Annotated in this window: 62 protein-coding genes and 1 pseudogene (1 of these 63 running past the window's edge); 43 read left to right on the top strand and 20 right to left on the bottom strand. The window is 23.5% G+C overall.

Annotated elements, in window-relative coordinates; translation table 4 throughout:
* Positions 1 to 345: the 3' portion of a hypothetical protein gene (locus tag AAHM95_RS02020; RefSeq protein ID WP_342273981.1), read on the top strand. 555 nt of this gene lie to the left of the window's left edge; 345 of the gene's 900 nt are visible here — the last part of the coding sequence; its start codon lies off the left edge, out of view; its stop codon occupies positions 343 to 345.
* On the top strand, positions 296 to 1,816 hold the full coding sequence (locus AAHM95_RS02015) for a hypothetical protein (RefSeq protein WP_342273980.1): 1,521 nt from the start codon (positions 296 to 298) through the stop codon (positions 1,814 to 1,816). The genes AAHM95_RS02020 and AAHM95_RS02015 overlap by 50 nt, the downstream gene beginning before the upstream one ends.
* Positions 1,817 to 2,362: 546 nt before the next feature.
* Here AAHM95_RS02015 and AAHM95_RS02010 read toward each other — a convergent pair.
* Both AAHM95_RS02010 and AAHM95_RS02005 read right to left on the bottom strand, forming a co-directional pair.
* Positions 2,363 to 2,575 carry a hypothetical protein gene (locus tag AAHM95_RS02010; RefSeq protein ID WP_342273979.1) on the bottom strand — a complete coding sequence of 71 codons (213 nt, stop codon included), beginning with the start codon at positions 2,573 to 2,575 and terminating at the stop codon, positions 2,363 to 2,365.
* 150 nt (positions 2,576 to 2,725) lie between these two features.
* Entirely contained in the window at positions 2,726 to 4,432 is a 1,707-nt protein-coding gene (locus AAHM95_RS02005; RefSeq protein WP_342273978.1) for a hypothetical protein, read from the bottom strand.
* Between the two features lie 63 nt (positions 4,433 to 4,495).
* Between AAHM95_RS02005 and AAHM95_RS02000 the strand changes: the two genes are divergently transcribed.
* Complete coding sequence (locus AAHM95_RS02000; protein ID WP_342273757.1) at positions 4,496 to 5,656, top strand: Mbov_0401 family ICE element transposase-like protein; 1,161 nt, start codon at positions 4,496 to 4,498, stop codon at positions 5,654 to 5,656.
* Between the two features lie 429 nt (positions 5,657 to 6,085).
* Complete coding sequence (locus AAHM95_RS01995; protein WP_342273977.1) at positions 6,086 to 6,493, top strand: hypothetical protein; 408 nt, start codon at positions 6,086 to 6,088, stop codon at positions 6,491 to 6,493.
* Between the two features lie 156 nt (positions 6,494 to 6,649).
* Here AAHM95_RS01995 and AAHM95_RS01990 read toward each other — a convergent pair whose 3' ends face one another.
* The gene (locus tag AAHM95_RS01990; protein ID WP_342273976.1) at positions 6,650 to 7,897 is read right to left on the bottom strand and encodes an ISNCY family transposase; all 1,248 of its coding nucleotides are present in this window, start codon (positions 7,895 to 7,897) and stop codon (positions 6,650 to 6,652) included.
* A 201-nt stretch (positions 7,898 to 8,098) separates the two neighbouring features.
* Here AAHM95_RS01990 and AAHM95_RS01985 point away from each other — a divergent pair, with 201 nt between their 5' ends.
* The 7 genes from AAHM95_RS01985 (at position 8,099) to AAHM95_RS01955 (ending at position 15,013) form a co-directional block, all read left to right on the top strand.
* On the top strand, positions 8,099 to 9,010 hold the full coding sequence (locus AAHM95_RS01985) for a hypothetical protein (RefSeq protein WP_342273975.1): 912 nt from the start codon (positions 8,099 to 8,101) through the stop codon (positions 9,008 to 9,010).
* Between the two features lie 13 nt (positions 9,011 to 9,023).
* On the top strand, positions 9,024 to 10,178 hold the full coding sequence (locus AAHM95_RS01980) for a YitT family protein (protein ID WP_342273974.1): 1,155 nt from the start codon (positions 9,024 to 9,026) through the stop codon (positions 10,176 to 10,178).
* A 151-nt stretch (positions 10,179 to 10,329) separates the two neighbouring features.
* Positions 10,330 to 11,367 (top strand): DUF3137 domain-containing protein, encoded by a 1,038-nt coding sequence (locus AAHM95_RS01975; RefSeq protein ID WP_342273973.1) that lies wholly within the window; start codon positions 10,330 to 10,332, stop codon positions 11,365 to 11,367.
* Positions 11,368 to 11,703: 336 nt separating this feature from the next.
* A complete protein-coding gene (locus AAHM95_RS01970) occupies positions 11,704 to 12,498 on the top strand; it encodes a hypothetical protein (RefSeq protein ID WP_342273972.1) in 795 nt (264 codons plus the stop codon).
* A gap of 22 nt (positions 12,499 to 12,520) precedes the next feature.
* Positions 12,521 to 13,408, top strand: a complete 888-nt coding sequence (locus tag AAHM95_RS01965) for a hypothetical protein (protein WP_342273971.1) — start codon at positions 12,521 to 12,523, stop codon at positions 13,406 to 13,408.
* Positions 13,409 to 13,655: 247 nt separating this feature from the next.
* Positions 13,656 to 13,856 (top strand): hypothetical protein, encoded by a 201-nt coding sequence (locus AAHM95_RS01960; protein WP_342273970.1) that lies wholly within the window; start codon positions 13,656 to 13,658, stop codon positions 13,854 to 13,856.
* A 39-nt stretch (positions 13,857 to 13,895) separates the two neighbouring features.
* Positions 13,896 to 15,013, top strand: a protein-coding gene (locus AAHM95_RS01955; RefSeq protein WP_338975281.1) for an IS3 family transposase whose coding sequence is annotated in 2 segments (ribosomal slippage) — positions 13,896 to 14,166 and positions 14,166 to 15,013 — 1,119 coding nt in all. Because the reading frame shifts where the segments join, the coding sequence is not laid out codon by codon here.
* Positions 15,014 to 15,184: 171 nt separating this feature from the next.
* Here the strand turns inward: AAHM95_RS01955 and glpK are convergent.
* From glpK to glpO, 3 genes are read right to left on the bottom strand one after another with little or no spacing between them, the layout of a single operon-like run.
* Positions 15,185 to 16,753 carry a glycerol kinase GlpK gene (gene glpK, locus AAHM95_RS01950; RefSeq protein ID WP_342273969.1) on the bottom strand — a complete coding sequence of 523 codons (1,569 nt, stop codon included), beginning with the start codon at positions 16,751 to 16,753 and terminating at the stop codon, positions 15,185 to 15,187.
* 25 nt (positions 16,754 to 16,778) lie between these two features.
* The gene (locus tag AAHM95_RS01945; protein ID WP_338975066.1) at positions 16,779 to 17,552 is read right to left on the bottom strand and encodes an MIP/aquaporin family protein; all 774 of its coding nucleotides are present in this window, start codon (positions 17,550 to 17,552) and stop codon (positions 16,779 to 16,781) included.
* A gap of 18 nt (positions 17,553 to 17,570) precedes the next feature.
* Positions 17,571 to 18,683: a type 2 glycerol-3-phosphate oxidase gene (glpO, locus tag AAHM95_RS01940; protein ID WP_342273968.1), complete on the bottom strand. Its 1,113-nt coding sequence runs from the start codon at positions 18,681 to 18,683 to the stop codon at positions 17,571 to 17,573.
* 268 nt (positions 18,684 to 18,951) lie between these two features.
* Here glpO and AAHM95_RS01935 point away from each other — a divergent pair, with 268 nt between their 5' ends.
* On the top strand, positions 18,952 to 20,247 hold the full coding sequence (locus AAHM95_RS01935) for a hypothetical protein (protein WP_342273967.1): 1,296 nt from the start codon (positions 18,952 to 18,954) through the stop codon (positions 20,245 to 20,247).
* A gap of 162 nt (positions 20,248 to 20,409) precedes the next feature.
* Here AAHM95_RS01935 and AAHM95_RS01930 read toward each other — a convergent pair whose 3' ends face one another.
* The gene (locus AAHM95_RS01930) at positions 20,410 to 21,234 is read right to left on the bottom strand and encodes an HAD family hydrolase (RefSeq protein ID WP_338975427.1); all 825 of its coding nucleotides are present in this window, start codon (positions 21,232 to 21,234) and stop codon (positions 20,410 to 20,412) included.
* A gap of 10 nt (positions 21,235 to 21,244) precedes the next feature.
* A complete protein-coding gene (gene trxA / locus AAHM95_RS01925; RefSeq protein ID WP_338962978.1) occupies positions 21,245 to 21,586 on the bottom strand; it encodes a thioredoxin in 342 nt (113 codons plus the stop codon).
* Between the two features lie 522 nt (positions 21,587 to 22,108).
* On the opposite strand from trxA, the gene AAHM95_RS01920 reads away from it, so the two are divergent.
* From AAHM95_RS01920 to AAHM95_RS01885, 8 genes and pseudogenes are all read left to right on the top strand, one after another.
* The gene (locus AAHM95_RS01920) at positions 22,109 to 23,491 is read left to right on the top strand and encodes an MFS transporter (protein WP_342273966.1); all 1,383 of its coding nucleotides are present in this window, start codon (positions 22,109 to 22,111) and stop codon (positions 23,489 to 23,491) included.
* A gap of 697 nt (positions 23,492 to 24,188) precedes the next feature.
* The gene (locus tag AAHM95_RS01915) at positions 24,189 to 24,788 is read left to right on the top strand and encodes a hypothetical protein (protein WP_342273965.1); all 600 of its coding nucleotides are present in this window, start codon (positions 24,189 to 24,191) and stop codon (positions 24,786 to 24,788) included.
* A gap of 101 nt (positions 24,789 to 24,889) precedes the next feature.
* Entirely contained in the window at positions 24,890 to 25,906 is a 1,017-nt protein-coding gene (locus AAHM95_RS01910; protein ID WP_342273964.1) for a hypothetical protein, read from the top strand.
* Between the two features lie 66 nt (positions 25,907 to 25,972).
* Positions 25,973 to 26,197: pseudogene (locus AAHM95_RS01905) on the top strand (IS3 family transposase); the annotation flags it as partial.
* A 305-nt stretch (positions 26,198 to 26,502) separates the two neighbouring features.
* Complete coding sequence (gene ptsP, locus AAHM95_RS01900; RefSeq protein WP_425289622.1) at positions 26,503 to 28,227, top strand: phosphoenolpyruvate--protein phosphotransferase; 1,725 nt, start codon at positions 26,503 to 26,505, stop codon at positions 28,225 to 28,227.
* Between the two features lie 84 nt (positions 28,228 to 28,311).
* The gene (locus tag AAHM95_RS01895) at positions 28,312 to 28,821 is read left to right on the top strand and encodes a PTS sugar transporter subunit IIA (protein WP_342273962.1); all 510 of its coding nucleotides are present in this window, start codon (positions 28,312 to 28,314) and stop codon (positions 28,819 to 28,821) included.
* A 108-nt stretch (positions 28,822 to 28,929) separates the two neighbouring features.
* The gene (locus AAHM95_RS01890; protein WP_338975418.1) at positions 28,930 to 29,892 is read left to right on the top strand and encodes an alpha/beta hydrolase; all 963 of its coding nucleotides are present in this window, start codon (positions 28,930 to 28,932) and stop codon (positions 29,890 to 29,892) included.
* 192 nt (positions 29,893 to 30,084) lie between these two features.
* On the top strand, positions 30,085 to 30,567 hold the full coding sequence (locus tag AAHM95_RS01885; protein ID WP_342273961.1) for a hypothetical protein: 483 nt from the start codon (positions 30,085 to 30,087) through the stop codon (positions 30,565 to 30,567).
* A gap of 73 nt (positions 30,568 to 30,640) precedes the next feature.
* Here AAHM95_RS01885 and AAHM95_RS01880 read toward each other — a convergent pair whose 3' ends face one another.
* The 9 genes from AAHM95_RS01880 to AAHM95_RS01840 form a co-directional block, all read right to left on the bottom strand.
* Positions 30,641 to 31,879 (bottom strand): IS256 family transposase, encoded by a 1,239-nt coding sequence (locus AAHM95_RS01880; RefSeq protein ID WP_281749630.1) that lies wholly within the window; start codon positions 31,877 to 31,879, stop codon positions 30,641 to 30,643.
* A gap of 117 nt (positions 31,880 to 31,996) precedes the next feature.
* The gene (locus AAHM95_RS01875; RefSeq protein WP_339042881.1) at positions 31,997 to 33,304 is read right to left on the bottom strand and encodes a hypothetical protein; all 1,308 of its coding nucleotides are present in this window, start codon (positions 33,302 to 33,304) and stop codon (positions 31,997 to 31,999) included.
* 139 nt (positions 33,305 to 33,443) lie between these two features.
* Positions 33,444 to 33,887, bottom strand: a complete 444-nt coding sequence (locus AAHM95_RS01870; RefSeq protein WP_338975413.1) for a hypothetical protein — start codon at positions 33,885 to 33,887, stop codon at positions 33,444 to 33,446.
* A gap of 81 nt (positions 33,888 to 33,968) precedes the next feature.
* Complete coding sequence (locus AAHM95_RS01865) at positions 33,969 to 34,409, bottom strand: hypothetical protein (protein ID WP_342273960.1); 441 nt, start codon at positions 34,407 to 34,409, stop codon at positions 33,969 to 33,971.
* An 84-nt stretch (positions 34,410 to 34,493) separates the two neighbouring features.
* Positions 34,494 to 36,329, bottom strand: coding sequence for an ABC transporter ATP-binding protein (locus tag AAHM95_RS01860; protein WP_342273959.1), 1,836 nt, complete (start codon positions 36,327 to 36,329; stop codon positions 34,494 to 34,496).
* Between the two features lie 38 nt (positions 36,330 to 36,367).
* Positions 36,368 to 36,523: a hypothetical protein gene (locus tag AAHM95_RS01855; RefSeq protein ID WP_342273958.1), complete on the bottom strand. Its 156-nt coding sequence runs from the start codon at positions 36,521 to 36,523 to the stop codon at positions 36,368 to 36,370.
* A 92-nt stretch (positions 36,524 to 36,615) separates the two neighbouring features.
* The gene (locus AAHM95_RS01850) at positions 36,616 to 37,713 is read right to left on the bottom strand and encodes a nicotinate-nucleotide adenylyltransferase (RefSeq protein ID WP_342273957.1); all 1,098 of its coding nucleotides are present in this window, start codon (positions 37,711 to 37,713) and stop codon (positions 36,616 to 36,618) included.
* A complete protein-coding gene (locus tag AAHM95_RS01845; RefSeq protein WP_342273956.1) occupies positions 37,713 to 38,612 on the bottom strand; it encodes a deoxyribonuclease IV in 900 nt (299 codons plus the stop codon). Before AAHM95_RS01845 ends, AAHM95_RS01850 begins: the two co-directional genes overlap by 1 nt.
* A 19-nt stretch (positions 38,613 to 38,631) precedes the next feature.
* On the bottom strand, positions 38,632 to 39,990 hold the full coding sequence (locus tag AAHM95_RS01840) for a DEAD/DEAH box helicase (RefSeq protein ID WP_338975404.1): 1,359 nt from the start codon (positions 39,988 to 39,990) through the stop codon (positions 38,632 to 38,634).
* A gap of 282 nt (positions 39,991 to 40,272) precedes the next feature.
* Between AAHM95_RS01840 and AAHM95_RS01835 the strand changes: the two genes are divergently transcribed.
* The 23 genes from AAHM95_RS01835 to AAHM95_RS01725 all read left to right on the top strand — a co-directional run bounded on the left by AAHM95_RS01835 (position 40,273) and on the right by AAHM95_RS01725 (position 56,092).
* Positions 40,273 to 40,500: a hypothetical protein gene (locus AAHM95_RS01835; protein WP_342273955.1), complete on the top strand. Its 228-nt coding sequence runs from the start codon at positions 40,273 to 40,275 to the stop codon at positions 40,498 to 40,500.
* Between the two features lie 56 nt (positions 40,501 to 40,556).
* Positions 40,557 to 40,766 carry a hypothetical protein gene (locus AAHM95_RS01830; RefSeq protein ID WP_342273954.1) on the top strand — a complete coding sequence of 70 codons (210 nt, stop codon included), beginning with the start codon at positions 40,557 to 40,559 and terminating at the stop codon, positions 40,764 to 40,766.
* Positions 40,767 to 40,835: 69 nt separating this feature from the next.
* Positions 40,836 to 41,351: a hypothetical protein gene (locus AAHM95_RS01825; RefSeq protein ID WP_252320024.1), complete on the top strand. Its 516-nt coding sequence runs from the start codon at positions 40,836 to 40,838 to the stop codon at positions 41,349 to 41,351.
* A gap of 191 nt (positions 41,352 to 41,542) precedes the next feature.
* The gene (locus AAHM95_RS01820; RefSeq protein ID WP_342273953.1) at positions 41,543 to 41,767 is read left to right on the top strand and encodes a hypothetical protein; all 225 of its coding nucleotides are present in this window, start codon (positions 41,543 to 41,545) and stop codon (positions 41,765 to 41,767) included.
* Positions 41,768 to 42,494: 727 nt separating this feature from the next.
* A complete protein-coding gene (locus AAHM95_RS01815; RefSeq protein ID WP_338979028.1) occupies positions 42,495 to 43,007 on the top strand; it encodes a hypothetical protein in 513 nt (170 codons plus the stop codon).
* 208 nt (positions 43,008 to 43,215) lie between these two features.
* Complete coding sequence (locus AAHM95_RS01810; protein ID WP_338975224.1) at positions 43,216 to 43,377, top strand: hypothetical protein; 162 nt, start codon at positions 43,216 to 43,218, stop codon at positions 43,375 to 43,377.
* Positions 43,378 to 43,385: 8 nt separating this feature from the next.
* Positions 43,386 to 43,859 carry a hypothetical protein gene (locus AAHM95_RS01805; RefSeq protein ID WP_338975223.1) on the top strand — a complete coding sequence of 158 codons (474 nt, stop codon included), beginning with the start codon at positions 43,386 to 43,388 and terminating at the stop codon, positions 43,857 to 43,859.
* On the top strand, positions 43,813 to 44,106 hold the full coding sequence (locus AAHM95_RS01800; RefSeq protein ID WP_338975222.1) for a hypothetical protein: 294 nt from the start codon (positions 43,813 to 43,815) through the stop codon (positions 44,104 to 44,106). Before AAHM95_RS01805 ends, AAHM95_RS01800 begins: the two co-directional genes overlap by 47 nt.
* A 3-nt stretch (positions 44,107 to 44,109) precedes the next feature.
* Entirely contained in the window at positions 44,110 to 44,268 is a 159-nt protein-coding gene (locus AAHM95_RS01795) for a hypothetical protein (protein WP_342273952.1), read from the top strand.
* Between the two features lies 1 nt (position 44,269).
* The gene (locus tag AAHM95_RS01790) at positions 44,270 to 44,413 is read left to right on the top strand and encodes a hypothetical protein (RefSeq protein WP_342273888.1); all 144 of its coding nucleotides are present in this window, start codon (positions 44,270 to 44,272) and stop codon (positions 44,411 to 44,413) included.
* The gene (locus AAHM95_RS01785) at positions 44,400 to 44,654 is read left to right on the top strand and encodes a hypothetical protein (protein ID WP_342273951.1); all 255 of its coding nucleotides are present in this window, start codon (positions 44,400 to 44,402) and stop codon (positions 44,652 to 44,654) included. Before AAHM95_RS01790 ends, AAHM95_RS01785 begins: the two co-directional genes overlap by 14 nt.
* Positions 44,655 to 44,701: 47 nt before the next feature.
* A protein-coding gene (locus AAHM95_RS01780) for an IS3 family transposase (RefSeq protein WP_342273950.1) occupies positions 44,702 to 45,819 on the top strand; the annotation gives its coding sequence in 2 pieces (ribosomal slippage) (positions 44,702 to 44,972 and positions 44,972 to 45,819; 1,119 coding nt in all).
* 111 nt (positions 45,820 to 45,930) lie between these two features.
* Positions 45,931 to 46,206 carry a hypothetical protein gene (locus tag AAHM95_RS01775; RefSeq protein WP_342273890.1) on the top strand — a complete coding sequence of 92 codons (276 nt, stop codon included), beginning with the start codon at positions 45,931 to 45,933 and terminating at the stop codon, positions 46,204 to 46,206.
* The gene (locus AAHM95_RS01770; RefSeq protein WP_342273891.1) at positions 46,175 to 46,936 is read left to right on the top strand and encodes a hypothetical protein; all 762 of its coding nucleotides are present in this window, start codon (positions 46,175 to 46,177) and stop codon (positions 46,934 to 46,936) included. Before AAHM95_RS01775 ends, AAHM95_RS01770 begins: the two co-directional genes overlap by 32 nt.
* Before the next feature lie 16 nt (positions 46,937 to 46,952).
* A complete protein-coding gene (locus tag AAHM95_RS01765) occupies positions 46,953 to 47,111 on the top strand; it encodes a hypothetical protein (RefSeq protein WP_174480523.1) in 159 nt (52 codons plus the stop codon).
* A 34-nt stretch (positions 47,112 to 47,145) separates the two neighbouring features.
* Positions 47,146 to 47,334, top strand: a complete 189-nt coding sequence (locus AAHM95_RS01760) for a hypothetical protein (RefSeq protein ID WP_338975562.1) — start codon at positions 47,146 to 47,148, stop codon at positions 47,332 to 47,334.
* A gap of 13 nt (positions 47,335 to 47,347) precedes the next feature.
* Positions 47,348 to 47,725 carry a hypothetical protein gene (locus tag AAHM95_RS01755; RefSeq protein WP_338975557.1) on the top strand — a complete coding sequence of 126 codons (378 nt, stop codon included), beginning with the start codon at positions 47,348 to 47,350 and terminating at the stop codon, positions 47,723 to 47,725.
* Positions 47,726 to 47,742: 17 nt separating this feature from the next.
* Positions 47,743 to 48,927: a hypothetical protein gene (locus tag AAHM95_RS01750; protein WP_342273892.1), complete on the top strand. Its 1,185-nt coding sequence runs from the start codon at positions 47,743 to 47,745 to the stop codon at positions 48,925 to 48,927.
* Between the two features lie 14 nt (positions 48,928 to 48,941).
* Positions 48,942 to 50,660, top strand: a complete 1,719-nt coding sequence (locus tag AAHM95_RS01745; RefSeq protein WP_342273949.1) for a hypothetical protein — start codon at positions 48,942 to 48,944, stop codon at positions 50,658 to 50,660.
* Between the two features lie 3 nt (positions 50,661 to 50,663).
* Entirely contained in the window at positions 50,664 to 52,742 is a 2,079-nt protein-coding gene (locus AAHM95_RS01740; RefSeq protein WP_342273948.1) for a hypothetical protein, read from the top strand.
* Positions 52,743 to 52,746: 4 nt separating this feature from the next.
* Complete coding sequence (locus tag AAHM95_RS01735; RefSeq protein ID WP_338977759.1) at positions 52,747 to 52,869, top strand: hypothetical protein; 123 nt, start codon at positions 52,747 to 52,749, stop codon at positions 52,867 to 52,869.
* 18 nt (positions 52,870 to 52,887) lie between these two features.
* Positions 52,888 to 54,129, top strand: a complete 1,242-nt coding sequence (locus AAHM95_RS01730; RefSeq protein ID WP_338975553.1) for a hypothetical protein — start codon at positions 52,888 to 52,890, stop codon at positions 54,127 to 54,129.
* Positions 54,080 to 56,092, top strand: a complete 2,013-nt coding sequence (locus tag AAHM95_RS01725) for a hypothetical protein (protein WP_342273791.1) — start codon at positions 54,080 to 54,082, stop codon at positions 56,090 to 56,092. The genes AAHM95_RS01730 and AAHM95_RS01725 overlap by 50 nt, the downstream gene beginning before the upstream one ends.
* 3 nt (positions 56,093 to 56,095) lie before the next feature.
* Here the strand turns inward: AAHM95_RS01725 and AAHM95_RS01720 are convergent, their stop codons facing one another.
* The 3 genes from AAHM95_RS01720 to AAHM95_RS01710 form a co-directional block, all read right to left on the bottom strand.
* On the bottom strand, positions 56,096 to 56,338 hold the full coding sequence (locus AAHM95_RS01720) for a hypothetical protein (protein WP_281749131.1): 243 nt from the start codon (positions 56,336 to 56,338) through the stop codon (positions 56,096 to 56,098).
* A complete protein-coding gene (locus AAHM95_RS01715; protein WP_342273790.1) occupies positions 56,299 to 56,433 on the bottom strand; it encodes a hypothetical protein in 135 nt (44 codons plus the stop codon). Before AAHM95_RS01715 ends, AAHM95_RS01720 begins: the two co-directional genes overlap by 40 nt.
* Positions 56,434 to 56,583: 150 nt before the next feature.
* Positions 56,584 to 57,671: hypothetical protein (locus tag AAHM95_RS01710; protein WP_342273947.1), on the bottom strand; the 1,088-nt coding region annotated here is incomplete at its 5' end.

Here is a 57,671-nt window from a genome sequence, read left to right as displayed (position 1 = left end):
AATGTTAATGAAATATTTAAACGTTGTGGTATTCATATACCAAGTCAAAAGAAATCTGCACAACAATCAGTACCCGAAAGTACAGCTGTAAATATTTCTACTATTAATTATATTGAACAAAAATTATGGCAATTTAATATTGATATTCTTAAATTTATTCAAATATTAGTACGTTTAGATAAAGATTTATTAAATAGTAAAACATTTAATATTAATGATGAACAAGAAATTAATAATTTAACTGTTAAATTAAAATTATTTAATCCCGAAAATAACCAATTAATAGGAGAGAACAATGGAAAACAACAACAAACCACAAACGAAGTTTCCACAGAAACAAACTAAACTTAATCAAGCAGAAGTAGAAAATGATTATTTAATTGATAATATTCCTTATGATTTTACAAATATGATGGGTGCTACTAGTGACCCAGATATTAATAGAGCATATGATGAATTTAAAAAAAGAACAATTTATATTTATGAAATTGAACGTTTATTTAAAAATAATGAAAATAATAGTTTAAAATTTTCAGCAAATACTATTAAAATAGGTTTTATTGATATTGATAAAGTATTAAAAACTACTGCTGTTGAAACATCTGATTTTACTATGCAATTAAATCAAAGAGCAAGTACTAATATTAATGATAATACAATTGAATATAGTATGACTGATATTAAAAATTTAATATTTCAAGAAATAAATTTATTAAATCAATTTAAGTTATATGCAGTTAATATAAATGAACCTTTAACTGAAAATAATATTGATAATTTATATATAATTAATAATTATTCACAACCTTATCAAAATCCAAAAACTAGAAGTACTAAAAGTATAACTATTATTAAAATTAAAGATTTTAAAACAAGAGATGGTTATCCAATCATTATTAAATTACAAAAACCATTAGATAAAGATACAAAAGTTACTGGTTTAAAAATTAAAGCCCCTAGAAGCATGATTTTTGGCAATATAAAGGTACTTGGTGAAGTTGACAATATGGAAGTATACCCAAAGTTATTTGTTAAAGATAAGATAGCATTTCCGCTATTATCAATGCCTATTGAAACTCAACCAAAAGTTAGAATATTACAACAATGATTTAGTGAACAAATATTACCTTGAAACTTAGCAAAACAATTTATAGGACAAGAAAAATCAGTTTTAGATTTAATTAAAATTAGTACTGGAACTGAAACAAGAAGAGAAGTTATTAAAAATGCAAGAGTGACACATGCTTGATTAGGATATGAAATGGGTACTGTTTGAGATGGTAAGTGACCATTAAAAAAACAAAAAGAATTAAAAGATAAAGAAGTTTGAAATTTTGCTGGTGAAAGTCAATTTTATAGTTATGTTGCTACAAATGATAAATTTGATGATATTGAAATTGAAATAAAAGACGCACCAACTAATGATAGTTTACAAAAAGTATTATTAGGCATGCTAAGTTATACATATAATTATAATAGGAATTTTGATGGTTTTAAACCAGATACTTTAAATTCAAAAATAGCAGAATTACGTGCTAAATTTGAAGGACAAAAACCAGAAGAAGTTATTACAAATTTATTTAAACAATGGGAATTAGATTATCCAAATTATGTAAAATTACAACAAATACAAATTTTAAAAAAAATAATAAATATGCTTTCTAAATATATTTATTCTACTAGTTCAATTAATAAGGGTTTGAATGATGATTATAAACTTTTATTACCTTATTATTTTGAATTAAAATCAAATCCAATTCATACAAATCCAACTGATGTTTGAGAATTTAAAGATGTAAAAGTAATATTAAATTAAAAAATAATGATATTAGTCAAAATGAATTATTTAAACTAGATGATAACCAATTTAACTGACTATCTATTACAAATGAATTAGAAAGTAATAATATTCCATCATTAATTCCTGCTGATTGAACACTAGGTAATGGTGAATATGGTAAGTATTTTACAAGAGCAATTATTGATAAAAATAAAATTGAAAATGCTTTAAATTTATATGGTTCAAATAAATCTCAATTATTTTCTAAATTAGAATTTTATAAAGAAATTGCACAAATTGATAATAATAGTGAATTTAAATTACAAATCGAAAATCCGATTAATAACTTAAATCGGATTGAACTTAGTGGTATATTTGGCTCTGGAAATTATGATTTAATTTTAATAACTGATAAACAAGAAATAAATTTAACTAATATTAATTTATTTGATAAATATAACGAAAATATTTCTTATATAAATTTAGAAATTTAGATTTTTTTATTGAAATATCCAACTGGATAAATTCCATCTCACTTTATATCAACATTAGGATAAGTTGGATTAATAGATAAATATAAAGTTATTTTATGAATATCATCTGTTTTTCTTTCTCATATTGTTGTACAAGACCCCCCCAGTGAACATTACCATCATAATCTAAGTAATATTTTAAATCATTTACTTTATTATGTGCTATTGAACCAATTATTAAACCAGTTACTCCACTTACTGCACCAGTTAGTGCTAATGCTAATGTTATTTTACTTAAATTTGTTTTTATTCATGTTTTCATAATAAATTTCTCCTTTTTTCCTTGATTTTACTTATAAATTGTACTATTTTTGATTATTTTTACAAGTATGCTTTTAAATGGAAAATAATGCCTAAATAAAAGGCGTTTATTTTGTGATACCTATACTATTAATGATATTCAACTTGTTTATTATATAGCAAATGTGAAGATGCTTTTTTTGACACTAGCATTATTTTTACCCCTAATTACATTTTTATATGGATATAGTGAATAAAATAAAGCATCGTAAGGGTCTTGGTACATATTTTTATCAGGAATGTTAGTTTTTGTTTCATCATAACGTAATTCTTCTAAACATTGAGTAGTTTTTGGTAAATCATCTTGATTTGCATAAAAGTTTCCATAACTCATAATATTTCTCATTCAAACTACTCTATTAGTTAATCCTGCTTCTTGATTTAAATTTGAAGCATGTTTAATAGCAGTTTGTGTTATTAGAATAGTATTATGCTCATCTATTAATTTTTGATTTAATCAATCAATTGCTGTTCTTGCTTTATCATCATAAAAATAAATTGCTTGGTCAAAATTTTCAAAATTATCCATTAATCCTAAAATTTCATTTACATAAGCATTAATTTTTTCATTTTCATTAATAAAATCATTAGGTGTAACTACTAATTCACAAATAATATAAGCATCATAATATCCAGTATTATTATATTGTTTAAAACCAACTATCATAAATACAGTATGGTCTTTATGTCCAGTTGCTCAATCAACACCAACTGAATAAAAATCAAATTTATACATATCTTTTTCTTCATTATAAAATTGTTTTAAATCATATGGTTGTCAATATTTTACTGTTTTTTGAAATGGAAAAATTGTTGCATCACTATCTAAAAATTCAAAACCATAAAAAACAGTATTAAATTCATCGGGATTACTTTTTTTCATTTCTAATAATGTTCTTTTTTGAATGTCTGGTAATTTATTTCAAAATGGTTGAATAGTAAATCTTAATATAAATAAACCTAAACCACTAAAAATTTCTTTATTTTCATAATAAACTTTACCAACTTTTTTAAGATTTTCCATAATTTTATCATTTAATGGTAAAAATGGCGTGCAATACTTTAAATAAAATGGATGGTATTTATCGTATGGATTACATGTAAAAGTAATGAAAAAACTTTTATAAAAATAACGAGTAATCTTTTGTCCAAAGGTAGAACTATATATATTTTTATCAATAAATGTTCAACTTCACTCTTTAATAGGTTCATTTGATACTTTAATACGATTACTTCTAAACATAAAGTTTTGTAAACGTTCATATCGATATGTTAATTGCTTTTCAGTTAATATTTCTTTTTCTTCTGCCATAATAATTTCATCTGTTCTTGAACCTAAAAAACTTGAACCACCTGCTTCTTTTCCAAAAATTTTATTACCATTAGCATAACCAATAAAGTCAATTTGTTGATTATTAGGAAAAATAATACAACCACCATCCTTAGTAATTTTTCATTTAATTCCATGTGGATTATTAGGTAGTAAATTAATATTATATGTATCTAATAAAACTTGACAAACATTCATTAAAGCACCAATTGTAGTTTCACTATGAGTATTTTCATATCTTCTTACTTCTTGAACACTACTATCACTAAAATTACAACATATAAATAAATCAAATGCTAAGCAATTTCAAGTTTTTCTTGTTCCACGTGCTGTTGGTATAAAACGATAAAAACAATTAGTAGTAAAATATTCGGCTCATTCATCACCAACAAATTTTTTAAAAATATCTCAACTAAAACCATAATTATTATCACTAAAATTAAGATTATATTTTTTATTTAATTGTGCATAACTAGTGATAAAAGCCATATTTACTCCTTATTAACATATATAAGTTAAAATTAAATTATTTAAAAGAAAGGAACATTAAAAATGTTAACACTACCATTCCCTAATCATTTTGATTGAGACAAACACTATTTTAATCAAGATGAATTAAATTTACAACAAACAGAAGAATTATTTAAAAAAATAGATGATTATTTATGAAATACATGTAATAAATCTTTATATAAATCATATAGATTTAGAAAAAGAAAATTAAAAACAAAAAAAGGTTTATTAAATTATAAACGACGTATTTGTACATATTATAACCCAAAAACACAAAAAAAGGAATTTGTTTCATTATTAGATATATATCTTGGTGTTAAAAAGTATAGTAAATTAGCACCAGATGTTATTAAACAAATTTTAAAATATTTTGCTGATGGTAAAAAGTATCGTGATGTTTGTGATACTTTTATTGAAGATTTAATAAGTAATAGTACAGTTTGTAGAAGATATCAAAAATTTGAATTACCAAAAGCAAATATTCCCAAAATACCATTACAACCAAATCAAAATTTATATGTAAATATTGATGATGGTCATCGAAAATTTAAGTTTAATGAAAAACACAATACTAAAAATTGTAAAAAATGTTCGATGAGATTAATAGTAATGTGTACTGGTAAAAAGAAAAATGGAAAATTAATTAATAAAAGAGCAGTTTGTAAAATAAGAGTTTCAAAAACAGAAATTGGTGCTGAAAAAACCGCAAAATTAATAGAAAAATATGGTAATTTATTTTTTGAAAACTTTGACCAAGCAAATTTAATAGTTTGTGGTGATAGTGCAAAATGAATTAGAAAAACTGCTACAATTTTAAATGCCAAATTTATTTTAGATAAATTTCATGCTTTTCATGTTTTATTTCTTGGTATCATGGCTGGAAGAAGAAAAAATCAAATTGCTAAATTACACTATCAAAATGCAATAAATTTATTTGCCAAAGGTGAATATTATGAATTAATTGATTTTTTACAATCATTAACTTTACAATATAAAAAATTAAAAGTTGGTTATTTTATTAATGCAAAAGATGGTGTATTAAACCAAGCATTAGTTGAAAATATTGGTTGCTTTACTGAAACTAATATTAAACAAATTTTAAAGCATATGATTGGTGATAGAACTTATAACATTGATATGTATACAAAAATGGTTAATTTTAAATGCTATCAAATAAATACTGCCATCCAGTTATTATAAATTAAAATAAAAATCCCTAATTAAGGGATTTGCCTAAGAGACCACGTACTTTACATACGCTTAGTAATCATAACGGTATACGGTTTATCTTAAAGGACTTTATTACATTATAACATATTAAAAACTTATTAAAGATGCTTTAATAAGAATTTTTGAGTTATAAAATTAAGTATTATTGTGTCAATATCGAGTGAAAATTTCCCAAAAATATTTTTTAAAAAATAAATTATTTTGAAAAGTTATACTGTTAAATAAACATAAATTCCAAATAAATTCTTTTCTAGATAAAAATAGAAATAAAGTTTTTTAATTTTTTAAAATTTTTTGTATAATTAATTTATACAAAAAATTATATAAGTTTTTAACTCATTTATTTTAAGATAAAATAAATGAGTTTTTTTATTATTTATTCAAAGGAGAAAATAAAAAATGTTTAAAGTTAAACCTAATTCACCAGTTTATGAATTTTATTATTCTGAAATAAAAAAATTAGAGGGTAAAATTAAAGATAATAAAGAATTAGATAATATAATAAATACTGAAAAAAATCTTAAAGAAGAAATAGAAAAACTAGAAATATATCTAAAAACATTAAATGAAAATTTAAAAAAGAAATATAAAATAATTCCATATATTGAAAAATTAAATATATATGATTTAGAAGATAAAATCGAATCAAAAGGACAAAAAAGGGTTGATAATGTAGGAAAATATTTAAAATTAAAATCAAGTTTAGATTATGATTTTGATTCAATTTTTGAACAATGAAAACGCAGTGCAAACAGTGAAAATCAACCTTTAACAAGTGGATATAAACCAAGCTCACCACAGATGTAAAAGGGGAAGATATTGCATTTGCAATATCTTTATATCTTTAAAATTGATTTTAAGACACCAAATTTGCTCATATACAAATGTTTTAAAATTTTATATGGTTTAGTATTAATAAAATAAATCTCTTCTAAAATATGTTTTTTTACTTTTAATTAAAAATTATTGATATCCATATCTTCAAGGATGGTCTTTATTTGGTATATAAACTTTTTTAGTTTTTATCAAATCTTCTTTAATAATTGGTTTTAATGCTATTTCTTTTAGTTCATATATTTTATTATTATAACTAAGATAGAATTCATTAATAAATGATTTAAGTACAATTACATCAGTTCTAGGTTGTATATATTGAACTTTGTTATTTTTATAAGGAAAATATTTTTTACCATAATATGTTATAGTTGAACCACTATCTGTTTTTCTTTTACAAAATCTTGAAAGATAAACATTTATTTCATTTTGTGTAGGAGCTTTAACCATAGCAGATTTATTATCATCAATAGGAAAAGCAAACTGATTATTAAAAATGTTTATATATGTTTTAAGAAATTTATTACCATCTTCTAAATTTTTAATTTTATTAAGTCGTAATTCACTAATTAAGCGACTTTGAAGTGTTCCAAATAATCGTTCAATTCTGCCTTTAGCTTGTGGAATTGAGGTTCTAATTACTTCAACACCTAAATCATTACAGCATTTTTGAAATTGAGTATAAGTGTCATTTTCTGTGTTTATTTTACCTGAATCAATTTTTTTCTTATATCCAAAAACTGTTCTATTATCAGTATAAAATATCTTTGGTATGCCATATTTAGTTAAAATTTGATAAAAAACATTATAATAACCATCTAATGTCTCTTGGTGATCAAATCATAGTCCAACAATATTTCCTGTAGCATCATCAATTGCAGCATGTAAAAATGCTTTTGGTTTATCGTTACCAAATCAATGATGATTACTTGCATCCATTTGAATTAATTCACCAAAATTTGTTCTACGATTTCTTGTGGGATGCAAGTTATTTTTTTTATTCTTATGTCTTTTTGGTGAAGTGATTTTTTCTTGAATTAATAGATTATAAACTGTACTATATGCAATTTTAGTGTTTTCTTCATTAATTAATTTTTCCTGAAAATGTTGAAAATTAAAATTATAATATTTTGTTTTATATAAGTTTATAATTTTATTTTTAATTTCTATTTTTGTTGCCTTATTAGAAATTTTATTGCGAGATTTATGAATAAAACCAACTTTACCTTCTTTATTAAAAATTTGAATTAATTGGTTAATTCTTCTAATAGTTAGGTTAAGTTTATTTTTGGCTTGATGTTTAGATAATTTATTAATAACAATGTCATTTATAATTTTGTATTTATATTTTTCTTTCATAGTCATGCTTCTTTCCATTTTTATCACCAAGTATATTTAACTTCACTTTTTGAGAAATTTTCACTCGATAACTAATAGGAAATTATCACTAAATAATGACAAAATTAAGTATTATTGTTGACTAATATTTTTCAAGTGTTAAGATTAACATACAATTGCATATTGAAGTCAAAATTATTCTCGTCTAACTTTATAATTTTAAGACAAATTTGAATATTATTGACAACATCGGTACGCTCCCAAAAAATTTTAACATTAATGGGTACTATTGCTTTTGGTAGTGGAATAGTAACGCCAGTTTTAGCTTGTTCTGATCAACAACAAGATAGTATTTTAAAAGCAATTACTAATGGTAATGGTAATTATAATGGTTGAGAAGCAACTTTGTCAAAAGTTGGTATTAAAAAACCAGTGGATGTTCCTATTGATGGTCAAAGACCTGAAAAAGAACAAGTTATTAAAAATGAAGCATTAGAAAACAGTCTTGCACAATCACTTGCCAAATTAATTTTAGATAAAGCAAATATTAAAGAACCAACTTGATTTGATAGTCAATTAGAAGTGGGTACTAAATGTTATTATTTTACGATTGATAATGGTAAAATAGATGAATTAACAAAATCAAGAACTTGAGATGTTGATACTTCAACTGGTAGAATTAGTATTAATATTACTTATCAAGTTGGAGTAGTAAATAATGATAAAAGTTTTAAAGTTGAACAATACATAAAAAAAACTTTTAATATAAAATGTTCTTATACACAAAGCGATTACATAGTTTATAGTTGTGTTAGTGATGTTACTAAATTATCAGAACAAATAGTACCAATTAGTGTTGATGAAAAAACTAAACCTGATATTGATAAAACATATGCTGATTTTTCTCAAAAAACTAAAACTTTAGTTCAAGAAGGAATAAGTTTAGCATTAAATAATAATCCTCATGTTAATTCTGTTAATATTAATATCAAAGGAATTGATGGTCAAAAAGTTACAAGTTCTGGGCCTAATAAATTAGAACTTAAAGTTAATTTTGTGATTAGTTTTCAAGATTCATTAATTGACATGTCTTTACCTTCGCCTTATGATGATAGTAATTATGTTCCAACAATACTTCAATTTAATAGTTAAAAAGGAGTTTAATATGTCCAATAATTCAGAAGCAAAAAATAAAGATAAAGAGCCACCGTTAATTGTTGATGCCTTTACTTTTAAAAATATTGGTGTTAAGCAAGAGATCCATTCTTCATGAAAAAACTTTAATTGAAAAATAATTTCCAAAAATTTATTATTAATTTTTATTGGTGCTTTTTTAACAACTGTTTCCTTTTTTTATTTTATTAATCGTGCTGGTTTATATACTAATGGTTTATCAGCTTTTGCACAATTAATAGCTAAATTTATTGCCTTATCTTATAATGGCAGTATTACTGAACAAGAAACAACCCAAGCATTTTGATTTTATCCAGTATATTTTCTTATTAATGGTCCTATCATTATTTGAGGATTATTCAAGGTTGGATTTCGTTTTACTCTTTATACTATTATTTATTTGTTATTTCAAAACGGAATTAACTTTTTGTTAACATCAATTGATGTTCTTAAAAATTTTCAAGTTTTAGGTAATGAGCCATTAAAAGGTACTACAGATTATTGGCACTTAGTTTTACCACGTACTTTTATTTTTGCTGCTTTAGGTGGATTAATTTATGGTGCTGGTATTGGTATTTTATTTAAAACTGGTGGATCTAGTGGTGGTATGGATTTTATTAGTACTTATATTTCTATGAAACGTAAATATTCAATTGCTACTATTATTAGAAATACTAATATTATTATTGTTGTTATTGTTTTAATTCTTGATGGAACTTTTTTACAGAAAACTAGTCTTGTTGATAATTTTTTAGTTAGACCTTATTTTATGTCAACGCTTGTTTATATTTATGTAGCAGCTTTTGTTATGAATAGAGTTTATCCAAAATATATGTTGATGAGTGTCTTTATTATTTCTAATGAATTAGAGCAAATCCGTAATGATATTTATCAAAATAATTATTTACGTGGTGGTAATGTTTGAAATGTGAAAGGTTTGTATTCAGGTAATGAATATAAAATGATGATGACAACAATGTCATTATTAGAATATAATTTTTTTAAAACAAAAATAGTTCGAATCGATCCTAAAGTTTTTATGGTAGCAGTTCCTGCAAAATATATGCATGGTGGTAATGCAGGTAAACTTCCACAAAATGCACCTGTTAATATTACTGAAATTAATGATTTTTTAGAAAAAAACTAATAATATATATGTTATAATGTAATTAGTTTTATAATAATAGGTTTTTAGACTTCTAAATAGATTATTACATCTATAGTTAGTCTTTTTCTATTTTTTATAAAACAAAATTAGTTATAAACTATATTAAGAATTAAAAAAGAATGGAATAATTATGAAACATAATTTATCGCCAAAGGTTGTAAATGAGATTGTTAATAATATTCATACTGACTATAATAATAGTAGTAATCATTGATGAATTAAATTAATAAATAATCGTTTATGAATTAGTTTATGAATTATTACTACCATTATTGCTCTAATTGCTATTGGTGCTAGTATTGGTATTAACAAATCATCATTTATTAAAAAACCATTTACCATTATTAGTATTATTGGATTTATTGTTGGATGTTTTTTATTAGTACAGAGTTTTGTATTAAAAACTAAAATTCATGAAAAATTAATAGAAGAATTACCAATTATTAACTATTATCAATGAGTTATTAAAGATAATAATTCACAAATGAATTTAACAACTATTAGTGATTATTGAACAATTGAACCACAAGGTAATTTACCTTTAGATGAACAACCTAATTATTATTATAATTATTGCGAACAAGTAATGATAGGAAGTATTAATGGTCAAAATTTTAACTATGGAAGTATCATTAACCAAAAAGTTATGTATGAAACAAGTTCTGGATATAATAGTGCTGCTCAAGTTATTGAAACAGAAAAAATTACTTGTTATTATACACGTTTTGTTTATTACACAACTATTATTAGGAATAATAATTTTACAATGACATTAACACCACGTAATATATTTTCAAAAAAATTTCGTAGTAAAAAGAAAGTTCAATTAGAATCACATTTATTTGAAGATTTATTTGAAGTAAAATGTGATAATCAAATTAAATTAAGATTAATTTTAGAACCAAAAGTAATGAATTTACTTAATGAATTTGCTTATAGTTTAGGAAATAAGGATTTACCAGTTATTCACATAGAAAATGAACAATTAACATTAAGTTGAAAATATGAATTAGGAAAAAATCCATATAATGATGGAAAAGGAAAATTGATGGTTTTACCCACTACTACTAATCTTGAAAAGTTTATTAATAAATTATTAGCAATGATTAGTAAAGATATTTTAAATTTAACGCAAGCACAAATGTGAGTTAATAGCTTACAATTATAATAATAATTTATATAAATTACTTTACAATAATTTAAAAATAAGGTAGATAAAATTATGAATAACTATCAATTATTAAAATCAAGTTGAAAATGATTTAACAATAAATATTTGATGCAGACGATCTTATGAATATTGTTAACAATTTGTTTGATTATTTGTGCAATTTTATGAGAAGTTAAAAGTAGTATTTTTAATAAAATTTAAACATTTGATTTTTTTAATAATGCTAGTATTACTGATGAAACTATTATTACTTTAAAAACTTATTTATATATTGCTATTTTTAGTAGTTGTATTGCAAGTAATACTTTAATATTTATTCAAATCAGATGTTGAATGAAAAAATATATTGAAAATAAATATAAGGTAATTTCAAATTTTGAAAATAATTTCTTTATTTTTAAAGCTTTATTAGTATTAAATGTTGCTAGAAACATTACTTATATTTTTTGTTTTACTAATGTTTTTACCACATTATTTGTTTTAATTTATTGATTTTGTTATTTTATTATTTATATTATTTTAGAAAAAATATTAGAAGAAAAAAATCAGATTCTTGGTAATCCTTGATGAAAAGATATAGAAAAACGATCATTATTTATTATTTTAGGTTTTGAAGTTTTATATTTAATTGTAAAAAATTCAATTTTGAATTTTACTAAGGGTGCTATTAACATTGATCAAGTTTTAAAGTACTTTATTCCCGCTAGTTCTTTAGCATTAATATTAGCAGTCTTTATTCAAAGTTTAGTTAAAAACGATGTTAAAACTATTTTAAAAAATATTAAAGATGTTAAAACCAAAGTTGATGATTTTAAAATATTTTATAATTGAGATTATAAAAATATCATTAGTGATTTTCTATTTGTTAAAGAAGCACCAATAATTATTCGAAATGAATTAAAACAAAAAGTATTAACTAATGAAGAAAAAAATAAAATATTTGAACTTTTACATGAAATTTATCAATTTCTAATATTTGTTGAAAAACAAAATATTAAAGTTAGTGAGTTGAAATATATTTATTATCATTTATTTTATGAAATAACAGATCACGCTGAAATTTCACAAATTAAAAATAGAATTATTAATACAAAAAAGAAAAATTTGAAGATAATACTAAAAAAGTAGTGATTATCTAAGGAAGTTTATTATGAAAAAAATATTAAAAATTATAAGTGTTTTTGCATTTACTAGTATTACTAGTATTAATATTAGCGCATGTGATGTTTTTCACAATTCATCAGTTGATTATCAGCAATTATTAGAAGATGCTGCAAATTTAATTGCTAATAATACTTATCCCAATTTTACTAATTTTTTAAAACCCGAAAATAAAACTCATGTTTCTGATTTTAAAAAATTAATTGAAGACAATATTTGGAACTTGTTTAATACTGCTCCAGAAGATTTTAGTAATATTACTTATGAAATTACTAATGGTCAAGATGAAATAAAAAAAATTAATAGTACTAACATTAAAATTCATTTAACTATTTATAATAATTCTGCAGTAAAAGATTGTAGTTTTAATGCTAATTTTAGTCCATTACAAGATTATATAAATGAAAAATTAGAACCATTAGTTAATGGAACACAATATTTATCAATTAATAAAAAGGATAGTGGTGGATTTTATAATGATTTAGTTACTGCTGGTGCTACTTTTAAAAGAGAAGAAAAAAATCAAAAAGAACAATATTTAAGAAATAATTCAGCTGCAGCTGAAAATTTTTGAAAATCATTTCAAGAGTGAATTCCTTCTGAAGAAGTGAAAAACCCTTTACTTGGTAATATTTTAGTTCCATTGTTAAATTTTATTCCAAAAAAACCCGTTACTTGGTTAACTTTTGATAATTTTAAACCATATTTGTTAAATGCTGGTGGATATAATAATGTTATTGCTATTACTGGTAATAAAAAATTTGGTGATAAATATTATGATTATATAAAAATTGGATTAGAGGGTAAAAATTCAAAGGATATTGCTTTTGGTAATAAATATGAAGGTTTAACTTTTATTTTTACTACTAATAGTTAATTAATAAATTTTTAGTTCCTTTTTGAAAAGATAAAAATTAATAATAAAAATTACTTTTATAACTATTTTTGTTTTAAAAAAATTAAAAAAATATAGACAAGTTATAAAACACATGCTATTATTTTTTCATACCTTTTTAGGTTAAATAATATATGCGACTAAAAGAAGTAGTTTCACGTAATAATTATATTACTGGAAGCTACTTTTTATTTTAAAAAAGTAGCAACTTAAAAAAATATTATTATATATGAAAGAAGTGTTTAAAATGTCTCCTTTATTTACAGGTAAACAAAATCCTAATATTCGTAGAATGTCTGATGATAGTGCAATAAGTTTATTGGGTTCAAGTGGTGATTTTTCTAGCATATCTAATAGTAGTACAATATCTATTTTTGAAGTGGATGGGTTACATGGATGGGTTACACTTTATTGGACACTAATTACATAGACAAGTGAACAAATTAGTTAAAAGAAAGGAATTATAATTATGGTCACTATTAACTCATATTCAGATGAATTTAAAAAACAAATAGTAGCTTTATATCAAAGTGGCAAATCAGTATCTTGCCTTGTTAAAGAATACAATGTTACAAGAGCAGCTACTTACAATTGAATTAAGCAATTTACTAATTCAGGTAGTTTTAAAACTAAAGATAATCTTTCAGATTTAGAAAAACAATTAATTCAAGCAAATAAAGAATTAAAACAGTTACGAATGGAAATTGATATTTTAAAGCAAGCAGCACTAATAATAGGCAGAAAGTAGAGATTATTGCAAATAATAAATCTAAATATAAAATTCGCACAATGTGTCATTTTTTAAAACTCTCTAAATCAACATATTATTTTAATTTAAAGAAAAAAAATAAAATTCAAAATAATATTTATGAACAAGCTGTTATTAGTGCTTTTAAAGAAAATAAAGAAGTTTATGGTACTAGAAGATTAAAAGTCATACTAGCAAACCAAGAAATTTATTTATCACGCAGAAAAATTAAAGAAATTATGAATAAGCATAATTTAATATCAAAATACACTAAATTATCATTCAAAAATTATCATAATAAAGTCAATGATAGTCAAATAACCAATCTTGTTAATAGAAACTTTAATAATAGAATTAAAAATGAAGTTATTGTTAGTGATTTAACTTATGTTCAAGTTAATGGTAAATGAAACTATATTTGCCTATTAATCGACCTATTTAACCGCGAAATTATTGGACATAGTGTTGGAGTTAAAAAAGATGCATCATTAGTATATCAAGCATTTATGCAATCAAATCACTGTTTAAAAGATATTGAAATATTTCATACTGATCGCGGTAATGAATTCAATAATAAAACTATTGATAAGCTTTTATTAGCTTTCAACATAACTCGATCTTTAAGCAAAAAAGGATGTCCTTATGACAATGCTGTTGCTGAAGCAACTTTTAAAACTTTCAAAATTGAATTTATTAATGATAAAAATTTTACATCATTAATCCAATTAAAATTAGAATTATTTGATTACATCAATTGATATAACAACATAAGAATTCACAGTACTCTAAACTACCTAACTCCAATTAGTTATCAAAAACAAATGTCTACCAAAAAATAGTCCTAAAAAGGGTTGCCATTCCAACACTTCTTCAGATATTTCACAAGAGTTTGCTGGAGTAGTATTTACTTTAAGTGATGAATTAGATTTATATTCTTAACAACTAAAAAAACAAAATAAAATAATTAAGTAAATTTACTTAATTATTTTATACTGTCAATTCAGTTATTTTTATTTAATAGAAGTAGTTCAACCACGTGTTCTTTTAACTGCTTCTTGTCAACCCTTATAAAAAGTTTCTGCTTTTTTTTCTGTCATAATTGGTTTATATTCTTTTTCAATTTTATTTATTTTTTTAATATCATTAATATTTCAAAATCCAATTGCAAGTCCTGCTAAGTAAGCAGTACCCATTGCTGTAGTCTCAGTATTTTTAGGTTTAATTAAATTAGTACGACTAATGTCACTTTGGAATTGCATAATATATGAATTATTACTTGCTCCACCATCAACTTTAATCTTAATTTTTAAATCTTTTAAATCTTTATTTAATTTAACATCTGCTTGCATTGCCAGAATAACATCTTGTGACTGATAAGCTAATGATTCAATGGTACCTTTAACAATATGTTCACGTTTCGTACCACGTTCTAAACCAAATATAGCACCACGTGCTGTTGAATCTCAATAAGGGGCACCCAAACCAACAAAAGCAGGTACTACATAAATACGCTGTTCTTCTTTAGGATCAACAATTTGTGAATATCATAGACTTTCATCGGAACGATATAACATTCGTAATTGATCACGTAAAAACTGAACAGCAGCTCCTGCAATAAAAACTGAACCTTCTAAAGCAAAAACTGGTTCTTCGCCTAATATTTGATAAGCAATAGTGGTTAGTAAACCTTGTTTTGAAAAAAGAGGAGTATTTCCAATGTTCATTAAAATAAAACAACCAGTACCATAAGTATTTTTGATTTCACCAGGTGTTAAACATAATTGACCAAATAATGCAGCTTGTTGATCACCAATTGCAGCAGTAATAGGAATTTCTTGCTCATCATTTTGGAATAACATTCCTTTATAAGTAGTTCCAATTTTACCTGAACTGGCAACTACTTCTGGTAGCATATTTTTAGGAATATCAAATAATTCTAGTAATTCTTCATCTCATTTTTTAGTATTAATGTTGAATAACATTGTTCGTGAAGCATTTGTAATATCAATAACATGTTTAGTTTTTTCAACATTATTTTCAATACCATTTGTCATTTTATAAATTAATCAACTATCAATAGTACCAAAAGCTAGTTTTCCTTTTTTTGCTAATTCACGTGCATTTTTAACATTATCTAAAATTCATTTTATTTTAGTAGCAGAAAAATAAGAATCAATTAGTAAGCCGGTTTTTTTATGAATTTTTTCTTTTCATCCTTTTTTTGTTAACTCTTCACAGTAATCTGCTGTTCTGCGATCTTGTCAAACAATAGCGTTATAAATTGGTAAACCTGTATCACGATTTCATACTACTGTTGTTTCACGTTGATTAGTAATACCAATTGCTTCAATTTGATTAGATTTAATATTACTTTTATTTAAAGCTTGTTGCATTGTTGTTAATTGATTATTTCAAATTCCAAGTGCATCATGTTCAACTCAACCTGATTGAGGGGGGTAGTGCTGAGGTATATCAATTTGATGGATACCAGTAATTTTTCCTTCTTTATCAATAATTAAAGTACGACAACTAGATGTACCTTCATCTAATGCCATAATATATTTTTTTTCTTCTGACATATTATTTATCCTTTCTGTACTTTTATTAAAGTATTTCAATTACTTGAATTAAACCACCAGCAATAATTGCTCCTAAAATTGGTCCAATAACAGGCACTGGAGCATATTTTCAATCAGAACTTCCTTTATTTGCTATTGGTAAAATAGCATGAATAATTCTTGGTCCTAAATCTCGAGCTGGATTAATAGCAAAACCTGTTGGTCCACCAATAGCAAGTCCAATAACCATAACACCAATACCAACAGTCGCAGGTCCAGTAATAAACGCAGAACCACTATTAAATATTTTATAATTAATAACTAAATTTTTAATACCAATAGTAGCACAAACAATCATAACTAGCATAAATGTTCCAATAATTTCTGTTATAGTATTTCAAATATAACTACGTTCGGCTGGGGCTGTTGCAAAAGTTGCTAAAATTTTATTATTATCTTCAGTAATGTTATATTGTTTAAAATATGCTAAGTAAACAACTAATTGTCCTAACATTGCACCTAAAAATTGAAATAAAATATAAAATGGAATATAAAGGAAGTTTTCCCCAATAAAAGCTGTTTTTTTATTAGCAACTCATAATCCAATAGTAACAGCTGGATTTAAATGTGCTCCTGAAATTCCACTTAACATTGCAGCAATAGCAACAGCAAATCCTCATCCAGTACAAATAACAAGCCAACCACTATTTTCTCCCTTTGTTTTTTTTAATAAAACGTTGGCAACAACACAATTTCCTAGTAAAATTAGGATAAATGTGCCAAATAGTTCACCAATAATTACTTGTGAGACTTCTGGCATAATATTTTCCTCCTTAAATTAAATATTTTTTATCATATTTGCTACTAGTAAAGCAATTGCTGGTGCTGAACTTAGACCTGGTGATTTAATACCAGCAACATTAATAAAGTTAGGATTATTACTAGCAAATTTTATGAAAAAATCATCAGTTTCAACACAAATTGCTCGTGAACCACTAATTACTTTACAAGTTTTATTAATATTTAAAGTTGGAATAATTTTTAGACCAATTTTATTAATAAGTTCAATATCTTCAATTGTAATTAATCTAGTATCACTTTTCGGTACATTTTCATGAGAAGTAGGACCCACCAAGATATGACCATCAAGCATTGGGGCAACTATTACTCCTTTACCATGAATAGTAGGTATCATAAATAGAATGTGATTATTTATAATATGATTTTCGGTTTTTTCAAGAATACAATACTGTCCTCTTCTAGTTTTTAAAGTGAAATCTTGACAATTTATTAACTTTACAATATCATCAGCATAATGACCAGCAGCATTAATAATATATTTTGAAGTAAAAGTTACTTTTTTTTGATTATTTAAACAAGTAACTCGAAAACCTGAATTTAATGTTTCAATATTAATTACTTGATGATCAACTTTTAGTTGTCCTTTATTTTTAATCATGCGATTAATTAAAGATTGTGTTAATAATACTGGATCAACAGCATATGAAGCAGAACAAAGTAGTGCACTAGTAACTTTTGGATTAACATTAGGTTCTAATGAAATTACTTCTTCTCTTGTTAATATTGATAATTCTTTTTTAGCAAGACCATTAGTAATACCGCGTGCATATAATTTTTGTATTTCTGAGTTTTCTTCTTTGCTAAAAGCAAGTATTAAAGAATCAATTTTTTTTCATGGAAAATCTAAATTTTTAAATCAATCATTTTCATATAATTTTCTGCCCTCTAGATTTAATTTAGCATTTAGTTTTCCTGGTGTTGGATCAAATCCACCATGAATGACTCCAGAATTTCCTTCTGATGTTTCTTGGGCAATTCTTAAATTTTTTTCTAAAATAACTACTTTTAAGTTTCTTTTTGATAATTCATCACTAATAGCAGCACCAATAACACCAGCACCAATAGTAATAACATCAAAATCAAATTCCATTACTTTCACCTCTCTCTAAACATCATTAAGAACAAAAGTTCTATCTGTGTATAGTTTAATTATAATATATTTTTTTATTATTAACTTAATTCCAAATATTAGGTTAATTTTTAGACATTTTTAAATGAGATTTTATTAAAAAAAATAAGAAAAATTTGTGTTATATTATAAATAACGATATAAGTTCAATATCGTTATAATTTTAATGAGTATATATAAAAAGATATCTAATTATTAAAATTGTATTATTTAAAAGGTAGGTATATGAATGAAACAATTACTAATGACATTAAGTACATTAACAACATTAACTTTAACAAGTAATACTGTTATTAATAGTATTAATGATAATATTGTTAATAACAGTAGCTTAACAAATAAATCATCAATAAAGAATTCTACAAATTCATTATTTAATAATCAATGAAATGTTTTAGATACTAGTGATTGAATTACTAACCAATCAATAACTGATTATAAGTTTTACAGTTATGATACTTCAGCATTAAAAAATTATACTTTTGCCAATGCTCAAAATACTTTTTTAGTAGATACAACAGGTAATCTAGTTTATAATACCAAAGTCATTGTTCCTGATAAAGATAAATCAGATATTGAAAATACTAAACAAGAAATGAATAATACTAAAAAAGTAACTACTATTAAAGATACATATAATCCATATAGTAAAAGTAAATATAGTACTTCTTATTTTAGTGGTGATAATCAAGATTGAAAGTTAATTCAGCAAGGTGGAATTGAAAAACACATTGATATTTCACAACAAGCAGGTGCTGATAAAGTTGAACATAGTGATAATTTAAGTGAAACATTGGGTCTATATTATATTGCTAAAGCAACATTATCTAATAAAATTGATAGAACGATTGCTCAACAATTAGCTAATTATTTTATTAGTCAAAGTAGTTTAAAAGAACAAATTAATAATGAATTAGTTACTAAAATTATTGATTTAATTATTGATAATAAAGATATTTATAATTTTATTTATAATCTACCATTTAATATTAGCGACAAAAACTATTCATTAAACTATATTTTTGATAAAGATAATAATTTAATTGAAATTTATTATAACAAATGAAATGCTGATCCAGTTACTAAAAATTTAAATTATAAATATAGTGATAGTTATAACGGTACTTCTTCTAATAATGGATATACAAGTGATACTAAAATTATATTTAATGATTGAACGAAGTATGCTAATAATTGAACTGATTTTACTAATATTTTTTCTACTATTACTTTTGATAATAATTCTTTTATTTCTGCAGTAACACCAGGAGGGACAGATAAAAAAAGTAATATGAGTGTTGCAACAAAAAATATTACGGAAACTATAACTATTCAATTTAAAGTTTATAGTCATGATAGTGTATTTTTATATTGGGCAACTTTAGCTATTTGAATTAATATTTGACATGATGATCATAATGTTTACTTAGATATACAAATAGAAGAAAGTGCTAGTGGAGGAACTAAAACTTTAACTTCTAATATAGATATAAACGATGTGTCTTTTATTTCTACAATGAAATAATTGATGTGTTTAACAGTTAAATAAATAAGTTTAATTAAGAAAAATTAAAAATAAAAATATTTAGTTAAGTATAAAGGATATTGAATTAAAAATGCTGGACAATTACCAGCATTTTTAAAGTTATATTTGATAATAAACTATATTAGAAAATTAAACTATTATTTATTCAAACTCTGATTTAGGAAATACATATTTATCGATAGCTTTTGCAACACCACCACAAGTATTTTTACTAGTAACATCATATGCTATTTCTTTTAAATTAGGATGAGCATTTTGCATTGCAATACCATATTTAGCCCACTTTATTAATTTATAATCATTCATACCATCACCACAAGCTAGTACTTGGTCAGGAGTAATATTTCATTTTTTGCATAAAAATTGTACAGCAGCAGCTTTATTAATACCAATTGGATTAATTTCGATAACACTATGAGAAGAAGTAGCAAGTTCTAAATCTTTTATAGTATTTAATTGTTCTAAAATTGGATTAACTTGTTTTTTCTTTTTACAAAATAATAAAATTTTATACATACCCTCATCGGTATTCTCATCAATTTGTTTAGTTGGTAGGTTATTAAAATTTTCCATAATTTTAACTTTTAGTGATCTGCGATTAATTAAGCCTGTTTTATTATCGGTACTATATCCTCACATTGCTAAATTATTTTTATTAGCAAATTTAACTATTGTTTGTATTTGCTCTTTTGTTAATGATTTTTCATATAATATATCTAATCTATTATCATTAGTAATATCAAGGATGTTACCACCATTATAACAAATAATATGACCGGTTTTTTCGTGCATTAAACATGCTTTTGCAATATCAATGGTTGAACTTGGTGCTCTTCCTGTTGCAATAATAACTTTAATATTTTTTTGATATGCTTTTTGAATTGCAATTAGATTTTTAGGATGAATTTTTCATCTACTTTTTAGTAAAGTTCCATCTAGATCAAGAACAATTAATTTAATAGCCATTATAAATACCTTATTTTCCCATTTCTTCGATAATATTAGTCATATCTTTTTCAGAAACTAAACCAAAAGTTTTTTTAACTTCTTTTCCTTCTTTATTAAAATAAATTAATGTTGGAATTGATTGGATTTCATACTCTTTTGCTAGTTCTTTAGCTTTGTCAACATCAACTTTAATAAAATTAATATTTTTGTGTTTTTCGTCATTAGCAACATTTTCAAATCTTGGCCCTAACATTTTACAAGGACCACATCATTCTGCTGAAAAATCAATTACTGTTATTTTTTTTGATTGTAAAAGTTGCTCAACTTCTTTTATAGAATTAATATGTTGTATTTTGCTTTCATTATGCATGTGTTCACTACCTTTTCTTTTAATTTATTTTATGGTTTAATTTTATCATTAGTTTTAATTTTTAAAACATTAAACGATAAAATATTTTTTTTAATTTTAGTTATTACTATATAAATATTTATAATTTTTTTAGAATAAATTTATAAGAAAATTGTAAATTATTTTGTTTAAAATTAAAGAAATATCTTTTCAATTTTAGAATATATCTGTTATAATCTGAAATATATAGGTTAGGACTAAACAATTTGAGAAGGGGATAAATAAATTATTAGTATATTTTATAAAACTGTTTAATAAATAGATGTAAATGAATTTTAAAAGGTGTAGAGTTAATATTTATTTATGGTATTTCAAAAAAATAGTTTGGTAGAGAGTTATTTTTTAATTTTTAATATTATTTATTTTTCCACAAAAACAAAAATTGTAAAAACCTATGTGTTAAAGTATGTTTATATTAAGTTTTTAAGAGCAGGTTATTTGGGTTACTATAATTTATGCATCCTTTTAGAAGGAGAGTAAAAAATGTCTGTTTTTAATAGACTTGCATGTGTTTTTAAGCCACCTGCAAAAAAAGAAATTTTTAGTGAAGACTTAAAGCAAGTTAATAAAAAATTTATTATTTTGCGTAATCAAGTTTTTGGTTTTAGCATTTTATCATATATTCTTTACTACTTTACTCGTCAAGCGTATACAGTAGCGGGTTCTGCTTTAGAAAGCAATGGTAGCATAACTAAAATGGAGTATGCTTTAATGGGAACAATTTTTGCGGTTGTTTATGGTGGTGCTAAATTTATTGTTGGAAATGTCGCTGACCGTAGTTCAGGAAGAGTAATCATGATTGTTGGATTATTTGTTTCTTCTATTTTAAATATTATTATGGGTGGTGTAGTTGCTTTTGCTGGAACTAAAATTAGTGTTGGCCCATTTGTAATGATGTTGAGTTTGATTGCGATGTTGGCTGTTTTCCAAGGTATGGGTTGACCAGCTACAGCTAGACTATTTTCTCATTGATTTACTGATAAAGAACGTTCAGGACGTATTGGAATTTGAAACTCAGGACAAAATATTGGTGCTGCTTTATTACCAGTTGTTGTTATTTCTTTAGTAACAGTACTTGATCCGGGTGGAACAATTTATGGTTTATATTTTTGAATTCCTAGTATTTTTGCTTTAGCTATGATTCCATTATGTTTATGAGGATTACGTGATCGCCCCGAAGCAGAAGGGTTACCTACTGTTGAAAAATGAAAAGGTGTTCTAGAACATAAAGAAGAAAAAGCAGAACTTAATTGAAAAGAAATTTTTGTAAAGTATATTTTAAAAAATAAATTTTTATGAATATTAGCATTTGCTAATATTTGAGTATATGTTGTACGACAAGGACTGGCAGGATGAACATTAATTTTAATGAAAGATGTTCATGGTTTAGATTTAAAACATAGTAAATGATTTGCTGCCTGTTTTGAATTATCTGGTTTATTTGGTGGTATTTCTGCAGCATATTTTGCTAAGTGATTTTTTAATAATCGTAAAGCACCATTAATGATATTTGGATTATTAATTGCACTTTGTGGACTGGTTTTATTGCAAGTTGCTCCTCGTGGTAATATGCCTATGCTTATTACTGCTTTAATTATTGCTGGTTTTGGTGTTTATATGCCACAAGCAATGATTGGTGCTACTGCTATTGAACTAACAAATAAGAAAGCAGCTGCTACTGCTTCAGGATTTACAGGATTATCTGGTTATTTTCTTGGTGATGCTCTTTTTTCAAAAGTAGTAATTGCTGGTATTGGTAATGAAAACTGAGATTATGTATTTTATTACTTTTATGGTTGTATTACTGCTGCTATTATTTCATTAGCTTTACTATGAACAAAAAATCAAGATAATAAAATATTATAAAAATATTATTAAATTAGCACCATAATAAGGGTGCTAATTTTTTTATTTAAAATGATATTTTAATAATAAAATTAATAAAATTTTATTGATTTTCAAAGTTGCGGTTTTATAATAAATTTAAGACACACAAAATTATTGGTTATTAGCCTACTAGTATTATTTTTTATTTTTACTAAGTAGTTTTTTTATGTTTTTTTGTAATGTCTTAAAGGAAAAATATATTGTTATTTTAAAATAAATCTAGTTATATATTCTTATTTTTTATTTAATGAAATTACAATATATTATTTATGGGGTTTTTCTTTTACATATTGATAGAAAAAATGAAATTTAGTTGATTCAATTATTCTTTGTAAGTAAAACAATAATTTCTTATATATAAAAAATATATATTATGAACTTTTAGTTTTAATTTAAATAGTTCTCTTAAAAAGAGATATTGGAATAAAATCAAGAAATATAAGCAAATTGAATTAATATAGAAACATATAAATAGAACATTTAACATAAATATTAAAATTTCAAAATAAAACCTATATTTCTTTAAAAAGAAAATGAAAATATTATGTTAATTTTAAAATATGTTTAAAAAATCTTTGGAAACTTTTCTCAATCTTTATGCAATAAAATTTTAATTATACATAATAGAGAAAACGTGTTATTAATATAAGTTTAAAAAGGAAAGAAGCAAAGACAAATGTGTCCAATAAATGGTAATAGTGCCAGTATAAGAAATCAAAATATGGAATCTTTAGTGGTGGGAGTAGAAAATAATAATGAAATAGTTATTACTAAAACTAAAAAAATTATTGCAGAACTTGCAAATATTAATTTAAGAATTCATTATTATACCAATTACATTAATCAATATTGAAATAGTGATGAACAAAAATATAAAAATAAAGCAAGAATATATTTTGATTATTTAGGAGAAATTTATGAAAATTTACCAAAATTTATTAAAAAAGAAAGTGAAATAAGTTCAAATAATTGTTGTTGAAAAACTATTGAATATTTATCTTCTCCAATTGTATTATTAACAGGTATTTCAATTAGAGTAGCACAAAGATATTTTTCAATAGCTGTAGTATCAGAAAAGTCTATAATAGGTAAAACTTTTATAGAACAATTAGAAATATTAGGCAAAGGAATGTGAGAATCATTAAAAATTCCTGAAAATTATGCTATGGCTGGTGTTGATACACTTACATCTTATTTTTTATCTTACTATCCATTTGGATTAAAAAGTATTATTGATTTATTACCTTCAAATCAATTAACACAAAAAAAGAATTAGATGAATATTTACCATTCGAAATTATTATTAATAAATTAGAAAAACATTTAGAATTTAAAGAATATGAAAAATTAAATAAAATTAATTCGAACTTAGATAATTTGTGTACTAATTTGTCAACAATTATCAAAAAACATGATGTAATAAATCATATTAAAGATGAATTAAAAAATATTGATTTTAATGATGAATTTACTTTTGAAAAATTTAATTCTTTAATTCGTGCAGAAATCAGTAATGATTTTTTAAAAGAACTTTTAAATGAATTAAGTAAATTATCAAAAACTGATTTAAAAAATGAAGACTATTCTATTAAAGAAATTATAAAAAATAGTTTATTCAATACTAACTTTTTTTTAACAACATTATTAATAAATCATTTAGTTATTACTGCTTCTTCTGCTTATACTGCTGAAACATTAACATGAGAATCTTATACAGAAGATATAGTATCAATTAATAATATTATTTCAACTATTGTTCGTGCTACAGTAATGAGATTTGTTAATGAATATTTTATTAAAAATGCATTAAATACAATTTTTGAACCAGTAAAAAATTATTTTTGCCCTCAAAATAATGATCATACATTGCTACAATCATTTAAAAATTGAGTTAAAAATCAAAATAAATTAAGTCAATTAGGAGTCTTTATCGTTAGTTTTCTTTTTATTAGCGCCATTACTAATGCTATTAAAACTTATGCAGCAGATGTTACACAAAATAAAGGAGATTGAAAAAAAGCTTGAATTCAATTTAAAGAAACATTTCCAAAATTAGGAATGGTATTATCAGCACTTGGTGTAACTAGTTCTGATTTATATAATTTAACAAATAAAATGAAACCAGCTTTTAAATTAAAATATAAACAAAAAGAACAACAAAAGATTATTGATGAAGTATTATCTGAATTACCAAATATAATAAATCAAGCAAATGGAAATACTGCTAGTGATGGAAGAAGTTTTCTTACTAGAAGAATAAATGGTCATATTAATAATATTAATGAATGAGATGAAAATGATGTGCAAGATATAAATAACTCAGATAGAGAATCTCTTATTCCTAATAATAATCATAATCATGATCGTTCTCTTATCCAATGCGTAACTATCTAATTATATTAATATAGTGAAAAGATTCCTACTTTTAATGAAATTAAAAGTATGGATGGGTTACACTTTATTGGACATAGTGTTGGAGTTAAAAAAGATGCATCATTAGTATATCAAGCATTTATGCAATCAAATCACTGTTTAAAAGATATTGAAATATTTCATACTGATCGCGGTAATGAATTCAATAATAAAACTATTGATAAGCTTTTATTAGCTTTCAACATAACTCGATCTTTAAGCAAAAAAGGATGTCCTTATGACAATGCTGTTGCTGAAGCAACTTTTAAAACTTTTGGATGGGTTACACTTTATTGGACACTAATTACATAGACAAGTGAACAAATTAGTTAAAAGAAAGGAATTATAATTATGGTCACTATTAACTCATATTCAGATGAATTTAAAAAACAAATGTCTACCAAAAAATAGTCCTAAAAAGGGTTGCCATTCCAATATGAAAAATATTTAAAAATATTAAAATCATTTTTATTTATAAAAAGTTTAAATTATAATAAATATTTTATACAATATTTGATTTTTTTTATTATAATTTAGTAGACTATTAATAAACATATTTTATAAGGAGTGAAATATATATAATGTTAAAAATGAAAGGTATTGGTGCTAGTAATGGCATTGCTCTAGCCAAAGCATTAATCTTAAAACATGAAACTATCAAAACTAATCCTAAAAAAATTAATGAAAAAGAAATAGAAGGAGAAGTTAAAAAGTTACATGATGCCTTAAAAATAGCAGGTGATGAAATTAAACAACTCATCCAAAATACAACAAAAACTTTGGGTGAAGAAAAAGCCGCTGTTTTTGAAGCTCATTTTTTAGTAACAACTGATCCAGTATTAATTAAAGATACTGAAAAGTTAATTAAAGAAGAAAAATATAATGCTGCTAATGCTTTAGAAAGTACTGCTAATAAAGCAATTGCAACATTGCAAGCAATGGATGATGATTATTTTCGTGAACGTGCTGCTGATTTTATTGATGTTCGTGATCGAATTTTACGTAAAATTTTAAATATTAAAACTATTGATTTAAGTGCAATTAAAGAAGAAACAATTATTGTTAGTCATGATCTAACACCTTCAGAAACAAGTCAATTGAATCCTAAGTTTGTTAAAGGATTTTTATGTGATATTGGTGGTAGAACTTCTCATGCAGCAATTATGGCTCGTAGTCTTGGTATTCCAGCAGTTCTTGGGTTAAAAAATGTTACTACAAAAGTAAAAAATAATCAATTTTGTGTATTAGATGGTAATAGTGGTGAAATTGAAATTGATTTAAATAGTAGTGAAAAAAATAAATGAGTTGCTAAACAAAACGCATGAATTGAAGAACAAAAAGAATTATTAGTATTTAAAGGTAAATTAACTAAAACCAGTGATAATCATGAAGTAAAGTTAGAAGCAAATATTGGTTCACCTAAAGATATGATTAAAGCAATTGAATATGATGCACAAGGAGTAGGACTTTTTAGAAGTGAATTTCTTTATATGGAAAGTAGTGATTTTCCAAGTGATGATATTCAATTTGAAGAATATAAAAAAGTATTGTCTGCTACTAAACATAAAGTTGTTATTAGAACTTTAGATATTGGTGGTGATAAAGAATTATCATATTTAGATTTACCAAAAGAAATGAATCCTTTCCTTGGTTATCGTGCCATTCGTTTGTGTTTAGATCGTAAAGATATTTTTAAAACTCAGTTACGTGCTTTAATTCGTGCTTCAGCTTTTGGTAAATTAGCTATTATGTTTCCAATGATTGCTACTGTTGAAGAATTTAAAGCAGCTAAATCATTATATGAAACTTGCAAAAAAGAATTAATTAAAGAAAAAGTTAAAGTTAGTGATGATATTCAAGTTGGAATGATGATTGAAATTCCAGCAGCAGCAGTTAATGCAGAAATATTTGCTAAATATGCGGATTTCTTTTCAATTGGAACTAATGATTTAATTCAATATAGTTTAGCCGCTGATCGTATGTCAGAAAAAGTGTCTTATTTATATCAACCATATCATCCATCAATTTTACGTTTGATTAAGATGACAATTGATGGTGGACATAAATATAATCGTCCTGTTGCCATGTGTGGTGAAATGGCTGGTGATAAAATTGCTGTTCCACTACTAGTTGGTCTAGGGCTAGATGAATTTTCAATGTCTGCATCTAGTATTTTAGAAACTAGAAAAATTATTAGTACTTTAAATAAAAAGGATACAGAAATATTAGCATCAAAAGCATTACAATGTGAAACCAATGAAGAAGTTAAATCATTAGTAGAAAAATTTTTATCAAAAAAATAAAAATATTATTTATTTTTAAAGTTACATTATTTAATGTTAAAATTATAAACATCTAATTTACATAATTTTGAGGAGAATCGACATATGTTTTTCAAGAAAAAAAAACAATTACCTTTATTAATTTATGCACCAGTTACTGGTAAAGTTATTAACCTTAGTAAAGTTGAAGATCCAGTATTTGCTCAGAAAATGTTAGGGACTGGTTTTGCTATTATTCCTGAATATAAAGGTAAAGATGGAGTTGAATTTGTATCACCATTTGATGGAAAATTAGCAACAGTATTTAATACAGGACATGCTTATGGTATTAAAGATGTAAATACAGGTATTGAATGTTTAGTTCATATTGGTATTGATACTGTTGAATTAGCTGGTAAGGGCTTTGATATTAAAGTTGAACAAGGTAAACCAATTAAAAAATCAGAAGTAATGGTAGTTGCTAATTTACAAGAAGTTAAGAATAAAGGTAAAAAAGTAACAACACCAATTGTTTTCACTAATGAAACAATGGAAGGTTATGTTGTAAAGCAAGTAGTAAAAGATGATGAACAAGTAACGGTTGGTCAATTAATTGCTGAAGTCACTAAGAAATAAATATTTTTATTAAAACAAAACCATTTAAGGTTTTGTTTTAATAAAAATAAAATTAATTTGATAAAATATTAATAAGTATTTATATATTATTGGAGGGTATCATTTATTATGGATAATTTTTGGCAACATTATTGATGAGCAATACTTATCGTAGTTTTAGCTATGTTAATAATACTTTATATTTTATATAGAATTTATCAAATTTTCCATATTGATTATCACTGAGAACTGAATCGTCATTTTCCACAATGAAGTAACGAGGGAATCATCACTAGGGATAACTATTTTTTACATACTGAATTTAAATTTGTTGATAATAGTAAATATATTATTATTGGTATTCATGGTATGGGTGCCTCTTTAACAGACTTTAAAACAGCTGCTAAGTTTTTTACTAAACATGGTATTTCATTTTTAAGTTTTGATCAACGAGGTTGAGGAGAAAATGAAAAATGAAAATATCATACTTTAGGAACAACTATTAATGATATTAAAGATATTATAACGGTTTTGAATGAACGTTATCCTAATAAAAAAATTTTATTAATGGGTGAATCATTAGGTTCTGCATTAACAGCATTAGCAATTAAAAGATTACCAAAAATGATTGATGGTGCAATTTTAACTAATTTTGTTACTAAGAAACAAATATTTAAAATAAAACCTTCATTAGTTTGTCATGCAATTTGAGGATTTCTATTTTATAAACATCATCCATTACCTATTACTTTTGATATGGAAACAATTTCTATTAATTCTAATTATATTAAAAAAGGGAAAATTAGAGCAATGACTAATATGAAATTTACATTATTATTTTCCTTACAAGCACAAAAATTAAGTAAACAAGTACCAAAAAATCTTAATAGTGCTAAATGTCCGGTTTTGATTGTTCAATCTGCAAAAGATATATTTGCTGATTTTGATAAAATTGCAAAAAATAATAAACGTTGAAGACAAGGGATAACTTATAGTTTTTATGAAGAAGGTAATCATGCGATTTTAAATGAACCCAATATTAATATTATTTTAGAAGATATTTTAACTTGAATAGAAAAAGAACATATATAATGATTATTTATGATATTAGATCAAAAAATAATTAGAAAATTTAAAAATAGTAAATAATAGTTGATTGCGTAATTTTTATTTTATAGTTATAATAGTATTTATAATTTAATAATTGTTCATACCTAGTATAGTAATTTAACTATACTAGGTTTTATTAAATTAAAATTATATGTGAAAAGGAAGATAAAAATTATGAATATTATTACAGATCAAAAAGAATTAATGAATGAAATTGAAGGTTTATTAGAAGAAATTGAAAATAAAATTGAAGTAGAAAGAAGAATTGATAAAACTAAAAAAGAAATATTAGGTGATATTTCAGATTCTGTAGGAACTCCTGCCTATATGCAAACAGCTGGACTAGTACAATATATTAAACAACAATTAAACGAGGAGAAGTCAAAAACAAATCCTAATATTAAACAATTAATGTCAATTATGTCAGAACTTAATGAAGTAAAAGAAAAAATAGATGTCACAGGTCAAGATTATAATTGACGTAATGCTAGAAAATATAAAACATCTAATAATCCAGAATTTTTAAAAATAATTGAAAACCTTAAAGTTGAGTGTTTAGAAATTCACGAAGAATATTTAATTAATAATTCTAATCAAATGGCAGAAAACCAACCATCAGCATCTAATCAAAGTAGTGTAAGACAACATTCATTGTAAAAATAATGCCTTAATTAAGGCATCATTTTTTGAGGCTTTTTAATAATCTGTGTATCTTTGTTTTACAAAGTTACTAATTTAGATTAATTCTGTCTTCAAATTTTATCATAAAATGAGCAATTGCTGTATTTCAATTTTGAATAGGCAATGTTCATTTTTTTGTTATATTTTCAATTGCCAAGTAAAATATTTTGAAAACTGCCATATCATTAGGAAAAACTTTTTTATTTCTGATGATTTTTCGTAATTGACTATTAACAGATTCAATAGCATTTGTAGTATAAATCACTCTTTTGATTTCTACTGGATAACTAATAAAAACCATTAAATTATCTCAATTTTTATATCAAGATTTAGTAATTTGAGGATATTGTTTATTTCATTTACTTTCAAACGATTCTAAAGCTTGCATTGCTTGTTCTTCACTACATGCACTATAAATTGGTTTTAAATCTGCAACTAGACCTTTTCGATGTTTGTATGAAACATATTTTAAACTATTTCTAATTTGATGAACAATGCATAATTGATGTTCTGTTTTAGGATAAACTGATTGTATTGCTTCTGACATGCCTGTTAAATTATCACTACAAGCAATAAGAATATCATTTAAGCCACGATTTTTCATTTCTGTGAAATTAGATAATCAAAACTTAGAACCTTCATTTTCACTAATTCATAATCCTAAAACATCTTTTTTGCCTTCTAAATCAACTCCTAATGCTATATAAACTGATTTGTTAATAATCCGTTTATCTTGTCGTACTTTAACTACTATACAATCAAAATAAACAATAGGATAAATACTTTCTAATGGTCGATTTTGTCATGCTTTAACATCATCAATAACATCATCAGTAATTTGACTAATAACACTTTCACTAATATCAGCACCATGATATAACTCTTGCAACTGCATTCTAATGTCAGATAATGTCATTCCTTTTGCATACAAGGAAAGAACTTGTTGATCAAAACCATCAAATCTTCTTTGCCTTTTAGGAACTATTACAGGAGTAAAATTACTATTGCGATCTCTTGGTACATCAATTTCAATTTTACCTTGTTGAGTTATTAATTTTTTTGAACTTGTACCATTACGAGCATTTTCAGTAGTACTATGTTGATTTTTTTCATATCCTAAATAATTTTGCATTTCAGAATTCAACATTTTTTCAACTAATCTTTTTGTTAATTCTTTATATAAACCGCCAGGTTTAAAAACTGTTGTTAAATCTTCAGTATTTTCTAGTAATAAATCTACTGCTTTTGATATTGGATCATTATTATTAAAGTTATCTTTTTTAGCCATCTGTAACTCACTCTTTCTAGTCATTTAATTATATTTACTAGAATTAATTAAACATAGTTATTTTTGTAAGTTACACAGATTACTAAACATTTCCCATTTTTTATATATTAAATTTAATTATTTTTTAAATTGAAAACTAATATTATCTAAATCAATTGCTAAACTACAACCAGCAATTAAATTTGGTGATGAAGTAACACGTGCATTTCATTGATAATAAATATTATTATCATCATGGTATACATAAAGTTCAATAATTGGAAGTTGAATAATAAGATCAGAAATTGCTACAACATTATAAGGATTTTGTAGTTCATATTTAATATTTTTATTAGTAGTAATATTATTAGTATCACCAGTAAGATTATTATTTTCTTTATATGTACCCATATTATTAATTGATAGTTTAGAATTATTAAAATTAAATTTAGGATAAAGTTGTGAAAATTGTTCTCAATTTTTTGCATATTTAGTTCAATTTAAAATGATTTGTTGATCACTATTTTTTGATCAATCATTTTTATTAATATTGCTAAAGTCTTCTTTATAATGATAGTTAATACTTTGTTTTATATTTTGGACATTTCATTTTGTATAGTAAATTGCTACTAAGTTATTATCATTATCAAAAATAAAATTTAATGAATAATCTTTTATATTTAGGAAAAGGGGTGAATTTTTAATAAAGTTAAAGATGTTATTATTTTCAACAATTAAGTTAATAATATTATTTGTTAATTGGTTACTAATTAGTTTGTTTAAACTGCTTTTATTAATGAATTGTTGACTAATATTATAAGCTATTGCTAAAGAAATTTTATTATTAATAGCAGCATCAGCAATGTAATATAATCCTAAGTTCTCACTAAGATTGTTATTATTTTCAATTTTAGAAGCACCAGCAATGTTAGAAATATCAATATTTTGTTCAAGACCACCAAATTGTAAATATGTTCAATTATTGTCACCAATAAAATTATTTTGTTGATATTCACTAAAATTGTAAGCATCAGAATAATTAGGATTGCTTTTAAGTGATGTTACTTTTTTGTGGCTGTTCATTTCTTGTTTTGTATTTTCAATATTTAATTTATCTTCATTAGGAATAGTAACTTTGGTATTATAAACTAGGTTACCTGTTGTATCTACTAAGAAGACGTTTCTAGCATTGGTAAAAGTATAACTTTTTAATGCTGAAGTATCATAACTATAAAATTTATGATCGGTTGTTGATTGGTTAGTAATTCAGTCACTATTATTTAAATATTGATATTGATTATTAAATAATGATGTTTGATTAGTAGTGGCGTTTGCTTTTTGTAAATCATTTTTGCTACTATTAAAGTGATTCACACTAGTTAAAATAGTGGTACTTGTTGCTAGTGAAAAAATACCAACTGTTAAAATATTTATTGTTTTTCTCATATTTTATACCTTTAAAGTTAATATATAATTTTAATAAAGATATAAAGTTTATATCATCATTAAAATTATAACGATATTAAACTATCTTTATTTATATTATAGTACTTTTAGCGAAATTCTACAATTATGAGTTAAATATTTATTTAACTTTTCTCATAGATTCAAAAAAAGATTTAATTTGAAAATTTTCAGTACTTATTACTAGTCTAGGAGCTTTTAATTCTGTTAAAATTTGATTTAAAATTTTGCAAATTTCTTCTACAAATAATTTTAATGTTTTAATAACATTAAATCCAAAAATAAATATATAATTTTTTCTATTATCAATAAATTCATAATAATTATAATTAGTATCAACTCAAATTCATAAATAATTAGGATTTGAATTTATTTGATTGATTGAAATATATTTTTCCATTTTTTCTTCTTTAATAAGATTTAAAATTCATGTACTTCTTTCATTATCATTAACTATTTTAAAATAATGAATAAAACTATTAATAATTAAATTATCATAATCCATTTTTTTTAGTTGTTGATTAATAATTTTGTTTTTATTAAAAATCTGTTTTTCAGATAACATAATTAAATTATTTTTAACTGCAAAATTTAATTTTGTTTTTAAATTTTCATATGATACTTGCTTTTTTTCTGAATTGTAACCTTACATAAAAATACTATGTGTTAATAAATTACGCATAAATTTTAATCAAAAAATAATATTTAATTTCTCAAAATTATTTTTAATTTTATTTATTTTACTTTTATTTTTTTTAGTTAAATTTTTACTTTTATATATGTTTAAAATTTCAAAAGAAAAATAAACAAGTTCATACACATCATATAAATAATTTACTAAAGTTCTAATATTAGTGATAATACTACATTTAGATTTTTCTAATATAATTAAATCATTACTAATACTTGTAATATTAACTCTAGCATTTAGTAATTTTTGTATTTGTTTTTGATCATAAGATCACTTTTTTTCTTTAGAAGCCTCATTTAATAAAACTGAAACAAAAAAATCTATATATTCAAATATATAACTTTCTAATTTAACTATTGCATTAAGTTTATCTTCATAGGAATTATTATTTTTCATATTATTATATTCCTTACTAAATTTGAAAATATTAATTTTATTTTTTAATTTAAATATGGGAATATTAATGGTTCATTAAAAATTTTACCCCATAATTCCAGCTTCATATAAATGTTTAAAGTGACATTCTTTAACTTTTAATTCATCAAAAGTACCAACTTGAACTAAACCTTTTTCTTTTTCTAAAACTAAAATCTTATCAACAGTTTTAATTGTTGATAAACGATGGGCAATAATAATACTAGTACGACCAATCATTAATTTATTAAATTGTGCTTGTATTTCCTTTTCGACAATATTATCTAAAGCACTAGTAGCTTCATCTAAAATTAATAGTTCTGGATTTTTTAAAAAGATACGAGCAATAGCTACTCTTTGTTTTTGACCACCAGATAAGTTAATCCCACGTTCACCTAAAATTGTATTATAACCATTAGGTAATTGTTCAATGTAATCATGTAAGTTAGCTTTACTTGCAGCAATTTTGATTTCTTCTAAAGTTGGTCCTTGCTTAGTATAACTAATGTTTTCGGCAAATGTGCCAAATAAAATTTGTGGATCTTGTTCAATATAGCCAATATGATGTAAGTATTGTGCTAAGTCAATATCACGTAAATCAGTATTATTATTAATTAAAATTCTTCCTTCAGCAGGGTCATAGTAACGTAGTAATAACTTAGAAATAGTAGTTTTTCCGACACCAGTTGCACCAACAATAGCATAACTTTTACCTTTTTCAAAAGTGAAAGAGAAGTTATTTAAAATTCAGTCTTCTTTTTCATCATAGCGGAAATTAACATTTTCAAAAATAATATCACTAGTAATTTGTTTTACTGGTAAGGCTTTTTCTTTATTAACTATTTTTGGTTTAATATTAAGAATTTCATTAACTCTTAAAATTGAAGTTGATGTTTTAGCTCAATTACCTAAGAATTGAATACTTTGAATAACTGGGAAAATTAAAGTGTTGACTGCTAATAAAAAAGCAATTAGTGTTGAAACACTAATGATGTGTTTACTTACAAACATGAAACCAGCAACTAAACCAACAATGTTAATTCCTGTTAGTAATGTAATTAGTAATGCTCTAGTAAAACTTTCAAAAGTAATAGTTTTTTTTGCTGCTTGATAATATTTAAGATGTTCATTAGAAAATCTTTTATTTTCACTTTTTTCTGTAGCATTACTTTTAATTAAAGTAATAGTATTTAGTCGATCAGTAATATCAGCATTAACTTCAGTGTAAACTTTTCTTCATTTATAGTTTAAATAACGAATAATTTGAACATTTAATACTGATATTATTAAAATTGATAAAACAATACCTAAAACAATTAATGATAATTGTCAATTTAAAGAAAAAATAACGTAAATTGAACCAAAAAAAGTCACAATTGAACTAAGCATAGTTAAAAGAATAGATTGCATATTTTCACCAATAACACTAGTATCACTAATTAGTTTTGTTAAAGTGTCACCAATTTTGCGATCTTCATAATATGACATATCTAAATCTAGTAAATGTTTTAAAACTTTATTTCGATATTCAATTTCAACTTTAACACCAATGATGCTTCCTGTTAAATTACGAAAGTACATAAATAATCCTGATGCAATTTGTAAACTAATTAAAATATAAGCTAAAGTAGTAATTTTTTCTCATTGAAAACCATCGGGGGTAGCTAAAAAATTATTAGTAATTTTAGGAATAATTACTGAAATTATTGAAGAAGCAATAGTGGTTAGTATTGCAATTAGATAAAGTAGTGGATATTTTTTAAAGTATTTAATAACTGCGCTTAAGAAACCACTTTTTTTTATTTTTAATTCATTATAATCAGTCACGCTTTTTTTTATTTTTGCTGTTGTATTTTCTTTTGTCGGCGAAGCAGTAATTTTTGTTTTATTTTTTTTGGACATAATATTTGTTCTCCTTATTAATAATTTATTTTTATTTGTTATAGTGGTAAACCCAATTCTTTTAATGGAATATAATTAAAAAAATAACGACAATTACTATCTATTATATAATTTAAAGTATCTTTATATTCTGGTTTTTTAAATCAATCACTTAATAAATATCAGTATTCAATTTTGCAATCATTACTGAACAAATACATCTTCTGTTTTAAGTTATACTTCCCTTTTCTTTAATATTATATATTAAATAATTAATAAATAAGTATTTTACTATAGATACTATTTGTTAATTTTTATTACTTCACGTTTCATATATTGTTAAAAACTTATTATTTAATGGTTTTTTTTGCTCTAGTAAATGCTTTTTTAAAATTTCTAGATAGTATTTAAAAGCAACAGTTAAATCTTGAAAGGCAAGTTTTCTTAATTCTTCAACATAATAATGGTTACGTTCAATTGATATTTTATCTGCTAATAATACTATTAATTCTAAAGTTTTCATTTCGTTTGCACCAGTAGTGTGTTTAGCAATTGCATGAAGAACTAAATCATCATGGTACTGATAATGATTTTTTAAATACAATGCTGCTACATAACCATGTCAAACTGGAAATGGTTCTTGTAAAATTTCTTTATTATATTTTGTTAAAAATTTAGTCATTTTATTTTTACTTCATTGTTTGCAAAGGTCATGATAAGTTCCAGCAATTAGGGCTTTATTAGCATCTTCGTTATAATGGATTGCTAATTTAGCAGCCATTTTACCAACATTAATACAATGTTCAGTTCTATTGTTATCCAAATTTGCTTTTAAACGCTCATAACTATATATTAAATTATTGTTAATATAATCATTAATTTTAATATCGATTTGATTAATAATTTCACCATTTCTAATTTTGGCAGAGCTAATATCACTGCTTGGTCGAACTACTAAATTTTGACATTTGTATTTTGACATTAGTTCTAATGTTTTACGATAATGAGGGCGATTAACAACAATAATTTTAACTAAATTAATTAACTGTTCAATTCCTTGTCATTTATTTAAGGTATATAAATTATCAGAACCAATAATAAAAAAGAATTTGTGATTTGGATAGTTTTCAATAAAGTAGTTAATAGTATTAATAGTATAACTAGGTTGCTTACTTGTTAGTTCATAATCATTTAATTTTATTCAAGAATAGTTTTTAATAACTAAATTAATCATATCGACTCTTTGTTGATCGCTGGCACTGACACTATCTTTTAACGGATTTTGTTTTGTTGGTAAAATTCAAACTTCATCAAGTGAAAGTTTATGATAAGCTGTATTTGCAATGTTTAAATGTTGATTATGAAATGGATCAAAAGTTCCACCAAAAATGCCAATTCTTTTCATTATTTGCTAGTTCCTAATGATTCTAAAATTTCTTTATTATATTTTTTTGTTCTTATCATTTTAATTTCATGTAAATAAGGTGGATGACCATTAATTCATGGCGTTTCTAAAATTTTTATTTTAGTAAGCAACAATGGATGATAAATAATGTTAATTAAAGTTTGAAAACCAAGATAACCCATTCCTAAGTTAGCATGACGATCTTTATGAGCATTGATTGGGTTTTTAGAATCATTAACATGAATAACTAATAATTTATCTAATCCAATAAGTTGATCAAATTTTTGTATTATTTGTTCTAAATTATTATTAAGATCATAACCAGCATCAGATAAGTGACAAGTATCTCAACAAACACCAATTAGTTCGGGTCTTTTTACATTATTAATAATATATTGAAGTTGTTCAAAAGTAGTTCCTACTTCACTACCTTTTCCTGACATTGTTTCCAAAGCAATTTTTACAGTTTGTTTTTCTAAACATGCTGCATTTAGTCCTTTAACAATTTGTTCTAAAGCAGTTTGTGGTAAAGCACCAACAGCGCTACCTGGATGTAAAACCAAAGTTTTAATGCCAATATCTTGACAGCGAATTATTTCTTGTCGTAAGAAATCTACTGCTAATTGGTAAGTACTTTTGTTAATACTATTAGCCAGATTAATAATGTAAGGAGCATGAACAATAAGATTATTAATATCAATATTTTTTTCAATTAGTTTTTCTGTAAATTCTTTAATAAATAATGCTTTGGTTGGTTTACGAATTGTATTTTGTGGAGCACCTGTATAAAACATAAACGTATTGGCATTATAACTTAGAGCCTCTTCAAGAGCACCCAATAAATATTTTGGTGCTTTCATTGAAACATGAGATCCAATAATTAATTTGTCATTTTCCATCTTGCTTCCTCTTTCATTATTAATTTTCATCAAAAAGTTTTTTTCTTCTTGCAATTGCTTGTGTTTTTTTAATTTTCTTAATTGATGCTTTAATGTGTTGTTTTCTTGTTTCTTTTTTTATTGCTTCTAAATCTTTATTAAATTTTTTCTTATAACCAGGAGTTACATTTTTATTTTTTTTAAAGCGATTAATAACATATTGCTCTTCTTTATTTCTTTCTATTTTTCGTTTATGAGCAACGATGTTGTCATTACTAATTTCTGGTAGTAACTTATTATCTTTAATTTTATAGTATTCTATTGGAACATTTAAATTTTTTAACTTATGAATAGTAGAATTATCACTCTTATCATAAAATACATAAGAAATACCTGAATAGTTAGCTCGTCCTGTTCGCCCTGCTCGATGAAAATAATATTCTAGATTATTTGTCGGTAATTGTAAAGAGATAACATGAGATACCCCTTCAATATCAATACCACGTGCTGCGATATCTGAACAAACAACATATTGATATTCAAAATTTTTAATACGTTTAAAAGTTTGAGAACGTTCTCGTGCTGGTAATCCACCATGTAAGATTGCTACTTTTTTATTTTCTTCAATTAAGACGTTTGCAATTTCTTCAATATTTTCTTTGTTATTAACAAAAATTAAGCATAAATAAGGATCAAACATTGTTAATAATGATTGTAGTTGTTTTTTACTATCTTGATGATGACGATTAATAAAAATATGTTGAATTTTTTGAGATTTATTATCAATACTAATTGTAGTAGCGTTAGTAATATATTTTTTTAATCAAGTAACTAGTTGGGGTAATATTGTTGCTGAAAAAGTCATAATTTGAGTATTTTTATTCATTTTAGTAATTAAAAAATCTAAATCTTCCATGAATCCCATATCAAATAACATATCACATTCATCAATAACTAAAGTGTTAGTAGTAGTAATTGCTAACATATTAAGTTCATATAAACGTTTTAATCTAGTTGGAGTTCCAATTACAATTTGTGGTTGATTATTACTTAAATTATTACTTTGACGAATAATATCTTTGCCACCCACTAAACAAGCAATGCTAATATTTTGATCTTTGATTAAAGCTTTTAAAAAATTGAACGTTTGTTGAGCAAGTTCACGAGTAGGTGTAATAATAACTGCTTGTGTTACTTTTAAAGTAACATTACAATTATTTAAAATTGGAATTAAATAAGTATGAGTTTTACCACTACCAGTAGCACTTTTAATAATTAAGTTTTTATTAGTTAATGCTAAAGGAATAATTTCGGTTTGGACTGGTGTTGGATTAATTAGTTTTTCTTTTTTTAAATTTTCAATTAGTCATGGTTGTAAATTAAATTGTTGAAATGACATGCGTTCACCTTTTTCTTTAATGCAATATTAATATTTTATCTTATTTTTACTAAGTTCTTTAAAAAATAAGATAAAAAACTTTATTAAAAGTAATAATAATTACTATTTTAATGTTTAAGATTATTAATTTTCAAAAAATAAAAAAATACATCAGTAATTTATACAACTAATTGTTTATTTAAATTTCTACTCTAATAAAAGTAAAATGTCAATAGATTATTTTTAATCATGTAAAATTAACTTAGAAAAAAATTAAGGGCTTAGAAAAGAGGTTTGTAATTTATGTCAGAAGAAGATGAAGAAGAAAAGAAAAAGAAGAAGAAATCAACAAAAATTATTGCTGGTCTTATCGGCTCTGCAGCTTTAATTGGAGCCACCATTGCTGGTGGTATGACAGCTATTGCCGAAACAGAAGGAGAAAAAGAAGAAGAAGAGGAAGAAAAAAATAAAAAAAATCAAATGATTCGATCTCTAAACAATCATCAATTAGTGATAATAAACAAACTTTAGCAGTAATTTTCAAAAACAAAACAAATCTGCAATTAAAACCTGAAGACAAATTGAAAATGACAAGTCCAGAAACTGTAAAGGAGGTTATTAAAGAGAGACTAATTGAAAATAATCCACAATCAAATTTAATAAAAGAAAAAATTATTTTAGGTAATTTAAAATATAATAATATGAACATTAAACCAACTACTTTAACAGTTGAAATGACTTATGATGACCCTTTAGTTATTGGAAGTGTAATTTTAAATGTAATTTATCCAAAATAAAAGATAAGAAGAACTTGTTTATAAAATGACGCAAATTTATATATTAAGAAAATTTAGGGGGTTATTTATATGCAAAATAATTTAAATATAATGTTTTTAGTTAATTGATCAGATTTTTCAATAAAGGACTGAATAATCATAGGATTATCAATATTATTATTAATGCTAACTTTTATTTTTATTTTAGTTATTTTTCTTTTTAAAAGAAAAAGATTTAAGTTTAAAATAAATAATATTATAAGTGATAATTTAGTAAAAATAGGTAAAAATAATTATAAATTTTCAAGTAGAAATGCTTTTATACTCTTTAATGAAATTAAATCAATAATTTTAGATAAGCGTTATAAGTATTTTTATAAATTTAAAAAGAGATATAAAGATGGTAGTTTAAATAATGAACTTTTTGATATAGTTCAAAAATATTATTTAAAAAATGAAAAAGAATTAAAGAAAAAACCAAAACCTTTATTTGAAAATAAAAAAAATGATAAACCCAGTGATGCTGTTAATAAAAAAGATGATAAAAAAGTTAAATTTGTTTTTGATGATCAAGAAATGACAGTAAAAATTGAAGAAGATAAATAAAACTACTCAATTGAGTAGTTTTATTTATCTATAACTATTTTTTATATTTTAAAAATATGTATAAAAATTTAACACCAAATATTCTAGATATTATGATATAATTTTTTAAACTTAATTTAAGTTTTCAACTCATTATTTTAATTTTTAAAGTATATGGGTTTTTTATTTTTTTGAAAGGAAGATAAAAAGATATGTATAGTAAAGTTAAAAAAATAAAAAGTATATATAAATTAATTGCTGAAATTAAAGAAGAAATAAAACTTCCAGAAGGATTTGAAGAAAGAAAAATGTACCATGCTTGAATACAAGAACCACTTTGCAATGTTGTAGATACCACTTGATATTATGAAATTGATATAAAAATTCAAAATAAGATTGGGAGCGTGTCGAAGATGTCGATAACTAAAAAGTTTTAAAAATAGCTCCTTTCTTTTTTAAATCCTTGAATTAAAAATAAATGACAAAAGACGAGAATAAAATTCTTGTCTTTTTTTTGTAATTGTAAAATTTTAAAATTTTTATTATTAACATCCTTTAAATATCTACTACACGCAGTGACCAAGTAGGAGAAAGTTAATAATTAATAATCTTCTTTAACGCTATTATCAACACGTGTTAGGGAACTAAAAAAGTGAACTACAACACAGTTGTTAAAAATAGTAGCTAGAACATGTGGACTTGCATGGATAAATAAAAAGTGGAGTGATACCTAATAAAATATACTAACCATTTAATGGTAATTCTTGGGGTGGGAGCGAATTGGAAACTAGTATATATAGACCTGTTGTAGGGACCTATTGTATTAATTCTATTCTTTATTTAACCAACCTTGCCACTCCCCAGTGAGCAAGTGTTGGTTTTATTTTTTATTTTTTTTGAAAAATTTTTTTGGGCGAGAAAATAAATTTCAAACTTGTAAAAAAAATTGAGCGGTGCCGGTTCAATTAAAATATTAATTTATTAAACATAAATTAAATAAATATTGAATCGAATGCCTCAATGTTTTTTAAAATTTCACAATTTATTTTTGAGCCCAGAATTTCTGGAATGAATAAAACTAATAATAGTATTATTAATAATTTAAAAATCAAAATATATGTCCTTTATGCTAGAAGCAACAGGACATATTAGGAAAGGATTATTATGCAAATAGAATTTAAAAAAGAACAAATTGTTAAAGATAAACCACAATCTATTCTTATTGATTATGTTGAATATAAATTATCACTTCCAAAATGAATGATTAAAAATAATTCTTTTATTGTTGATAATAATTACACATATTGGGTTTTTAATTCTGAAAATATTAAAAGAGAATTAAATGGTGATGAATTAACAAAATTATTAGAACCATATATTTCTGAACAGAAAATAACTGTTAATAAACCAGAAACACCCAAAGAATATTATCTTAATGATATAAAACTTGAACCATTAACATTTTATGAACAGCATAATAGTTGATTTATTGGTGAAATAACTGATAGTAAAACAAAGATTACTAATCCTTGTTTTAAATATAATGTTACATGAGAAGAAAACAGAAAAGGTTTTAAACTAAATAATCCATATAACCATAATGATTTGTCAATTAATTATATAGTCACTTCTTATAAACATATTTCAACTCATAATGAAAAGATATTTTATTTATAAAGAAAAAAACTATGAATAATAAAAATAAAAAATGTGAATTAAGAGTTTGTATGGATAAAGTTTGAAAAGAATGTATTAATAATTCTACTAAAACTATTAAATATAAAAATTGACCAATACCTTATTTAATATGTGACAGTTGTTATAACAAAATACCTAAATACCTTAAACAAACAGCAAAAATAATTGAAAAGGGATGATTTACATAATGGAAAAAAAGATTATTGAATATAAAGTAGGATTAATCAAACAAATTGATAGTTTACAAAAAAATAATTTAGTTTGTGGACATAAAGAGTTTATCGAAGAATGTAAATATTGCTGAAGTAATTGTGATTTAGAAATTATTAAAACAATTGTTAGAGGTTAATTTGATTAATGCAATATGACTTAATTATTGGAATTGACCCTGCTGGTATTGGTAGTAATGGAATTATTATATACTCAAATGAAACTAATAATATTGTTTTTAATGAAACATTTAAAACTAAAACAGTTTTAAAAAGCAAAAATCTATTTAAAGAATACTTTTTATTAATTAAAAAACATTTTGATAATAAAAAAATATTAGTTATTGTAGAAAATTTCTTTTTAAATTCAAAACAATTATTAACAAATCCATTAGCAACTCCTAAAATTATTGGTGCTTTAATAGTATTAGCAGAAGATGTTATGAATTGAGATTATTTAGAAAGTGAACCAAAAAATAAAAACAAAATAGAAAATTATAAAGGAAATATAAAATTAACAAAACATGAACAAGATGCATATAAGCATATTAAATATTATTTAAGGAATTATAAAAATGAAAGAGAAAGCCAATTATGTCAAATTAACAGTAAAACTGAGTAACACTATTGAAACAAAATATTACGAAAAAGGTAATAAAGAATTATATTATAGTGTTCGAGGTCAATGAAATGGATTAAACTATGTTACTTTAATTTTTAACAACCCAAAATTTTATAGACGCTGTATTTTATTAAACAAAAACGATGAAATTATTGTAACTGGTCAAATTTTTAACACTTTAAATATTCCTAAAAATCGTGCATTTTGTTCAATAAATGTTAAATGATTTAAAAAATGAAAAGAGTAAAAAATGATATTATGAAAAATTTTATTAATAATACCAATATTAATAACAAGCATAACACTAATAATATTTTTAATATTTATTAGTAAAGAATTAAAAAATGAATATAAAGTATTAAAAATATTAAGTGAAATTGCTAATCAAATTAAAAATAAGGAGAAATAATATGAAATATGAAGATAAATGTTCTATGTGCAATAAAGTAAAAGAAAACTTTTTATCCAATACCTGTAATAGTTGTTGATTAGAATCAGTTAATAAATGAAATAGAAGAAGTTGAAGAAATTTAGGAGACATTGATAATCAATAAAGAAAATATACCATGTTGTTTTAGTGAAGTTAATGAACTTGGTAAACATATAACAAATTGTAATAATTTACCAACAAAATTAGATAAAGATAATGTTCAAGTAAGATATTTTTGTGATAAACATATGATAAAAGTTGAAAATATAAGAAGAAAAATTGTCCAAAAATATATTAATGAATATAAAGAAAAATTAATTTTAGATATCGATGAAATGGATGGGTTACACTTTATTGGACACTAATTACATAGACAAGTGAACAAATTAGTTAAAAGAAAGGAATTATAATTATGGTCACTATTAACTCATATTCAGATGAATTTAAAAAACAAATAGTAGCTTTATATCAAAGTGGCAAATCAGTATCTTGCCTTGTTAAAGAATACAATGTTACAAGAGCAGCTACTTACAATTGAATTAAGCAATTTACTAATTCAGGTAGTTTTAAAACTAAAGATAATCTTTCAGATTTAGAAAAACAATTAATTCAAGCAAATAAAGAATTAAAACAGTTACGAATGAAAATTGATATTTTAAAGCAAGCAGCACTAATAATAGGCAGAAAGTAGAGATTATTGCAAATAATAAATCTAAATATAAAATTCGCACAATGTGTCATTTTTTAAAACTCTCTAAATCAACATATTATTTTAATTTAAAGAAAAAAAATAAAATTCAAAATAATATTTATGAACAAGCTGTTATTAGTGCTTTTAAAGAAAATAAAGAAGTTTATGGTACTAGAAGATTAAAAGTCATACTAGCAAACCAAGAAATTTATTTATCACGCAGAAAAATTAAAGAAATTATGAATAAGCATAATTTAATATCAAAATACACTAAATTATCATTCAAAAATTATCATAATAAAGTCAATGATAGTCAAATAACCAATCTTGTTAATAGAAACTTTAATAATAGAATTAAAAATGAAGTTATTGTTAGTGATTTAACTTATGTTCAAGTTAATGGTAAATGAAACTATATTTGCCTATTAATCGACCTATTTAACCGCGAAATTATTGGACATAGTGTTGGAGTTAAAAAAGATGCATCATTAGTATATCAAGCATTTATGCAATCAAATCACTGTTTAAAAGATATTGAAATATTTCATACTGATCGCGGTAATGAATTCAATAATAAAACTATTGATAAGCTTTTATTAGCTTTCAACATAACTCGATCTTTAAGCAAAAAAGGATGTCCTTATGACAATGCTGTTGCTGAAGCAACTTTTAAAACTTTCAAAATTGAATTTATTAATGATAAAAATTTTACATCATTAATCCAATTAAAATTAGAATTATTTGATTACATCAATTGATATAACAACATAAGAATTCACAGTACTCTAAACTACCTAACTCCAATTAGTTATCAAAAACAAATGTCTACCAAAAAATAGTCCTAAAAAGGGTTGCCATTCCAGAAATTATAAATGATAAAAATCCACATAGAACTTATACAGAATATGTCTTTTCTTTAAAAGAAAGAATTGAAAATGGAGAATTTGATAATGATTAAATTAAAAGATTTATTTGGTGAAGATAAAATAGAAATATTTTCACCAAATCCCAAAGATTTAACAGATAGTAATGATATAAAAGCATTGATTTTATGAAAATATCCCAATGTCATTGCTAAATATTTAATTGTTTCTCAACCACATGCTAATACTGCAATTTTAGTTGGAGATAACTTTAATTATCAAGGTTGAATAGAAGTTTTTATTAAACAGAAAGTAGAAGGAGTAGAAGAAAATGCCAAATGACATAACTGTACAATCAAGTAATTACACTTTATTAAAATTAATAAGAACTGGAGCAAGTCCATTATTTGGTATGATAGGAACTTCTGCATACTATGGTCAACTTATTGGTAATCCAATATTAGGTAGTATAAATGCTTTATTATTTTCTAAAAAATTAGGAATTGATATATGAAATTTAAATCAAATGCCAAATTTAAAAAGTAAACTATTAAATTCAAGTAAAAAAATAGCATTAGGATTAGGAACAATTGGTTTAGCAAATTATAGTAAATTTACTGAAACAATAAATCCTATCACCCCAACTACAACCACTACAGAAACTCCGCCATGACCAGCATTAACATTATCAGTAACTAACAATAATGTTAATGACCAATCTTTAATGGATTGAGATACTTATATATCTTTAAATTCATATGGTATTGCAAATTTGGTTGCTGGAATTACAGAATTAATACCAAGTAAATTTGAAACTATACGTAAAATAGCAAATATGGCAACTGGTGGTTGTTTGATTAGTAGTGGTGTTGCTATGGGTATTAATAATGATTTTATGAATGCTTATGCAGTTCCGACTATTATTGCTGGTGCATCTGAAATTATCCATAATTTACTACCAATGGAAACAACTAATCATGTTGAAGAAATGCAAGAAACAACATTTACTAGTGAAAATGCAAGATTAATTAATGATGTTGTAGATAGAATATCACCAGTATATAGACCAACTACATATTATGACAGTTTATAAAGGAGGTGAGTAATTTATGAATAAAGAAAAATTAATTGAATATTATAATCACGAAATAAAAATACATAAAGAAAGGATGGAACAATTAAATAAAGAAATTTCTTTATTAGTAACTATTATAAGTAATTATCAGTCAATGGTTGAAAGAATTAATGGTGGTCAATTTGACGAATAATTAAAAAATAAATAATTGAAAGGAAAATATTGAAATGAAAGAATTATTGCATGAATTAATCATTATTGGAACAAGTGTAGGAACATTAATTTGCAGAGAATTAATTGTTTGATTTAAACGATTTATTACAACTCCAAAACATGTTCGAGCAAATAATAAAGTAATAAAACATCAAAAAAAATTAGCAAAATTAAATGAAAAAATTAATAAAGAAAATAAATAAAGGTGTAATGTAAATGTTAGAAAATGAAACTAATGTTCAAGAAACAACTGAACCTTTAACTGAAAATAATGATTTGCAAAAAGAACAAGAAACTAAGATTGTTGAATTAGAAAATAAGTTAAATAAACTTAATGAAGAAATTAAAGAAAAAGAAATGCTTAATATATTTAAAAAATATCAAGTTAAAAAAGAATTTTATGATTTTTTAAAATTTAAAACAAGTAATATAGAAAATTCAAAAGTAGAAGACACTATTAAAAAAATGATTAAAGAACAACCAGTATTTAAAGAACCAATTAATACAGGTGGTAAACAAGAAACAATATTAACAAATCAATCGAATTCAATAAAAAGTAGTTTATTGGATTATAAAAAGAAAAATAATTTATAACAGAAAGGAAAATAAAAATGGCAATTAATATTCAAACAAACTTAAATAATACAGAAAAACTAGTTGAAGCACCAGAATTTATTGAATTTTTCAAACAATCAAATAGTCCATGAGCAAACTTTTTTCCTATTGAAATAGTTAATTCTACTAAAATAGAATTTATTATTAAAGTTCCAAAAGACCCATCAATTAAAGTTATTGCATGAAATGATAAAAGTCAAAGAATAGATGTAACTTATGCACAAACTGATACTATTCCAAAAATAATTGAAAAATTATATGTTGCTGGTGAAACTATTGCAGCAATTGACTTAAATGCTGAAAATGGACAAAATTTATTAGAAAGTATGCAATATGAAGTCGCTAATGATTTAGCAGATAAATTAGCAACTGATGATATACAAGTAATTAGCGATAACGGAACTAAAGTAATAATTAGTGACACATCACCAACAGGGCATATACAGGCAATGTTATCTGCTTGAAATACTTTATTTCAATTAAGAAATAGTGCAAATTGTCGTTTCTTTATTACAAATAATCTTTATGATACTATTGTTTATTTGGCTAATAATAAAGGTTTAATTACAGATAACCAAATTGCTCAACAACTAAGATTAAATGGTAATGATTTATATATAAAAGGTGTATTATGTCAAATTGTAATGGATGATTATATGACATTTACTGATAGTGAAAATAAAAAACAAATTATACCTTTTATTTTAGCAACATCAAGAGCAATGAAAAGATATATGTTACAACAAACAATTGTTTATGTTCAAGAAATTGCTGATGGCAAACTTGGTAGAGCATATAAAGTTGGTGGTGAAGTACTAGGTCAATTAATTCCTTATATGTCAAAAAAAGAAACAACATCACGTTGAATGCTATGTGGAATTATTACTAAAACAGATTTAAGTAGTAAACTTACAATTTTAACAACTGATATTACTGCTAATACGAATAGAAAAAATCAATTACTAGATACAGCAATAAAAAATGCAAGAGAAATTACTGGTTTGAATCCAGCATTAGATTTAGTACATGCAAATATTAAATATTTTAGTGATGCACAAGGCAAAACTGATGTAAGTAATCAAAATCAAAAAGCAGGAGATTTATATGTAATTATTACTGCAGATATTAATGATGCAAATTATCAAGGTTCAACAAATCCTATAAAAATAACTCTTAAATAATAAGGACATTAATTATGCCTATTGGTACAGCAAATACAGCCACACTCTTAAAAATAAATAAACCCAAACATACTAGAATTAGTCAACAACAAGAACATAAAAGTTTATGATGAGAAATTTTAGAAATGATTGGTGTACAAGTTATAGCAGTAGCACTTGCTCCTTTTACTGGTGGTTTAAGTGAAGATTTAGCACTTGGATTAGGTGCAAGTGATTTAATTGCTAGTATTAGTGCTATTGGTGTAGAATTTTTAACTGATTTTACTATTAATCAAGTTTATGATTATTTAAAAGGAAATGTAACACCATTAAATACTTTTTTTAATATATTACCAGCATTTGCTGGACTTAATAAAATTAGTCGTGGTTATCGTACAACTAAATTTATTAAGTTAGCACAAAAAACTAAAACATTAGAACAAGTTGGTATTAAAGAAGCAAAAAACTTACAAGAAATTATTAGTCAAGTAAGTGGAAAAGAAATTTTAACAGATAAAATTATTGGTAATAAACGTTATTTAATGAAGTATAGTTTTACTCCTAATCGTGAAACAGTATTACGAGATTTAGGATATGTTGCTGAAAGACAATATAAGAATAATTTTCAAAAACTAGAAACAGAAAAATTAATGGAACACTTATTATTACAAAATACATTAATAAAATTAAGTCCACAATTAACTCCTAAATTTAAAATTAAAGATATTGAAAAAGCAAATAACTTTTTAAAAAAATTTAATACTGATTTAAAAGAAGTATTAAAAATGAATCAACATGATTGATTAAATTTAGTTCATACAATACATACAGAAAATAGATATGGAAAAACTTTAATTTTAGATTTACAAAAAATTCGTGCTAATGCTATTAAATTTAATTTTAAAAATAATGTTATTCATCAACTTGTTTTAAAAGCAAATCAAACTTTTAAATATTTTGATATTAGATTTTATTTAAAAAAAGGTTTAAATAAATTTTGAAAAGATACACCATATTTTGAAAAAATACGAGAAAGTATATATAAATTACAAGAAAAATTTGAAAAGTTAGAAAAACAAGTATTTGAAAAAATTCAGAAATTAAAAGAAAAAGCAACTGATTTATTTACTAGTGCAGAAAAAAGAGCAATTAAACATGCACAATTAATTCCATTAAATTCACCAGTATTTATGGGTTGTAAAATTCAACCTTTGTCATTAGATAAATGTGCAATTACTATTTATCATCGCAATCCTAAATATAAACCAATTACAGTTGTTGATAGTATTCTTAAAGCAAAAACTTTTGTTACTCAAATACATCCATTCCATTGATATCGTTGATATAGTGGTTGATACATTGGTTATGGAGTTAATCAAAATAAATGATTAAAAGCAATAGCATTTGCTCCACCAGTGGTGCAACAAGTAATTAGAGATAGTTTTAAAGTATATAGAGAAATATTTAGAACTATTAGAACTTATCATAAAGTAGTAAATGTTATTAATAATCCTATTGAAAATATTAACAAATCATTTAAAAATGTTGGTTTAAAATTTAGTGTTAATACTTTATTTGGTACTGGATTATTACATCATTTAGAAAAGTTTGCATATAGTCAAGTTGTAACAAAAAGTAAGAAAAAAATAAAAAAAGGTAAAAATAAAATACAAAAAGAAATTGAACATATAACACATAAAAAAACAAAAAAACATACTCATCATTATAAACAAGCATTTTTTAAGGAATGATAAATTATGATTAATAAACTTTGAACTGATGTCAGTCTTGAAAATTATAATAACTGATATCCATTAACTGGAAAAATTACAGAAACTCCACAACAATATATACAAACATGACCAAATATTAATGATTGATTTATAACTTTTGCTATTCGCGCGCAAAATGATATTAATGCTTATCTTGATTTTATTTTATCTAAATTTCCTTTTGATAGTTTTAAAGATGAATTAATTAAAGAAACATTAAGAGATATGGTTTATGTTATGGTTGAACATTGAGTATTTAATCGTACACCAATTGAATTTAATGTTGATGCTACTATTCAATTTAATAATGGTAATCAATTTAGTGCAAATAGTACTCCTACAATTAATGTTTGAGATTTAGCACCTAGTAGAATGAAAATATGAGCAAGATTAACAGAATTAAAACAAATATTTTCAAGTTATAATAATGATGAAATAGATGTTGAAAAAATTGACTTAAAAGCATTTTATACTAGAAATCAAGTTGATGAATTAATTAAAGAACAAAAAGAATTTACATTATTAAAACAAATTAAATTATATGATGATTTAGTTGATGATAATGAAAATGAAATATATAGAGGTCCTGTTAGTAAATTTGTTAATAAAGGTTATGTTGCAACTGGTTATGATAAAGAAACTGAAACAATGATTTTAGATTGACCAGATGAAATTGGAACATTACCACCAGAAGCATTACAAAATAATCCGCAAATTGGTGATTTTACTCATTCACCAACTTGTGATTTTTCTGCTAAACAACAAAAACGAATTACTACTAATGAAAATGAAATTACCAAATTAAATAGTGAATTAACTAAAACAAATGAAAACATTGATGATATCAAAAATAATTGATTTAATATTGAAACTAGTCCTTTATGAAAAAAAGTTGAAAATAATAATATAGAAATGTTGAAATGATATTTTATTAAAATCAGTTATCACTATTCAACAGAAAATAACTTTATGAAATTTTATAAAATAATTAAAATTTATTTAAATAATATTTTTCATGAATTTGAATTGTTAAATGTTGATTCCATGACTTATAAAGAACAAATACAAAATAAAAATATTTTAAATATTGGAACTATTTACTATGACAATAGAAATAAAAAATTTAGTGGTGGAGGTAATTCCTATCCTGAACGTGGAAAAATTAATTTAATTGGTGATATACAAGAAATATATCAATATCAAGGAATAGATACACCAACTGAATTTATAACAGAAGAAAGTACTGAACATGATTATTACACAAAACTAGAAACTAATAATTTATTAGATAAAAAGCAAAATATCAATGATGATGCTTTACAAACAGTTTCTAAACAAATCGTTCCTGCAATTAATGAAATCAATAATAAAATTCCTAATTTATCTGATTATTATAAAAAAGAAGAAGTAGATAAAAAATTAGAAGATGTAAAATCACAATTTCCTATTGCATTTCAAATAAATGCTATTAGTGCAGAAATTCCTAATTTAGAAACTACTGATAAAACTATTGCCGGTGCTATTAATGAATTAAAAGAAAAAATAAAAGATAAAAAATTTTCAAATGATTATTTTAAATATAAAACTGAAACAAATGAAATTGCATTAAATAATGAAGAAAATTCATTACTTTGTAAAGATTTATTAGAAAATAATGAATATAAATTATTAAAAACTCAAAATAAAAAATTATTACAAGCAATTAATGAAATATTAGAAAAACAACCACAACCCAGTCCAAGTGGTTCAAATTGAAAAGAAGTAGGTAAAGTCGTAGTAGATAAAAATAATATTACACATATAGAATATATATTTAAAGATAAAACACATTATAGAATATATTATAGTTTTGGTGATTATACTAGTAAAGAAAATAATAAAAATTATAGTTGACAAATAATTAATTTTTATTATCAATTAGATACAAATGTTTTAAAAAGTAGTTTATGAATATCAAATAATAATGTTAATGCGGATACTGAAATTAATATTTATAATAATAGAATAATGTGGGGTATGGGTAGAGATTATATTTTTAAAAAATTAGAAGAATTACAGGAATAATATTATGTTTTTTAAAATTATAAAAATTATTTTAGGTTTAATAGGAGTAATTTTATCATCAGCAACAGCAGGTTTAATTATATTTATTATTATAAAAATTGTATTAAAAATTAATCAAATATTTTAAAAAAAGGTGGTGAATATTATGTTAAGTCTATTTAAAAGAAAAGAAAAAAGTAATATTAGTGATAATCAAAATGAAAAAGTAAAATTTTTAACTAATAAAAATAAAAGTACTCATGCTTCAATTTTAAATTATTTTGGTTTTAATGATTTTAACCATGAAACTTATTTCACTGATTTTGTAGCAGAAAATAATGCTAATTTATATAATGCTCCATTAGATATTAATAATGAAACTATTAAACAATATTTAATTCAACAAGAATTTTACAGAAAAAATTGAAATTCAATTTTTAAATTAAGTAAATTAGGAATTAGTGCTTATTTAATTTATATTGCTAATGATGACTTATATTTTCAAGTAGTAGATATACAACAAAGAGTTTATGATATTACTGGTAAATTAATTGAATGTACTATTTTTTATGATAGTTATGAACAAAATGCACAAATGGTAAGATTATTTGAAGTTTATACATTAAATAATGAACAAATAACTATTAATCGTGCAATTTATAGTATTAGTGATAATAAAAAACAATTTCCATTAGATTTTAAATCATTCATTAATAACCCTAATTTAGCACAAGAACAAACACTAAATATTAACTATATACCAATAGCAATTATGAGAAATAAAGCAAATGAGCTAGCAGATTGTAATAAAGTAATGGATAAAATTAAAGCATTAGATGTTATTTATGAACAAATTGTTTTAGATACTATTTTAAACTCACCTAAATTTATATTTAGTCAAACTTATGGCAATGTTCAATCTTTAATAGAAGACGCAGTAAGAACATTAGTTACTAAAAATTACATATTTAAAAGCGGTGGAGATAATAATGAACAAAACGAAAATATCAATATGACAAATAGTAATTTTAAAGGTAAAAATTTAACTGATATATATGATTGAAATGTTAATGAAATATTTAAACGTTGTGGTATTCATATACCAAGTCAAAAGAAATCAGCACAACAATCAGTTCCCGAAAGTACAGCAGTAAATATTTCAACTATTAATTATATTGAACAAAAATTATGACAATTTAATATTGATATTCTTAAATTTATTCAAATATTAGTAAGTGTAGATAAAGATTTATTAAATAGTAAAACATTTAATATTAATGATGATCAAGAAATTAATAATTTAACAGTTAAATTAAAATTATTTAATCCCGAAAATAACCAATTAATAGGAGAGAACAATGGAAAACAACAACAAACCACAAACGAAATTTCCACAGAAACAAACTAAACTTAATCAAGCAGAAGTAGAAAATGATTATTTAATTGATAACATTCCTTATGACTTTACTAATATGATGCGTGCTACTAGTGACCCAGATATTAATAGAGCATATGATGAATTTAAAAAAAGAACGATATATATTTATGAAATTGAACGTTTATTTAAAAATAATGAAAATAATAGTTTAAAATTTTCAGCAAATACTATTAAAATAGGTTTTATTGATATTGATAAAGTATTAAAAACTACTGCTGTTGAAACATCTGATTTTACTATGCAATTAAATCAAAGAGCAAGTACTAATATTAATGATAATACAATTGAATATAGTATGACTGATATTAAAAATTTAATATTTCAAGAAATAAATTTATTAAATCAATTTAAGTTATATGCTGTATCTATTAATGAACCTTTAACTGAAAATAATATTGATAATTTATATATCATTAATAATTATTCACAACCTTATCAAAATCCAAAAACAAGAAGTACTAAAAGTATAACTATTATTAAAATTAAAGATTTTAAAACAAGAGATGGTTATCCAATTATTATTAAATTACAAAAACCATTAGATAAAGATACCAAAGTAACTGGTTTAAAAATTAAAGCACCTAGAAGCATGATTTTTGGCAATATAAAGGTACTTGGTGAAGTTGACAATATGGAAGTATACCCAAAGTTATTTGTTAAAGATAAGATAGCATTTCCGCTATTATCAATGCCTATTGAAACTCAACCAAAAGTTAGAATATTACAACAATGATTTAGTGAACAAATATTACCTTGAAACTTAGCAAAACAATTTATTGGAGAAGAAAAATCAGTTTTAGATTTAATTGCTATTGGTGGAGGGACTGAAACAAGAAAAGAAATTATTAATAATGCAAGAGTAACAAATGCTAAATTAGGTTATGATGTTTCTAAAAATTTAAAAGTATGACCATTATCAGATGAAATAGAATTAAAAGATAAAAAATTAGAGTCATGATTTTTAGTAGGTAACTATAATTTATTTATTTCTACAACAAATAAATTTTATGATGTAGAAATTGAAATAAATGATAAACCACCAATTGATAGTTTACAACAGTTATTATTAGATATGCTAAGTTACACATATAACTATAATAGAAATTTTGATGGCGCAGATTATGATGATAAAAATGAAATAGCAAAATTACGTAATAAATTCTTAGGTCAAAAACCTGATGAAGTTATTACTAATTTATTTAGAAAATGAGAACTTGATTATCCAAATTACATAAATTTGCAACAAGTTAAAATATTTAAACAAGTATTTATTATGTTATCAAAGTATATTTATTCAACATTATCAATAAATAAAGGTCTAAATGATGATAATAAAATTTTATTACCTTATTATTTTGAATTAAAATCAAATCCTATACATTCTAATAAGGATAATAGTTGAAAATATAAAGATGTAAAAGTAATACTAAAATCTGAATATTTTGATTTTACAGATATGAATAATATTAAATTAAAAAATAATGATATTAGTCAAAATGAATTATTTAAACTTGATGATAATCAATTTAATTGATTATCTATTACAAATGAATTAGAAAGCAATAATATTCCGTCATTAATTCCAGCAGATTGAACATTAGGAAATGGCGAATATGGAAAATACTTTACAAGAGTAATTATTAGTAACAATAAAATTGAGAATGCTTTAAATTTATATGGTTCAAATAAATCTCAATTATTTTCTAAATTAGAATTTTATGAAGAGATATTACAAATTGATAATAAAAATGAATTTGAATTGCAAATTAAAAATCCAATTAATAATTTAAATCGGATTGAAATTAGTGGAATATTTGGTGCTGGTAATTATTATTTAATTTTAATAACTGACAAACAAGAAATAAACTTAACTAATATTAATTTATTTGACAAATATAATGAAAATATTTCTTATATTAATTTAGAAATTTAAATGTTATTTATTAAAATAACCATATGGATAATTGCCATCTCATGGTATATCTATTCTTTCAATAGTATCTCCACCATTATAAAATTTTGTTTTTTTAGGATTATCAGCAAAGTATATTTTAAATTCACTTTTTATAGAAACTGAAATACCATGAATGTCAGACATTCATATTTTCTGAACACCCATTATAGGTTTTTTATATGAATTTAAATAATATTTAAGTCCACTAAGATTATGGGTAAGCACCCCCCCATGATTAATCCTATTGTTCCAGTTGTAGCACCAGTTAGTGCTAATGCTAATGTTATTTTACTTAAATTTGCTTTTATTCATGTTTTCATATTAAATTACTCCTTTTTTCCTTGATTTTACTTATAAATTGTACTATTTTTGATTATTTTTACAAGTACGTTTTTAAACGCAAAATAACGCCTAAATAAAAGGCGTTTATTTTGTGATACCTATACTATTAATGATATTGTAGTTGTTTATTATATGGCAAATGTGAAGATGCTTTTTTTCACAGTAGCATTATTTTTACCCCTAATTACATTTTTATATGGATACAATGCATAAAATAATCCATCATACGGGTCTTGATACATATTTTTATCAGGAATGTTAGTTTTGTTTTGGTCATAACGTAATTCTTCTAAACATTGAGTAGTCTTTGGTAAATCATCTTTATTTGCATAAAAGTTTCCATAACTCATAATGTTTCTCATTCAAACTACTCTATTAGTTAATCCTGCTTCTTGATTTAAATTTGAAGCATGTTTAATAGCAGTTTGTGTGATTAAAATAGTATTATGTTCATCTATTAATTTTTGATTTAATCAATCAATGGCAGTTCGTGCTTTATCATCATAAAAATAAATTGCTTGTTCAAAATTTTCAAAATTATCAATTAATCCTAAAATTTCATTAACATAAGCATTAATTTTTTCATTTTCATTTATAAAATCATTTGGAGTAACTACTAATTCACAAATAATATAAGCATCATAATAACCAGTATTATTATATTCTTTAAAACCCACTACTATAAATACAGTATGGTCTTTATGACCAGTTGCTCAATCCACACCAACTGAATAAAAATCAAATTTATACATATCTTTTTTTGAATTATAAAATTCTTTTAAATCATATCGTTGTCAGCACTTTACAGTTTTTTGAAATGGGAAAATTGTTACATCACTATCTAAAAATTCAAAACCATAAAAAACAGTATTAAATTCATCAGGATTACTTTTTTTCATTTCTAATAATGTTCTTTTTTGAATATCTGGTAATTTATTTCAAAATGGTTGAATAGTAAATCTTAAAACAAATAAACCTAAACCACTAAACATATCTTGATTTTCATAATAAATTTTGCCATTTTTTTTAAGATTTTCCATCACTTTATCATTTAATGGTAAAAATGGCGTACAGTATTTTAAATAAAATGGATGATATTTATCATAAGGATTACATGTAAAAGTAATAAAGAAACTTTTATAAAAATAGCGAGTAATTTTTTTTCCAAAATTAGGACTATATATATTTTTATCAATAAACGTTCAACTTCATTCTT

The organism is Spiroplasma endosymbiont of Phycita roborella, from assembly GCF_964031195.1.
Lineage (GTDB): Bacteria > Bacillota_I > Bacilli_A > Mycoplasmatales > VBWQ01 > Spiroplasma_E > Spiroplasma_E ixodetis_A.
Note: the sequence above shows the minus strand (reverse complement) of the source record. Positions and strands in the feature narration are given on the sequence as shown.